Origin of the sequence: Sulfitobacter pacificus (assembly GCF_030159975.1) — a bacterium.
GTDB lineage: Bacteria > Pseudomonadota > Alphaproteobacteria > Rhodobacterales > Rhodobacteraceae > Sulfitobacter > Sulfitobacter pacificus.
Genome location: NZ_BSNL01000001.1, coordinates 3,451,602 through 3,508,239, shown reverse-complemented (window position 1 = coordinate 3,508,239; position 56,638 = coordinate 3,451,602). Strand labels below are relative to the sequence as shown.

The window sequence follows — 56,638 nt, the reverse complement described above, 5'->3', positions numbered from 1 at the left end:
AGTGCCGGGTGCCACGCTTCCTCCACCCTTCATCTTGCCAATTAAACTCAGCTGCACTTTCAACCCGCGCGCGCCTCGCCTATCAAAGCACCAAAGGAGCCGCCACATGTCCCATATTACCCTCATCCGCCACGGTCAGGCCAATTCCGGTGCCAAGGACGAACTCAGCTATGACCGGCTCAGCGCGCTTGGCCATGATCAAGCCGGATGGCTGGGCGGTTACCTGCAAGACAGCGCCACCCATCACACGCGGCTTTATACCGGCACCCTGCGCCGTCATATCGAAACCGCTGATGGCATGGCCACAGGGCTTGAGGCACAGCGCGATCCGCGGCTGAACGAGCTGGAATATTTCACCATGGCCCAACTGCTGGAAGAACAGCACGGCATTGATTTTCCCACCGAACAGGGGCAGTTCACCAGCCACCTGCCCACCGTCTTTACCTATTGGAAAGACGGCAAGATCGAGGGCACTCCGGAAACCTGGGACCAGTTTCACACCCGCGTCAACGATGCCCTACAGGAAATTGCTGCCGGCAGTGGCCCGGCGCTGGTGGTCACTTCGGGCGGGCTGATCTCCATGGCGATGTCGCAGGCAATGCATCTGGACATACCGGCAATGGCCCGTCTGGCCCTAGCGATCATGCACACGTCAATGCACCGTCTGTTTCCAATTGGCGGGCATTGGTCGCCTGTCTTGTTCAACGCGGTGCCGCATCTTGAAACAGCCGAGCGCCGCGTCGCGCAGACTCACATCTAATCCTTCGAAAGGCCTGCTCATGTTGAAACTCTATTACGCCACCGGCACCATCGCTGTTGCCGTGGCCATCACATTGGAAGAGGCGGGGCTGGCCTATGACCCGATCAAGGTTGATTTCGCCACGGGTGCGCAAACCAAACCCGACTACCTTGCGCTGAACCCCAAGGGCCGTGTGCCCGCCCTTGTCACCGCCAAAGGCACGATCCTGACCGAAACCGGTGCCTTGCTGGATTACATCGCCACCGTGCAACCGGACGCAGCATTGGTCCCGCAGGATGCCGAAGACGCGGCCCATATGCGCAGCGTGATGTATTACCTCGCCTCAACCATGCATGTGGCCCACGCCCATAAGATGCGTGGCAGCCGCTGGGCAGATCAGCAATCCAGCTTTGATGACATGACAGCCAAAGTCCCCGAAACCATGACCGCCTGCGCGGAATACGTCGAAACCGAATGTCTGCGCGGTGACTTCACGACTGGCAAGGCTCTGACACTTGCCGACCCTTATCTTTTTGTTGTCTGCAACTGGCTTAAGGGTGACGGCGTATCTCTCTCCGACTTCCCGAAAATCACCGCCTTCCTGTCCCGGATGGAAACCCGCGACAGCGTTAAAGCCGTGCGCGTGAAAGGTATCCTGTGACACATCTGTGGGTCCGCGCCGAGCAGCGCGAGAATGAAACACGCGTCGGCATCACGCCCGAAGGTGTCAGCACCCTGATGGCGCAGGGGATCACCGTCACGGTAGAGGCTTGCGGCACACGTGCCATTGAAACCGCCGATTATGTCGCTACAGGCTGCGCCATTGCGGCGATGCATTCATGGCCGGATGCGCCGGAAGATGCGATCATCTTTGGCCTCAAGGAACTGCCCGAGGATGGCACACCGCTGCGCCATACCCACACCATGTTCGGCCATGCTTTCAAGGGGCAGATTTCCGGCCAGATCCTGCTGCGCCGGTTTCAGGCGGGCGGCGGCACCCTGCTGGATCTGGAATATCTGACCAATGACACGGGCCGACGCGTCGCCGCCTTTGGCTATTGGGCCGGATTTGCAGGCGCGGCTGTTGCCCTGAAATCATGGGCCGCCCAACAGCGCGGCGCGATTTGCGCCCCCGTCACCCCCTACGCCAATGCTGAGGCGCTGAAAACCGATCTGGCCCGCGACATGCAGGCGGCGGGCAATGCCCCAACCGCCCTGATCATCGGGGCCTTGGGCCGTGTGGGTACCGGTGCTGCGGATCTGTGCAAGGCGATGAGTGCCCCTGTCACCGGCTGGGACATGAAGGAAACCGCCCATGGCGGCCCTTTCCCGGAGATCCTGTCCCATGACATCTTTCTCAATTGCATCCTTGCCGGTCCGCAAACCCCCGTGTTTGTGCCAAAATCCGCATTAACCGCGCCGCGCAACCTTAGCGTCATCGGTGATATCGCCTGCGATCCCGACAGCGATTACAACCCCGTGCCAGTCTATGACCGCGCCACCACCTGGACCGCCCCTGCCTTGCGGGTGCATGAAGATCCGGTGATGGATGTGATGGCCATCGACAATCTGCCGTCGATGTTGCCGCTGGAAAGCTCACAAGACTTCGCCGGTCAGCTGCTGCCTACCCTGTCACAACTGGACGGGGACCAGGACGGCGTTTGGGCACGGGCGCGGGCCACCTTTGCCACCCATATGGCCGCGCTCGGTTAGCTAAAAATGCGGTAGTACAGCCAGTCGGGCAGGAATTGGCTACCGCGAAACAGCAATGAAAACAGCCACGGAAAGCTTTTCTTGAAGCTCTCCGTGTTCATATGTTCGAACACTTCGCCCGCCGCTTCATCCGCTTCCATCAGGAACGGCATTTTGAAATCGTTCTTGGCCGTCAGCTGTGTTTTGATAAATCCGGGATTCACCACCTGAACCTGAACACCGGTTTTGCGCAGATCCGCATACATCGATTCCGCCAGCGACATTGTGCCTGCCTTGGACGCCGTATACCCGACTGATCCGGGCAGGCCGCGAAAACCCGTCAGGCTGGAGGTGATTACAATATGTCCCGCGTCCCGCGCCACCATCGCCGGCACCACCTGCCCCATCACCCGCATCAAGCCGGTAAAGTTGATATCGGCCATCGCCACCGCCTGATCCGCGTCCCATTCCTTGGCACCGAACGGCCAATAGACACCGGCCAGATAGACCACACCATCCACCGTGCCCACCGCAGCAGCGGCCGCTTTCACGCTTTCGTTGTCGGCCACGTCCATCGTTTGATAACTGGCCTTGCCCGGCAATGCAGCGACCAAATCCGCCAATTTATCCTCGGACCGTGCCGACAGGATCACCTCCGCCCCTGCCCGGTTCAGCTTTTGCGCCAATGCCGCGCCCAGCCCATCACTGGCCCCAACCAACCAATAGCGTTTGCCTTGCCACTCTTTCATCATTCCCCCTTTGGCCGCATCCCTGCCGCCATCATTCCTGTTCACTGTCGCGCACTGTTGCCAGCAGGGCAATTGCGGCCAGTTTCAAGACACAGGGCACCGCCGCATAAAACATCACCAAAAGCCGCACCGCATCCGGCGGGTTGGCCTGTCCACCGCTTTGCAGCCCTGCGCGTTCCAATGCAGGAAGTAGGGCGACAGCTGCAAATGCCAATGTGAATTTTGACACAAAGGCCCAAAGCCCGAACCCTTCCGCCGCAGAAGGGGATATTTTCGCCAGCCGCGCCGCAAACATCGCTGGCAGCAGGGTCAGGTCCGCGCCCAGCACCGCCCCCGAGGCCACACAGACCAGCGCGAAAAGCGGCACATCCCCCGGCCCCAGCAGGACCGCGCCGCCAAAGGCAAATATCCCCAGTACCATGGCGCAAAGCAACACAGGTTTCGGGCCAAACCGCTCTGCCAGCCTTCCCCAAAGCGGGGCCGCACCCGCAGCGGACAGAAAGAACAACAGCAACAGCGCCCCTTCCCAACCGGGGGCCTCCAGCGCGATCTCGACATAGAACAAAAACAAGGTTGAGCTGACCGCAACAGGGGCCGCATTGACCAGCGCGATCAACAGCAATTTTCGCGCAATCGGGTCTGCCAGCACGGGGCCAAACCCGGTCGACGCCGCCACGCCTGTGCTGTGCCATTCGCCCCGCATGGCAAACACCGACAGCCCTGCCAGAACCGCAAACCCCACCGCGAACCCCGCAAAGGGCGCACCCATCACAGCGCCCAACGCCACCGGCGTGACCGACGCGACGCAGACCCCCAAAAGCGCTCCTGTCTCGCGCCAGCGGGCCAGAGCCAGATGCCCAGTTGCCCCCAAGCCATCCGCCTTGGCGACCCCTTGGGCGTAAAAACAGATGGTCAGGAAACTGAAGGCTGAAAATACCATTATCAGCATCGCCCCGAACCACAGGATCGGACGGACGGGCGGCGCAATCGCGAATAATCCAATCATCGCGGTGGCCATCACCCCCGCGCCAATGCCAACTGCCACACCCCGCCTGTGGCGCAGCTTTTCCGCCAGTTTGCCCAACAGCGGGTCCTGCACAACATCCAGCAAACGCAGCCCGAACAAAACCGCCCCAAGTGCGGCCAGCGACACCCCGTATTCATCAACATAGAACTTGGGCGCATGAATATAAATCGGCAACCCCGCCGCTGACAGCAACGCAGCAAACAGCGCATAGGCAGACAAGTTCCGCGGTGCCCCTGCCCTCATCGGCTCACGTCTGAAGAAGGCGGTTCAGGCCGGTTGCGAAACCCCGCACCTTTCCACCACAGCTTGGCCGCCTGCCAATGGATCAACGCCAGAACGCGGCGTGATCCGAAAGGTCGGCGAACCATCGCTTTGAGAATACCAAAGCTGCTGAGCTTTTGCCGCTTGCCCGTCAGCGTCGCGATCAAACCGCCCTGACCTGCCGTGTAGTCAATCCAGATGCCCAGCTTTTCATCGGTGATATCAAAGCGAAACGTATAGCTACCCGCAACCGGCTGAAACGGCGAGACGTGAAAAATCTTGGTCGCGCTGATCTGGTCGGTCGCGTTAATCGCCCGCTGATCCGGGTGGGCGCAAAGGTAGCAATGCCGGTCGCCATAGGTATTGGACACCTCCGCAATCACGGTGATCAACCCGCCGTGGCTGTTGCGGCAAAGCCAGAAACTGACCGGGTTAAACACATGGCCCAGAATGCGCGGCTGCGCCAGGATCTCGATCTGTTCAACACCAGTAATCTGATGTTCCTGCAACACTTGCCGGACCCACTTGGCCCCGGTTCCCTGTTTCGGGGCACCGCCGTGATCTGCGTCCTGCAATGAGGCCAATCCGACCCTGTTACGCCCGAACAGCGCAGGCGTCTGCACTTCGGCCTCTGCGTCGCAGAGCACATAGTCGATCGAATACCGAAAGGCGTTTTTCACGGCACCCTTGCGCCCGTGAAACGTCTGCCCCGCGATATGATCAACGGTTTTTGTCATTCCGCCGCAATCGGCAGGGCCGCCCGCCGTTCAATGGCCTCAACAACCGTCATCGCCGACTTCAACCCGTCCTCGTGAAACCCGTGGCCCATCCACGCACCGCAGAACCATGTGCCACGTGTGCCGTTAAAGGCCGCCACTTCCTTTTGCGCCGCCAAGGCACCCAGATCATAAACCGGATGGCGCAGGGTGACCTGATCATAGATCAATTCCTCGCGGATGGCGCGTTTGGTGTTCAGCGTCACAAAATGCGGGTCATTTTCGGGGATCGGTTGCAGGGAGTTCATCCAATAGGTCAGATCAATCCGGTCCGACTGCGCCTTCCTGTCCTCGGTATAGACCCAGGAGGCCCAGGTTTTGCGCCGCTTGGGCATGATGCTGGCATCCGCATGCAGGACAACATCGTTGGGCTGGTATTTCACCGCGCCCAGTGCCTTTTGTTCGGTGCCATCCGCGTCTGTCAGCATGGCAAGACTGTCGTCGGAATGGGTGGCAAAGACCACCTCGTCGAAACGCTCCCATTCGCCGCCCCATGTTTTCACCTCGACACCCGCATCGCTGCGGCGCACCCCCTGCACGGCGGCGTTCAGACGAATATCAACACCTTTCGCAACCATCGCCGCCTCAAGCCGCTGCACATATTGTGTCGAACCGCCCTGCACCGTGTACCATTGATGCTGGCCTGAATAGTCAAGCAGCGCGTGATTGTTCAGGAAACTGACCATGGCATGCGCCGGGAAATCCATGATTTTCTGTGTCGGTGTTGACCAGATCGCGCCGGACAGGGGTGCCAGATAATAATCGCGGAAATACCGGCCCAGCCCCAACACCTTGATGAACTCCGCAATCGTCAGCGATTGATCCCGCGCAACCCGCACCGCGTTTTTGTTAAACTTCACAATGTCGCGCACCATGCGCAAAAATGCAGGGTTCACAGCATTGCGCCGCTGGGCAAATATCGCATCCACAGAATGCAGCGCATATTCCATCCGCCCGCCGTCAATTGACGCGCCAAAGCTCATGTCGGATTTGATCACCGGCACGTCCAACTCATTAAACAGGGCCGCCAGACGCGGATAATTCGCATAGTTGAACACGATAAACCCGGTATCCACCGGTTGATCGCCATTTTTACCCGCCACCACCGTACGCGCATGCCCACCCAGCCGCGCACCGCTTTCAAACAGGGTAACATTATGCGAGGCGGTCAAGCGATGTGCAGCCCCCATACCGGAGATGCCAGCGCCGATAACGGCGATGGAACGGTGCCCGGGAGTGGGCAATTGAGGAGAAGCTTGTTTGTCAAATGGCATAAAAGGAAAAATCCTGTTCTGGCGCGTCAGCGGTCTGTCGTTGCGTTGCATCTAGTGCGTTGGAACCACGATGCCAGAAGGAAAAGAGTTGCATGTAATTTTTGCTAAGCTGCATGTAGTTAAGCTTTGCTTAAGGACCGTGGGCGGCACCAGACAAAGGCCGCCTTTGTCACGCCCCTACCAGGCGGAGGCAACGAGACTTAAGTATCGGGCTTTAACAAAGGCACAACGCTGCTGGCTGGCTTATCTTCCGCCAGCTCTTCAAAATCAAAGTTATGCAGCCGCCCGGAACGTTTCGCCGCTTTCTCTGAACTGATCAGGATTTCATCAACGTCTTTACGCGCCTGCCCGAAATGCCGGTCCAGATTGCCCACCCGTGTTACCAGACGTTCAACATCGCTGTTCAACAGCCCCAGCTCCTTGCGGATCGCCCCGGCCTGTTCACGCATCCGCGCGTCTTTCAGGATCGCCCGCATGGTGTTCAATGTCGCCATGCAGGTGGTCGGCGACACGATCCAGACACGTTTTTCAAAACCGTAGCGCGTGATCTCGCCAAAGTTTGCGTGCAGCTCGGCATAGACCGCCTCGGACGGCAGGAACATCAACGCCCCGTCTGCGGTTTCCCCTTCGATGATGTATTTGGCCGCAATCGCGTCGATATGGGTTTTCACCGCCACCCGCATCGCCCGTGCGGCTTCCTTCACCTCGTAATCCGTGGTGGCGCGACGCAGGGCCTCATAAGCCTCCAGCGGGAATTTACTGTCGATCACAATCGGTCCCGGCGGGTTGGGCAGATGGATCAGACAGTCGGGCCGCTTGCCATTGGAAAGCGTCGATTGCATCGAATAGGCATCCGTCGGCAGCGCCTTGGACACGATATCATGCAGCTGGATTTCCCCGAAACTGCCGCGTGTCTGTTTGTTGCTCAGGATGTCCTGCAAGGACAGCACGTCACCGGAAAGCTTGGTGATATTGTCCTGCGCTTTGTCAATCGAGGCCAGCCGTTCCTGCAATTGGGTCAGGCTGGTGGTGGTCTGTTTGGAACTGCCATGCAGGGTTTCGTTCACCCGCTCCTGCATTTCGGCCAGTGCCCGCGCCGATTTCGCGGCATTATCCGCCAGCCGGTCCTGCATGTTCTGTTGCACATGAGCCAACCGCGCCTCCATGCTCTGGATCAACTGGGCCTGTGCATTTGCCTGCGTATCCGACACGGTCTGCAATCCCCCCTGAAGCCGCTCCTGCGCCGCCCCCAATTGCTGTACGTACCCGCCAAGCCCCTGAATTTGCTGCCCCAACGGGGCCGCCATCCGCGCCGATCGGCCCGCCGCACGCACCGCGACAATCAACAGGACAAGGATCAACAGCACCACCGCCCCCGCGATAAGGGCGGCAATCACTAGGGGATCATCCCATTGGTAGGTTTGTCCGTTAATCTGGATCATGTCCGCCAGCGCATTTTCGAAAGGACACAGACCCCGGGTTGATTAGGCTTCGATACAATCGATGTTCCGGCAGCGTCAAATGTATCGGCCCGAACATCGATTGGAACCGCGTTCCCACCTTGGTCGACAATCGAAATCTGAACTAGTCTTTCGGCGTCAGGCCCAACGACACTATTGACGATTTGACATGCAAGATTGTAATCAATTTCAAATACTAATTTGGCCTTTGCATCGGGATATCTATGGACCCTAGCAACAGCATCGACAATTTCACCGCGTTTGCCTTCTTTCCAAGTCCTCAATAGAGCCATTCAAGTTCTCCCGAAAAGCCGCTCAATATCGGCCAGTTTGAGTTCTACATACGTGGGGCGGCCATGGTTGCACTGCCCAGAATGCGGTGTTGCTTCCATCTCGCGCAGCAGCGCGTTCATCTCTTCGCCCCGCATCCGCCGGCCCGACCGGATCGAACCGTGACAGGCAATCCGGCTTAGGATCGCTTCGATCTTGGCCTGCAACAGGTTGCTGTCGTTCTGATCCGCCAGTTCGTCCAGAATATCCAGCAGCAGGGCGCGCGCGTTTACCTCGCCCAGAATCGCCGGCGTTTCGCGCACCGCAATGGCGCTGCCGCCAAAGGCTTCGATGCCCAGACCAAAACGGTACATTTCAACCGTCAGGTCTAGCAGACGTTCACAATCACCCGCAGAGAGTTCCACAATTTCGGGGATCAGCAGGGCCTGTGCGGCCACGCCGTTCTCTGCCATCTGGCGTTTCAGTTTCTCATAAACCAGACGTTCATGGGCGGCATGTTGATCAACAATAACCATGCCATTAGCGGTCTGCGCGATGATATAGTTTTCATGCACCTGCCCGCGTGCGGTGCCCAGTGGGAAATCCTCATCCGCCGTTTGCACAACCTCTTCTGCCGGCGTTTCGACCCGCCCCCAGACACCTGCGGTTTCCGCAAACCCCGGTGCCTGTGCCTCATAAGCGGCGGTGCGTGCGCCCAGTGACGGGCGGTCCATCTGATAGACCCGCGCCTGTGTCGGTTCCGGTGTCATCGCGCCCAGGGTCGCCCCCGCCACCGTGGTCGAGGCCCGATGCCCCGCATTGGCCAAAGCATGACGCAGCGCCGATACGATCAGGCCCCGTGCCAGACCCGGATCGCGAAACCGCACTTCGGATTTGGCGGGATGCACGTTCACATCCACCAGTGTCGGATCACAGTCGATAAACAGCGCCGCCGCCGGATGACGGTCGCGTGACAGGAAATCGAAATAGGCCCCACGCAGCGCCCCGACCAACAGCTTGTCGCGCACAGGCCGCCCGTTGACGAACAGATATTGCGCCACCGCTGACCCACGTGAATAGGTCGGCAGTGCCGCAAATCCAGTCAGGTGCAGCCCCTCACGTTCGGCATCAATCTGCAAGGCATTATCGGCAAATTCGCGCCCCAGCACCTGCGCCAACCGGCCATGCAGGGCGTCAAACAGATCACCCTGTTCTGCCCCGACACGAAACACATTGCGCCCCTCGCCACCACCCGAGACATCGCGCAGGGTAAAGCTGACAAACGGGTCCGCCATGGCCAGCCGTTTGACAACATCGCCAATTGCCTGCGCCTCTGCCCGGTCGGTGCGCAGGAATTTCAGCCGCGCGGGCGTGGCGTAAAACAGATCCCGCAGGGTCACCACAGTACCGCCATTCAGCGCGGCAGGTTTGACCGCACCGGTCTGTCCGCCATTCACCGTGATTTCCGCGCCCTCATGACCCGCCGCGCGGCTGGTGATGGTCAAGCGGCCAACAGCGCCCAGTGATGGTAAAGCCTCGCCACGAAACCCGAAAGTATGGATATTCAACAGGTCGGACCCGTCGATTTTAGAGGTGGCATGGCGCGACAAGGCCAGTGGCAGATCATTCGGCGCAATGCCACAGCCGTCATCAGTCACGCGGATCAGCGTCTTGCCGCCATCAGCATATTCAACGGTGATCCGCTTGGCACCGGCGTCGACCGCGTTTTCCACCAGTTCCTTCACCGCAGAGGCAGGTCGTTCGACCACTTCGCCCGCCGCAATCCGGTTGATCGCAGAATCGTCCAACTGACGGATGACCGGCTGTGTGTCGCTTATGTTGGGGTTTGGCTGGGACATGCCGCAAAACCTAGCATGAGCGCGGCGCAGACTGAACCCGATTCGGACCGCTTGATCGACAAGAAACCCACCTAACCACGCGGCAAGAGGATGCCCGCCTAGTCCGAGGTCGCCGCCTTGTACCAAGCCACAATCTGCGCCCTCTCGCTCTCCTGCATGTAGCTCAGGTTCGCGGGCGGCATGGCATGGGTCAGCCCGGCTTGCAGGTAAATCTGCTTGGCTGCCATGGCAATCTGATGCTCCGTTTCCAGCCGCACGCCCTTGGGCGGCCAGTGCATCCCGTCCCAGACAGGCTCTGCCGCATGGCACATGGAACAACGGCCAGTGACGATATTCTGCACCGTCTCAAACCCTTCAGCCTGCGCAAACCGCAGCGCCGCACCCTGTGCCTCCTCTGGCTCATCCGCGCGGAACATCGGCGCAGTCGACAGCCACATGATCACGACAAACAGGATCGCGGTCACCAGCCACGTCCAGATCGGATCCCCTTTGCGCATGTGGATCGTGTTGAAGTAATGGCGGATCGTGACACCCATCAGAAACACCAGCGACGCGATAATCCAATTCGCCTCAGAGGCGAAAGCCAGCGGATAGTGGTTCGACAACATCATGAAGATCACTGGCAGCGTCAGATAGTTGTTATGGGTGCTGCGCTGCTTGGCGATCTTGCCGTATTTCGCATCCGGTGTACGCCCCGCTTGCAGGTCTGCCACCACAATGCGCTGGTTCGGCATGATGGTGAAAAACACGTTGCCCGACATGATCGTCGCGGTGAAGGCCCCAAGGTGCAACAGCGCCGCCCGGCCCGAGAAAACGGAAGTATAGAAATAGGCCATGGCAACAAGGATCACATAAAGCCCGATCATCAGGCGGGTGTTGTCATCGCCGAATTTGCTTTTGCAGATAAAGTCATAGGCCAGCCAACCAAAGGCCAGTGAGGCCAGCGAGATCAAGATGGCGGTGGGGATGCCAATGTCTGCCACGGCGGGATCGACAAGGTAAAATTCCGCACCGAAGTAATAGACCAGGATCAGCAGGGCAAAGCCGGAAAGCCATGTGGAATAGCTTTCCCATTTGAACCAGACCAGATCGTCGGGCATCTGTGCGGGCGCAACAAGATATTTCTGAACGTGATAAAACCCGCCGCCGTGGACCTGCCATTCCTCGCCGTCCGCGCCGCTTTTCAGGTTGCGGTCACGGTGCAGCCCAAGGTCCAGCGCGATAAAATAGAATGACGATCCGATCCATGCAATGCCCACAATGACATGCACCCAGCGGACAGCGAATTCGATCCAGGTAGAGATGGCAGCAAGGTCGTACATGGGTGTGCTTTCTTGGGTGGGGCGTATGTAGGTGCTGTGGCGCAGCAGTATTTAAGGCCAAAAAGAGATAGGACCGCGCGGGCAGATACCGGCGCGGTCCCGATTGGATCAGGTTTCCTGTGGCAGGACAAGGTTCAGAAAGATCGCCACAATTGCAGTTGGTGCCACCGCCGAGGTCGCCAGAATCTTGACCACACCGGGCAGGTACTGCACCGCCGTCGGCACAAGGTTCAGACCCAGACCCGCCGCCAGTGATACCGCGATGATCACCATATTGCGGCGGTTCATCTCGACTTCGGACAGCATGTTCATCCCTGCGGCCGCCACCATGCCGAACATCACAATCACGCCACCGCCCAAGACAGGCAGGGGCATTGAGGCGATGACCGCGCCGATTTTTGGCACCAGCCCGCAGAGGATCAGAACAATCGCGCCAATGGTCACCACATGGCGCGACATGATGCCGGTCATGCCAACGATGCCGACATTCTGGCTGAACGATGTATTGGGCAGCCCGCCAAAGACACCGGCAACCGCCGTGCCCAGACCATCCGCATAGGTGGCACCGGCGATTTCTTCGCTGGTCGCCTCACGACCTGCACCGGCTTTGGTGGTGGCCGAGGTATCGCCAACTGTTTCGATTGCGGAAACAATCGAAACCAATGTGACCGCGATCACCGCCCCTAGCGAGAATTCAAAACCATAGGGGAAAGGCGTGATGCCGGTGATCCAGCTGGCCTTGGCCACCGGTGCAAAGCTGACCATGCCAAAGGCCAGCGCGATCAGATAGCCCACGATCAGGCCAATCAGGATGGCGGCACTGCTGGTGGTGCCTTTGGTAAAGAACTTGAGCACAAGGGCCACGACCACCACGCTTAGCGCCACGGTCCAATGCATCAGGGAGCCGAAGCTTTCCGCTTCCATCTGGAACGGTGCGGCACCACCAGCGGCATATTTGATGGCAACCGGGATCAGGTAGAGGCCGATGGCAAGGATCACCAAACCGGTGATCAGCGGCGGGAACAGCCAGCGCAGCTTGCCAATCACCGCACCGAGACAGAAGTGGATCACCCCGCCGATGATACAGGCGGTCAGCGCCACACCCAGACCCTGCACCGCAGCAATCCCGGCCAATACCCCCACAAAGGCAAAGCTGGTGCCCTGCATGATTGGCAGGCGCGCTCCGATGGGGCCAATGCCAACAGTCTGGAACAGGGTCGCAACGCCAGCAAAAAGCATCGCCATCTGGATCAGATACACCTGTTCCGCACTGCCAAAGGCAAGCCCAGCAGCCCCCGCCACAATAATCGAAGGCGTCACGTTAGAGGCGAACATCGCCAAGACATGCTGCACCCCAAGCGGAATCGCCTGCGCCAAGGGTGGCGTCTGGTTCGGGTCGCTATAGGCACCCGTCGCTAGATTTGTCATAAGTTCTGTCCCTGTTTTCTGTCTTTTTTAGTGCCTATTTTTTAGGCTACGAAAGTTATGGGACGACAACATAGGATGGGGCAAGCGAAACCTCTTCCAGATTGGCAGTCTTTCCAATCCGGTCCACCACAGTAAACAATCCGGGGGCAGACAGGGGGGTCAGGACGCCATGCCAGACCCCGCGATGAAAATTAACCCCTTGATGCGGTGCGGTCATAAAGGCGCGCGGCCTGCCGGGCGTGCCGTTTTCATCGGGTGCAACGATCACCAGAAACGGGTTTTCGGTCATCGGCAAAAAGGCTTGCGAGCCTTCTGGATGGCGTTCCAGCAGCGTCAACTCATAGGGCAGGCTGCGCGGCTCAGCGTTGAAAATGCTAATGCCCGCACGCCCATCGGGACCGAAATCCAGCGCTGCACGGTCATGGTGCCGCCCACACAGCCCTGCATTGATCATCTTGTCCGGCGTGCCAGAAGCGTCCAGCACATCCCCGAACGGGGCAAAAGCCGCAGCACTCAGCGGCACCACCTTGATCTCGCGGCTCATAGGGGCATGTGACGGTTCACGTCTTTATACAGCAGATAGCGAAACGGTTCATTCCCCGTGGCGATACAGGCCTGCGGACAGAACGCGCGCAGCCACATGAAATCCCCCGGCACCACCGGCACCCAATCCTTGTTCAGCAGATAATCCGCCGTGCCTTGCAACACATATAGCCCATGTTCCATCACATGGGTTTCGGCAAAGGGAATGCGCCCGCCAGGTTGGAAGGTCACGATGTTGACGTGCATGTCATGACGCAGGTCGGTGGGATCAACAAACCGTGTCGTCGCCCAAACACCATCGCAATCAGGCATGACGATGGGCGGCGTTTCCTGATCGGAGGTCACAAAAGCCTCTGGCAGATCCACACCTTCCGCCCCGACATAGCGTTTGCGCACCCAGTGAAACTCCGCCTTTGCCGCCCCATCGTTCCAGATTGTCCAAACCGCATCCGGCGGGATATAGGCATAGCCGCCCGGCTCCATCACATGTTTTGCCCCGTCAATGTTCAGCGTCAACGTGCCATTGGCCACCAAGATCACCGATTGCGATTCCGGATCGGCCTCGGGGGTGTCGGAACCGCCATTCGGGGCCAGCTCTACCGCGTATTGTGAAAACGTCTCGGCAAATCCGCTGAGCGGGCGGGCCAGCACCCACATCCGCATGTCTTTCCAGCCGGGTAGAAAGCTGGTTACGATATCGCGTTGGGTATTGGCGGGGATCACCGCATAGGCGGGGGTGAAAACGGCGCTGCCTTCGGGGCTGACCGATTGATCCGGCAGACCGCCGGGGGGGAAAGCGTAGCTCAAAACATATCCTCCAGCCGCAAACGCGCAATGCGTTCGACCTGTTTGCAAGCGGTGGTGAATTCCACCGGCGTTTCATTGGCAATCCGCTGTTCAAAGGCGCGCAGGATGCCCGCCTTATCGTGATCTTTCACCGCGATGATAAAGGGGAAGCCGTGTTTGGCCACATAAGCGGCGTTCATCTCCGAGAACTGTGCACGTTCTGCATCGGTCAGCGCATCAAGGCCCGCACTGGCCTGTTCTGCGGTGCTTTCCGCCGTCAGCCGTTTTGCCGCCGCAAGTTTTCCCGCCAGATCAGGGTGGGCATTCAGCACGCCCAAGCGTTCGCTGCGGGATGCGGACCGGAACATCCGGCACAGCGCACTATGCAGACCCGCCGCGCAGTCATGTGCGGGGCCCAGTTCCAAATCAAAGGCCCGCTCGGCAATCCACGGCGAATGTTCAAAGACACCGCCAAACTGTTCGATGAATTCGGGCCGCGCCATCTGGCAAGGGCGTAGGCCCCGCACCGCCGGGGGATGCACCGCCCGCCAATGTTCGGCGATCTCAATCCGACGGGGTGTCCAGACTCCCTCAAACCCCTGAATATATTCCACAAACCGCTTTAGCGCCTGTATCCTGCCGGGCCGTCCGACCAACCGGCAATGCAATCCCACCGACATCATTTTGGCCGCACCATCCACCCCTTCGGCGTAAAGCGCATCAAAGGTATCGCGCAGATAGGCAAAAAACTGATCACCCGAATTGAACCCCTGTGGTGTGGCGAACCGCATGTCGTTGCAATCCAGCGTATAGGGGATGATCAACTGGTCGCGTCCGTCCGCATCCATCCAATAGGGCAGATCATCATCATAAGTGTCGGAGATATAATCAAACGCCTGCGTCTCTGCCGCCAGCGCCACCGTGTTCACCGAGGTGCGCCCGCAATACCAGCCACGCGGCGCTTCGCCGACAACTTCGGTATGCAGGCGGATCGCCTCGGCCATATCCGCCGTTTCAGCCTTGGCGTCGTGGTCCTTGTAATCAATCCATTTCAACCCGTGGCTGGCAATCTCCCAACCGGCCTCTTTCATCGCCTCAACCTGTTCAGGCGCACGGGCCAATGCGGATGCCACACCGTAAACCGTGGGCCGGATACCCGCGCCAGTGAACAACCGATGCAACCGCCAGAACCCGGCCCGCGCCCCGTAATCGTAAATCGATTCCATGTTCCAATGACGCTGGGCAGGCCATGGAGCGGCACCGACAATCTCTGACAGGAAGGCTTCGGAAGCTGCATCGCCATGCAGAATGCAATTCTCGCCCCCCTCTTCGTAATTCACAACAAATTGCACCGCGATACGGGCGTTGTTGGGCCATGCGGCATCTGCGGGCGTGGCACCATGGCCGCGGAAATCTCTGGGGTAACGGTTCATCTTGGGTGTCCTGACTCTGGTGCGATCACGTTGCACAGAACCGCCCCCCTGCGCAATCCGCTGCCCCAAACGGCAAGCGGGCCGCCCCGGTAAGACGACCCGCTGCCAGACTGGCTGCTACAACTTGGTTTTTTGTTTTATTCAGGGATTATAAGTTGTTGGCCCGTCCGTATGCCGTCTGCTGACCGTAGAAGATGTTCATTGGCCGCAGATATTCGGTTGTGCAATGTCGGGTGGCCGTAAAACTGCAATGCAAGATTGGCCAGGCTGTCCTCCTCCTGCACCACATAGATCCGCCGACCCTTCGTATAGTCTGTCTTGGCCTCTGATGCGGCAAAGACACGGCGGTTCATGTCACGCGCGGCCTTGGCTCCGGCTGCCGTCCCGTTGTCAATCAGGGCAGACTGGATCAGATCGAACAACACCATATCAATGTCGCTGTCGCCCTTGCCGGTATGCAAAGATGCCGGCAGGTCAATCACCCCTTCTGCAACGGCTTCGCGCAACAGTTCAACAGATGTCCGGCGGGTTTCCTCGGCCTCTGCCTTGGACAGAACCAGATGGTGCGCGCTTTGCAGACCTTGTTTGGCAATCTGATATTCCCCGGCCAGAACAGCCGTGCGCATGACCTCCAGCGCCCCCGGATCCAGAACCGCCCGCGCCGTGCTGCGCGCCTCTGCCATACCGTCTTGCGTCAACACCGCCGCTGCCGGTGTCGCCGCGCCCGCGCCTGCCGCAAGTCCCGACATCAGATCCGGCCCCTGTTGACGCGTGACGGCTGATGGCACTTCCTGTCCTGCGGCGGCCACGCCTTGCGTCGTGGGGCGGGCAAATTTCAACGTGCCCATCACCCCCAGCACAAAGGCCAGCAGGGCAATGGCGCTGACCGCCCACATCATCCCGGAAACCGGCAGCCCAAGCGGGGTCTGCGGCGGGACGGGTGTCTGTGTTCTCGTCTCGCGCTGGACAGATTGCGGTATAACATAATTGTCAAATGTCACATGCGGGGTAAGCGGATCGTTTGGCTTTTCCATCTCATGACTGCCCGGTTTCGATGCTGAACCCCAGCACCGACCACACCTGCATGCCGCCGCGATAATAGCGGATCATCTCTGGCGGGTATCCCGCCGCAAGCAGGTTGGTGACCAATCTGCCCGCATCATCGCTGCTGGGGCCATTGTCATAGATCAACAGAATGCGGGCATCGGAAAAGTTGAACACATCCTCATAGCTGCGCCCGCCGAGGGCCAGCAGGATATCCTTGCGATAGGCATTATCCGGCGCAAGCGTGTTATGCGGCAGGCTGACCGTGCCCGGAATGAACCCTTTCGCCCGCTCCGCCGGAGCGCGGGCATCCACCATCAGGCCCCGGCCGGTCGCCACTTGAGAGACAAGAAAGTCCAGCACCTCGGCCTCGCCCAGCGTTTCAACCCCCTGTGCCACCTGCATCGGTGCAATACAGGCCCCGCCACAGCTGGCATCGGCTGAAATAAACCGTTGCGCCACCCGCTCGGCTTCGGGCGTGTCACGGGCAATTGTGACCTCTGAACCATTAAAAATAAATGAAGCGCTTGCCTGCGTCAGATGCTCTTGGGCCTGGCACATAGATGCGGCAAACATCAAGGCGGTGGTGACCCGCAGGGTTTGCAATGGCATATCATCCCCCCGAAAGAATACCGGATTTGGTGTGTTAACTTTGTAAAATACACAGCTTTTGGTTGTCGGACCCATATATGCAAAGGTTGGTTGACGCAGTCAAAGCAAAAACGAATCACTTGGGCAAAATATCCGAATCAAGGGCCGAATCAGAGGATTTCGCAGGTAAATTCCCGACATACATGCATTGACCTGACCGCAGGGGCGGGTAGACCTTGAAAAATGATGAAACAAAAGGAAACGCTCCATGGCTGGCGGATATCTGACAACTCATGTTCTGGACACGGCACGCGGGCTGCCCGCTGACGGGCTGGAGATCACGCTTTACCGTCTGGAGGGGGAGACCCGCGTCGAACTGGCGCGGATGCAGACCAATGCCGACGGGCGCACCGATAGCCCGATCCTGCCAGCCGATGCCTTTGCCGTGGGCACCTACGAGCTGACCTTTGCTGCCGGTGCCTATCTTGACCGCATCGGCACCCCGCCGGAACAGCCACGGTTTCTTGATCTGATCCCGATCCGCTTTGGCATTTCTGACCCGGACGCCCATTACCATGTGCCGCTGCTGCTTTCGCCCTTTGGCTATTCCACCTATCGCGGCTCCTGACCCCGACGTCACATCGCGTCTTGGCAAGCCCCGCCTTGCCAAGACCTGTAAGCGCGTGGCACCTTGGCGGCCTGACTGGACCGGAGACACCCATGGCTGCCGCTTTGACACCCACGCCCAATGCCACCACCGCGCAAACCCAACTGCCGCAGGTGACCGAACTGCGCAATCCGGGCATGCCGCTTGACCTGAACTGGGTGCTGGGCGCGCAGGCCAATACCTCTGCGATTGAACGGCGTGCCGGCACCATCGGCGCGCGGCGCTCTGTGAAAAAGGCACATCAGGCGGCGTGGCTTTTGCGCGCGGTGACCTGCATCGACCTGACCACCTTGTCGGGTGACGATACCGACCGGCGTGTTGCACGGCTTTGTGCCAAGGCGCGGCAACCTGTGGCCCCTGCCTTGCTGGATGCGCTGGGGATGGAGCCGATCACAACCGGTGCTGTCTGTGTCTATCATGAAATGATCCCCGCAGCGGTTGCCGCTTTACAGGGCAGCAATATTCCTGTTGCCGCTGTCTCCACCGGCTTCCCGGCGGGCCTTTCTCCGTTTGAACTGCGCCTGCGCGAGATCGAGATGAGCGTCGCAGCAGGGGCAACCGAGATCGACATCGTCATCTCGCGCCGCCATGTGTTGTCCGGCAATTGGCAGGCGCTTTATGATGAAATGCAAGCCATGCGTCTTGCCTGTGGCGAGGCCCATGTGAAGGCGATCCTTGCCACCGGCGAACTTGGTTCCCTGCGCAATGTCGCGCGGGCCTCGCTGGTCTGCATGATGGCGGGGGCCGATTTCATCAAAACCTCCACCGGCAAGGAAAGCGTGAATGCGACCTTACCGGTATCACTGGTGATGATCCGCGCGATCCGCGACTATTACGATCACACAGGCATCCGCGTCGGCTACAAACCGGCGGGCGGCATTTCCAAGGCCAAGGATGCGGTGACCTATCTTGCCCTGATCAAGGAAGAGCTGGGCGACCGCTGGCTGCGCCCTGACCTGTTCCGCTTTGGCGCATCATCGCTGCTGAACGACATCGAACGCCAGTTGGAACATTACGTGACGGGCAATTATTCGGCGGGCTACCGTCATGCGACAAGTTAAGGGTGAAACGATGAGCGTCTCGGAGATTTTCGAAACCATGGAATATGGCACCGCCCCTGAATCCGCCGCCGAAGCGCTGGCGTGGCTGGTCGATCAAGGCAGCCGTTTTGGCCATTTTATCGACGGTGATTTCACCACCCCCGCTGACGGGTTCGACAGCAAGAACCCCGCCACCGGCGAGGTGCTGGCGACCCTCAGTCAGGCAACCCAGGCCGATGTCGATGCCGCCGTCAAAGCGGCCCGCAAGGCGCAAAATGGCTGGGCCAATCTGGGCGGGCATGGCCGGGCAAAGTACCTTTATGCTTTGGCACGTTTGTTGCAGAAACACGCGCGGCTTTTTGCGGTGCTTGAGGTGCTGGACAATGGCAAACCGATCCGCGAAGCGCGAGACATCGACGTGCCCTTGGCGCAGCGGCATTTCTATTTTCACGCAGGCATGGCGCAGCTGATGGAAAGCGAACTGCCCGACGCCGAAGCCTTGGGCGTTTGCGGACAGATCATTCCGTGGAACTTCCCGCTGCTGATGCTCGCTTGGAAAATCGCACCCGCATTGGCGATGGGCAATACCGTTGTGCTGAAACCTGCGGAATATACTTCCCTGACCGCATTGCTGTTTGCCGATATCTGTCGGCAGGCGGGTCTGCCCAAGGGCGTTGTGAACATTGTCACCGGTGACGGTGCCGTGGGCGAAATGATTGTCGCGGCAGAGGTCGACAAAATCGCCTTTACCGGTTCGACCGCCGTGGGCCGCCGCATCCGCGAGGCCACAGCGGGCAGCGGCAAGGCGTTGAGTTTGGAACTGGGTGGCAAATCCCCCTATATCGTCTTTGATGACGCCGATCTTGATAGCGCGGTTGAAGGGTTGGTCGATGCGATCTGGTTCAATCAGGGTCAGGTCTGTTGCGCAGGCTCGCGGCTGTTGGTGCATGAACCGGTGGCTGATCTGTTCTACGCCAAATTGCGGGCACGGATGGACAAGCTGCGTATCGGGTCGCCCTTGGATAAATCCATTGATGTGGGTGCGCTGGTCGATCCCGTGCAATTGCAGCGGGTCACTGCAATGGTCGATGCAAACACCAGCGGCGAAACACATGTAGCGGCGGGCGCGGTGCCTGATCAGGGCTGTTTTTACCCGCCGACGCTGGTCACCGGCCTGAACCCCGCCGATCCTCTGATGCAGGACGAAATCTTTGGCCCTGTGCTGGTCTCGACCACTTTCCGCACACCCGCAGAGGCCGTGCAGCTGACCAATAACACGCGTTACGGTCTGGCCGCGACGGTGTGGTCCGAAAACATCAACCTCGCGCTGGATATCGCGCCGAAACTGGCGGCGGGCATTGTCTGGGTCAACGGCACCAATTTGATGGATGCTGCGGCGGGCTTCGGCGGTGTGCGCGAAAGCGGCTTTGGCCGTGAAGGCGGCTGGGAAGGGCTGGCCGGATACACAAAGCCCAAGGGCAAAACCAAACCGTTGAAAACGATCAGCGCCTTTTCCGGCGAAGGTGGTCCTGTTGATGGTGTGGACCGCACCGCGAAACTTTATATCGGCGGAAAACAGGCACGTCCTGATGGCGGCTATTCCGCGCCGGTCTATGGCAAATCGGGCAAGCTGCTGGGCCATGCCAGTATCGCGAACCGCAAAGATATCCGTAACGCGGTTGAGGCCGCGCAGGCCGCCAAAGGATGGTCCAAGACAACCGGCCACCTGCGGGCACAGATATTATATTACATCGCGGAAAATCTGGACGCGCGGGCAGAAGAATTTGCCGCACGACTGGACGCGATGCAAGGCGGCAAGGGCGGCGCGAAAGAGGTCGCGGCCAGTATAAAGCGTCTGTTCACCTATGCCGCTTGGGCCGACAAATATGACGGGCAGGTCCACGGCGTACCCATTCGCGGCGTCGCTTTGGCGATGAATGAACCGGTTGGTGTGATCGGGGCGCTCTGCCCTGCCGAGGCACCGTTGCTGGGGCTGATCTCCTGCATGGCACCGGCGATTGCCATGGGCAACCGGGTCATCCTTTCCGCCTCCGAACCATTTCCCCTGGCAGCGACTGACTTTGTGCAGGTGTTGGAAACCTCCGATGTGCCAGCGGGTGTGGTGAACATATTGACCGGGCCGCAAGCGGATCTGGTCGAACCTCTGGCACGCCATCTAGATGTGGACGCTGTCTGGAGCTTTGGCGCGGCGGCGCTGGGGCATGTGGTTGAACAGACCTCAGCCGGAAACCTGAAGCGCACATGGGTGAACAACGGCATGGCGCGTGACTGGATGGGTGCCGCGGGTGAAGGGCGCGCCTTCCTGCAAGCCGCCACCGAAGTCAAAAACGTCTGGGTGCCTTACGGGGAATAACGCCAGCGGCGGGGGTGCCGCATTTTTGAAAATGCTGACTAAATCCTTTGAAGGATGTTACCCCGCAACGCAGGCACCACACATAAAAACGGGCCATCCCTATGGGGACAGCCCGTGTTTCTCATGCCATCCCAAACGGATAGCTGACCCGTTTACCTCTTATTCACTGGTTGTGGTCTGCAAACCTTCGGGCTGTCCCACCACCACAAAATGCAGGTTCTCCGGGTCCAGCAATTCACCGGCCACGCGTTTCACATCCGCCAGCGTCACCGCCTCGACCTTGTCATTGCGGGTCGGGATGTAGTCAATCGGCAGGCCCAGCATCTGCATACCCACAAGGATGTTAGCAATTGGCCCGTTGCCATCAAACCGCAGCGGATAGGCACCGGTGACATAGGTCTTGGCCGCGTCCAGCTCTTCCTGTGTCACGCCGTTTTCAGCGGCCTTTGTCCATTCGTCTCGGATCACGTCAATGGCTTCGGCAATGCGGTCGTTCGATGAACTGACCGAGCCCATATAGACATCCGCCAGATCGCGCGTGGCGAGGTAGGAATAGACACCATAGGTCAGCCCGCGCTTTTCGCGTACCTCATTCATCAGGCGGCTTTCAAACGATCCGCCGCCCAGCACCTGATTGAGGATCAGCGCCGCGAAAAAGTCGGGATCGCTTTGGGAAATGCCATCGTGACCAAAAACCGCAACCGATTGCGGTGTCGGAAAATCAACAACCGTGATACCGGCAGGAATGTCTACAACAGCGCGGGTCGGTGCGGATGCCCCGGTTTGTGGCAGCCCGCCCAAGAGCTCATCCAGCAACGCACCCAGGGTTTCCGGCGTGATGTCCCCCACTGCACCGACATAGATCTGATCCAGTGCAAACACCGCTTTATGCGCCGCCAGAATATCGTCCCGGGTCAAGGCGGTAACACTTTCGGTCGTACCGTTCACCGGATGCGCATAGGGGTGATCCCCATAGGCGATTTCCGCAAATGTCCGGCTTGCGATGTCGTCGGGATCTTTCTTGTCGGATTCGATGATCGACAGCACCTGCCCGCGCACCCGGTCAATTGCATCCTGATCAAAACGCGGCGTGTGAATGGCCGCGCGCAGCAAAGCAACAGAGGCTTCGCGATTTTCGGTCAGAAAGCGGGCCGAAATCGCAACGGAATCGCGCGAGACCTCAAAGCCAAGGCTGGTCGCCAGCTCTTCCTGTGCGCGGCTGAAATCGCGGGCATCCATATCGCCCGCCCCCTCTTCCAGCAGGCCGGTCATCAGGTTGATCGCCCCGCGTTTTTCGGGGTCGTCCAGCGATGCACCGCCACGGAAACGGATTTCCAGCGCAACAAAGGGGATGGAGGGTTCTTCGACCAGCCATGCGGTGATGCCACCGGGGCTGGTGACGGATTTGATGTCAACCTCTGCGCGGGCGGGCAAGGCCGCGATCAGCGTCAGGGCAAGAGCGTAAATCAGCCTCATTGCGCGGCCTCCTCTTTCATAAGCCAGCCGGTGACGGATGCCCGCCGGTCGAATAGTTTTTCTGCCGCCTGCATGATGTCATCCGCCGTGACCGCATCCAGTACATCAGGCCAGTTCTGCACATCCTCAACGGTCAAGCCGATGGCCAGCGCCGATCCATAGCGATTGGCCACCCCTTCGGCATTGTCACGGGCATAGATTTGCTCGGCGCGGATTTGCAGCTTGATCCGGTCAAGCTGTGCAGCGTCCACACCGGTTTCCATAAAGCTGGCCAAGGCCGCATCCATTGCATCTTCGGCCTCTTGCAAGGTCACGCCGGCGGCGGGCACCACCACCAGATCAAAGGCCGTGTCATCCAGCGTTGCGCCACGATAGAACGCCCCGGTATAAGTGGCGATCTGTTCGTCAAACTGCAGCTTTTCGGCTAGAACCGATGTGGTCCCGCCGCCAAGGATTTCCGCCAGAATGGTCAATGCTGCCGCCTCTTCCTGTGCACCCGGATCACGTTCCGGCGCAAGATAGGCGCGGCTGATGTAGGGTTGTGCCACACGGCCATCACGGAAAATCAGTCGCCGTTCGGCGGTTTGCGGCGGTTCTTGCGTGCGCAGCCGTTCGGGCAGGTCAGGATTGGCGGGGATCACGCCATAATATTTCTCTGCCAGCGCGCGCACATTATCGGGATCGACATCACCCGACACCACAAGGATCGCGTTATTCGGGGAATAGTAGAGTTCGTAAAATGCCAGCGCATCATCCAGATCGAGCGTTTCCATCTCATGACGCCAGCCGATCACAGGTGTGCCATAGCGATGGTTCAGATATTGTGCGGCGTTCATCTGTTCATTGAACAATGCGCCGGGGTTGCTGTCGGTGCGCTGGTTGCGCTCTTCCAGAATCACGTCGCGCTCCGTGCGGATATTTTCCGGCGTCAGGCGGATGTTTTTCATCCGGTCGCTTTCCATCTGCATCATCAGTTCCAGACGGTCGGCAGCGATGCGTTGGAAATAGGCGGTGTAATCATAGCTGGTAAACGCATTGTCGCGCCCGCCATTGGCGGCAACGGTTGCAGAAAACTCGCCTGATTCCATTTTGTCGGTTGCCTTGAACAGCAGGTGTTCAAGGAAATGCGCAACCCCGGAGGAGCCTTTGGGTTCATCCGCAGAGCCCGCACGATACCAGACCATTTGCTGAACGGCGGGGGCGCGGTGATCTTCGACGACGACAACATCCATGCCATTATCAAGGCTGAAAAATGTCACCGCCTCGTTTTCGGCGGCCTGCGCCATGAGCGGGGGCAATGCAAATGCGAAAAGGGCTGCAAGCGTCGGCAGTCGGAACATCACGGATCCTTTGAAAAAATCATCTACCGCACACCTACGCGCCTGAGGCAGAGATTCAAGGCAGATGACAAATTTGTAAGCTTTGTAACGGTTACCCCGGCGGGGTTATTCGTCAGGTGCGTAGGAGGGGGTACGCGCACCGGCGCGGCGCCAGCGGGCGGCCTCGTTTTTGGCATCCAGCGTTTCGCGGCGATAGGCCTGATTGTAGCGGTCAACCTTGACGATGCGGAACTGGGTAAACCGCGCCTTGCGTTTGCGGAACTGCGCGTCCGTTTCGGCCAGATCCCCCCGGATATTCGGGGCAACACCCAATCGTGAGGCATGTTGAACAAGCGCGCCGTCACTGGCCGGAATACCGGCATTGGCCGCTTCGGGGCGACCACCAAAGGCGGTAATACCCTCGTTCAGCGCGGAACGGTCGGTCAGGTTCGCCTGCCCCGGTGTGGGCGGCGGCAGATCGCGATAGTTGGCAGGCGCTTCCAGCGGTTTGGCCGGTTGCAGCATAAATTCATTCGGCCCGTCCGACACATTCTGAAGATCGCGCAATCCCTTGTTGGCGCAGGCCCCAAGGGCCAGCGGGATCAGGACAAGTAAAGCGATACGGCGCATGTGTCGTCTCCTAACGGGTGCCCTGTTCATACCTTGGTCGGGCGGGCAATGTCACTTGGGTTTTTTCGCGGTCGTTTTTGCGTTCTTTTTACCAGTCTTGCGGCCATCATCAGCAAACAGGATCAGCCCGATGGCACCGGCAAAGATAAAGACATCCGCGATGTTGTAAACAAAGGGGTTGTTCCAGCCCGGCAGGGAGTTGTTCAGGAAGTCCAGCACATAGCCATAGACCAGCCGATCCACCACATTGGCCAGCGCCCCGCCAATCAGCAATCCGGCGCTGACGCGTTCCTTGACGCCGAATTTTCCCCGCCCAATCCAGAACAGAACCCCCGCACAGATCACAAGGGCAAGACCGATGAGGATATAGCGGCTGGCGTCCGATCCATCCCCGAAAAGGCCGAAGTTAATGCCCCGGTTTTCACCGTAACGGAAATTCAGGTAGGGCGGCAGCACATCAATCTCGCGCACCCGCCACAGTTCCCACATATGGACCACCAGATATTTACTGGCCTGATCTATCAGGAATGCCGTGAAGGCTGACCAAAAGAGAATGCGCATCTGCTGCCCGCCCTGCCTTAGTGCCGGAAATGGCGCATGTTGGTGAAGACCATAGCAAGCCCCGCCTCATCCGCTGCCGCAATCACTTCGTCGTCGCGCATAGAACCGCCTGGCTGGATCAGCGCGGTTGCCCCGGCTTCAGCGGCGGTGATCAGACCATCCGCAAAGGGGAAGAACGCATCCGACGCCACAACCGATCCTTGGGTCAGCGGGGCGGGTAGGCCCATGGCCTCTGCCATATCCTGTGCTTTGCGCGCGGCGATACGGGTTGAGTCAACGCGGCTCATCTGGCCGGCACCCACGCCGACGGTTGCACCGTCTTTAACATAGATAATCGCGTTGGATTTCACATGTTTGGCTACGGTCCAGGCGAACAACAGATCGCTGAGTTCCTGTTCACTTGGCGCGCGTTTGGTCACGACCTTCAGATCATCGCGGGTGATCCGGCCCACATCCTTGTCCTGCACCAGCCAACCGCCGGAGACCTGACGCGCGGTCAGCTGCGCGGTGTCTGGGGTGGCCAGACCATTGGTGGTCAGCAGGCGCAGATTCTTTTTCTTGGCAAAAATTGCCAGCGCATCGGCGTCTGCATCCGGTGCAATGACTACCTCGGTAAAGATGCCGCTGATCGCTTCGGCGGTGGCACCGTCCAGCGTCTGGTTCAGGGCGATGATGCCCCCGAAGGCGCTGGTGCGGTCGCAGTCAAAGGCGCGGGTATAGGCTTCGATCATCGTCTCACCAGTGCCAACGCCACAAGGGTTGGCATGTTTGATGATGGCGCAGGCCGGACCCTGTGCGGGATCAAATTCGCTGACCAGCTCAAAGGCTGCGTCGGTGTCGTTGATGTTGTTATAGGACAGTTCCTTGCCCTGATGCTGTTTGGCCGTTGCCACGCCGGGGCGGTTTGAACCATCGGTATAGAATGCCGCCTGCTGATGCGGGTTTTCGCCATAGCGCAGGGTTTGCGCCAATGTGCCGCCAAAGGTGCGGCGGCGCGGGGTTTCGCCAACTTGCGCGGCCATCCATGTGCTGACGGCGGTGTCATAGGCCGCAGTGCGGGCATAGGCAGTCTGGGCCAGACGCTGGCGCAGCGCATAGGTGGTGGCCCCCTTGTTGGCCTCCAGCTCCGCGATCACCGCGGCGTAATCTTCGGTATCCACGATGACATTCACAAAGCCGTGGTTCTTGGCGGCAGAGCGGATCATCGCGGGGCCGCCGATGTCGATATTTTCGATCACCTCGGCGTATTCCGCGCCTTTGGCGACGGTTTCCTCAAACGGATAAAGGTTCACCACCACCAGATCGATGCCGCCGATGTAATGGGCATCCATTGCCGCGACATGTTCGTCATTGTCGCGCAGCGCCAGCAAACCGCCATGCACCACCGGGTGCAAGGTTTTCACCCGACCGTCCATCATTTCGGGGAACCCTGTAACCTCGGCCACGTCTTTCACATCCAGCCCCGCCTCGCGCAGCGCCTTTGCGGTGCCACCGGTGGACAGCAGTTCAACCCCATGCGCCGCCAATGCCTTGCCCAGATCGACCAGTCCGGTCTTGTCGGATACAGAAAGCAGGGCGCGTTTGACGGGGTACAGATCGGTCATGGGAGGGTCCTTTGGTCAGTTTTCGTTCAGATACGGCTCGTCCATCGACAAGTCTCGCACGCCAATCGCAGTTTCCTGCGCTTTGGACAAGGACCAGCGGACACGTGTGGCATAGGTAAACGCACTGCCGGAGAGCACAATTTGTTGTGCCGCGCGAGGTTTCAGCCGTGTGGTTTCCAGATAGGCCCCCGGTTCAAGCGATAGGTTATGCGTGCCGTCATGGCGGAAAACCCATATTTCCCCGCTCTTTAGCGCCATAGAAATGGCTGCACCGCCAAGGTCCAGTGTCGCATCCACATCGGGGTGCAGATGGAACCGGATGTCAAACCGCAGCCCCTTCAATTTTCCTGCATCAAGAGCTGCGTCAAAACGTCGTTTTTCGGCATCTTCCAATGCAAGCAGCATATCCTCACCGGCAAGGCCACGCCCGTCGAAGGTTAATTCAAGGGTGCGCGCATGGGTCAACCCGTGCGAGGCGACATAGCCGTCATGCCCACCCTGAAACTTGATACCATCCGATTGCGGGGACAATTCGACAGGCACATAAGTCGGCCCGTTGATCAGCGCCTCAACACCGGTTGCCGCGTCGGGATCCGCCAAACGGGCGCTGGAATAGCCCCCAAGACATAAGGTGGAATGTGACGGTGTGGCCCGCCCTGCCCGGCGCCAGTCCAAACCAAAAGACGCGCCAGACCCGCAGCTGACCACCAGCGGGCGGCGCCCCGAGGTCAGTTCAAACCCGAGGGTTGAGGCATGAGCGTTATGGCTGGCCGCCCCTTTCGGCGGAGTGGCCGCGTCAATCACGATACTGGTGCGCCCGGCGGACAAGCGGGCATACCCCATGGCCAGCCCGTCCGGCTGCGCCGTTTTGACCCGGCTGGCGGCAAGGGCGTGATCCAGCCACCCTTCGGCACCGCGCCCGCCACCATGAAACCGCGCCAGCCCGCCATCGGTATGGCGCAGGGACCGCAGGGTCGGCGCGATGCGTTCAATCGCGGCCAAATGTTCCTTGGGACAGCTGCGGCCCACATCACCAAGCGCGGCAGCCGCCCATGTCAGCAGGGTGAACACCGCCAGCAGCTCTTCGGGGTTGCGGGTGGGCAGGCCGCCCTGATCGTCGATCTGTGTGGCACATTCACGCGCCAGCGCCTTGATCGCCGGATCGGCCAAGTCCTCCTGCCCCTCAAGTGCGAGGCCCGCATAGATCAAACCGGTCAGCGCCTCGAAACGCGGCAGGCCGGGCGCGGCACCGCGCCAGCGGCGGGATAGAAACTGGGTTTGCTGGACAAGAGAACGGTAGAAAGCGCGGCTTTTCTCTGATTCCTGTCCGCGCAGAACAAACAGCGCGTGGTTGATCCAGCGGATCAGGCGGCGGCCGGTCAGGTCAGGGGTCCAGCCGGGCCCGCGCCCCTTGCCAAACCTGTCGATCCAGCCCCACAGCCAAGACTGCGCCGCATCACGCGCCGCCATGTCACCAACCGCAGCCAGATCATCAAGCCAAGAGAATCCGTGCAGATCCGCCGCGTAATTTGCATCTGGCGGCGTGACCTCCCAAAGCGAATGACCCGGCGCATTGATCAATGTCCCGGCAAACAGATAATTGCCCGCGACCAACTGGCGGCCCCGTGCAAATGATCCGATTGTGCGCGGCTCGGGCGAAGAGACGAAGCCCTTGACGCTTGCGGTTGTGCGCGTGGCCAAAGCGGCGTGTACGGCATTCAACAGCCGCGCCTGACGCGCTTTCAGTGAGGTTAGGTTGAACATATTTCGACTGCCCTTGACGCTCTGCTGGCGTTTGGGCGCAGCATAGACCGGCAACAAGAGGGTGTCACCGTTTTTTGGTCAAGCCGCGTCAATCGGCGGGTTGGGGCAGTTTGCGCCTGTCACCACGGCGGGCCCTGCGCTAGGAAAGTAATATGCAAGAATGGAGTGCGCGATGATTGCCAGCCTGATGATGTATGCCCGCCCGGAACTGGAGGTGGCAAACAACGCCTATTGGGCGGCGCTGCGCGAAGCATTGAGTGCAAGAGGGATCGACACACCGGCAGAGTTGGACAATGCGCGGGATGCCTATGATCTGTGGCTCTCGCCTGATCTGGTGTTCAGCCAGACCTGCGGCATGCCGTTTCGGACTCGGCTGGCGGATCATGTGACATTGATCGGCACCCCGGATTTCGGGTTGGAGGGGTGTCCGGCGGGGTATTACAACAGCGTTGTTGTGGTACGCGCGGATGATCCGCGCGACAGGGCGGAGGCATTTGCGGATGCGCGGTTTGTGTTCAATCAGGCCTGTTCTCAATCGGGGTTTGCAGCGGCCTACCTATGGGCGCGCGATCACGGGTTCTGGTTCAACAACCGTCAGGCCAGCGGCGGGCATGCGCAATCGGCATTGATGGTGGCCGAAGGCACCGGCGACATTGCGGTTCTGGATGCGCAGACATGGCGGCTTATTCAGAGATTTGACAGTTTTGCCAAGGGTTTGCGCGTTCTTGACCAGACCACTCCGACACCCGGTTTACCATATATCACCGCCGTTGGATCGGATGGGCCAGTGATGTTTGACGCAGTGGGCGAGGCCATTGAGAGGCTGGATGCCGAACACCGCGCGGCACTTGATCTTAAGGGGATCATCGCCATTCCCCGCGCGGCCTATCTGGCGGTTGAAAACCCGCCGGATTAGGCCTAGCCCGCCTTGCGCAGGCTGACGATGTAAAACCCGTCCATACCGCCCAGTTCGGACCAATAGTCAGGGCGCAGACGCAGCCCGCCTTCAGTGGTGATCCACTCGAGTTGGACACCGGGCACCATCAGCGCCTCCGTGTCCACACTCATGTCATCATGGCGTTCCAGCGCCTCATCCACCTGCACCTCGCCTTCGTCAGGCAGCAGGCTACAGGTGCAGAACACCATCCGTCCGCCGGGTTTCAGCAGCGACCAAGCGTGGTCAATGAATGCGCTCTGAAGTTCAATCAGGTCACCAAAGTCAGAACCATCCTTGGCATAGGGCAGGTCCGCGTGACGGCGGATGGTGCCGGTGGCGGAACAGGGGGCGTCCAGCAGAATCGCATCAAATGTGCCTTTGATCGCACGTACATCTTTCGTCAGGGTTTTGGCTTTCAGGCCGACACGGGCCAGATTTTCGCTGACCCGCTGCATACGGGGGGACGAATCGTCGACGGCTGTGACATCGGCACCCGAAGCAGCGATTTGCATGGTTTTCCCGCCCGGTGCGGCACATAGATCAAGGATCGCCTCGCCCGCCTGCGGTTTCAGGACCTGCACGGGGATGGCGGCGGCGGCGTCCTGCACCCACCAGTCACCCGTGGCAAACCCCGCCATGGTAGAGACCTGACCGGGGTTGGTGATGCGCACCGAACCGGTGGGCAGGAGCGTACCACCTGTCGCCTCGGCAACGGCGGCGGCATCGGTTTTTGCGGTCAGATCCAGCGGCGCACCGGCAAAATGGGCGATTTCCATTGCGGCCATTGCGTCTGATCCCCATGCCTCTGACAGGGGGCCACGCAGCCATTTGGGCAAGCGGGGCGCGCGCAGAGCATCCCATGCAGCAGGGCCTTCGGCGGCGATTTTTCGCAGGACCGCATTGGTCAACCCCTTGAGGTGGCTCAGCTTATTGTGCTGCCCAACCAGATTGACCATGGCATTCACCACACCATGGGCCGCGCCGCCCTGACAAAGCTCCACGGTGCCGACGCGCAGCACATTCTGGATTGTCAGCACTGGCGGTTTCTTCAGATGTTTTTGCAACAAGCGGTCCGCACGTTCCAAGCCGCGCAGGGTTTCCGTGGCCAGACGTTGCGCACGGGCGCGGTCATCGGGCGAGAGTTTATCAAGCACACCGCTGGCCAGTAGTTCCGACATCAAGCGGGGTTCTTCGCCAAGGATCTGGTCCAGCAGATAGACGGCGCTGCGGCGGGCTTGGACTCCGGTGTTTGACATCAGCATGGTTCCTATCGGGCTGTTCTGACCTATCCGAACCTCTTTGCTCTCCGGCCTATCTGGCCGATCAAGCTTGTCCGCAATGATTTGCGACGTATATCAAAGGCAAGCTTGCCTCAAGAGGATGATATGACAGACCCTTTGACACAGAATGCACAGGGCGGTGACCCTGCCCCACGTCCGATCCCGGACAACCCGGTTCCCCCGACACCCACACCGGGGCCGGATTTACCACCCGGTCCGAACCCGACACCTGCCCCCGAACCAATCCCTCCAGCCGCCCAGCGGGCACTGGCAGAAGCAGAGGAACGGCGCAAGAAAGCGGCGGAACTGGCGCTGCCGCCGGAATTGGGCGGGCGCGAGGGACCAGAGCCGGTGCGCTATGGGGATTGGGAGAAAAAAGGGCTGGCGGTCGATTTTTGACGGCGCGACGCTTGATCAGCGCAGGCTGAATTCTGCGGAATCGCCACTGCCGCGATCCGAGGTAAAGCGCATGCGGCTGCCGTCGGATTTGATTTCCTGACAGTTATACCCCAAATCGTCGCCGCCCCAGATCAGGCTGCGGCAGAGATAGCCGCCTTTCCACGCCCATTCGCCGCTGATCTCCCAGGTTGCGCCTTTGCCGGTGATCTGTCCGTTCGACAGAACCTGAAGCCGGACCAAGGGGCGCGTCAGTGTTTTGCCATCGACAAGCGCAACAAAGGCGTCACGCGAGGTGACTTTTTGAAGGTCGGCCAATGCAGGTGAGGCAAAACCGGCCAAAGCGGCGCAAACTGTCAGGGCAAAAGCCTTCATCGGGATCTCCATCGGATGGTGGTCCTAGAAGAAACGCAGATACCCCTGAAAAGGTTTCATCTGTCTTATGATTTAATCCGACAGGCCCAGTACATCGAGCATGTCATATTGCCCTGGCGCGCGGCCATGCCCCCAGAGCGCCGCCTTGAGCGCACCACGGGCAAAGACGCTGCGGTCAGAGGCAACGTGGCGCAGGATGATGCGTTCACCGGCGGCGGCAAACATCACGTCATGTTCGCCAATGATGTCGCCACCGCGAATTGCGGTAAAGCCGATGTCGCCGGGTTTGCGCGCACCGGTGATCCCGTCGCGGCCGCGGTCAGATACATCGGACAATGCCACACCGCGCCCCGCGGCGGCGGCCTCGCCCAGCATCAGGGCGGTGCCGGAAGGCGCATCGACCTTTTGATTGTGATGGGCCTCGATGATTTCAATGTCGTAATCCGTATCAAGCGCAGCAGCAACACGTTTAGTCAGCTGGGTCAGCAGGTTGACACCAAGGCTCATATTGCCGGCGCGGATGATGGTGGCCTTGTCGGCATAGGGGGCAAGGGCAGCGATTTCATCCTCGGTCATGCCGGTAGTGCCGATGACATGCACAATGCCTGCCTGTGCTGCCAAAGCCGCAAAAGCGATTGTCGCCTGCGGTGCGGTGAAATCAATCACGGCATCTGCGGTTGCCAAAGCCGCCGCAGCGTCATCAGTGACAATCACACCCTGCGCGGTGCCGCCCATCATTTCGCCCACATCCTGCCCGACCCAAGCATGTCCGGCGCGTTCAATTGCGCCGCTTAACGTCATTTTGTCAGAGGCGTTGATCAATCCGATCAGGGTCTGTCCCATACGGCCAGAGGCACCAGTGATCGCCACGGAAAGGGTCTGGGTCATGTTCTGCGCTCCTGCTTGCAAATCCCGCCCCGTTTAGCGTGACCGCAGCCGCTTGGCAAAGGCAATGGGAGCGCTTAGGTAGGGCCTATGGGTAAGAACAACACATATGAGGGCCGCGGCCCGACACAACGTCAGCTGCGGGTCGGTGAAACGATCCGGCGGGCGCTGTCCGAGGTTCTGGCGCGGGGCGATGTCCATGACCCGGAACTGAACCGCATGTCGATCACGGTGGGCGAGGTGCGTTCCTCCTCTGACCTCAAGGTGGCAACGGCCTATGTGCTGCCTCTGGGCGGCGAAGGTCAGGACGAGGTGTTGAAACTGCTGGCGCGCAACAAACACGAAATCCGCAAGCAGGTTTCCAAGAAACTGACGTTGAAATTTTCGCCCGACCTGCGGTTCCAGCTGGATCAGACCTTTGATCAGATGGACGAAACCCGCCGGATGCTGTCGGATGCCAAGGTGCGGCGCGATGCGGATGCACCTGATGATGTTCCTGATCCGGCGTCAGAAGGATGAAACCGCTGGCGGCATGGCTTTTGTGGCTGATGCTGCTGGCCCTGCCCGCAGCGGCTGCTGACTGCCGCAGCGAGACCTATCACAACAACGCCTATGTCATCTGCGAGGTTGATCTGCGCACAGAACGGCTTGAGCTGTTTCTGGCCGATGACACTGGCGCGGTTTATGGCCATTTCGGCACGCTGGATGCGGCGTTGAAAGAACAGGGACTGTCACTGGGTTTTGCCACCAACGCGGGCATGTACCACGAAGATCGCCGTCCCGTGGGGCATTATGTAGAAAACCGGATTGAATTACAGCGGGTGATCCCGAATGCCGGTCCGGGGAATTTCGGGCTGCTGCCCAACGGGGTGCTGTGTCTGCGCGACGGGCGCGCTGATGTGATTGAAACCTTGAAGTTTATCGAGCAGGCCCCCGCCTGCCGCTCGGCCACACAATCGGGGCCGATGCTGGTCATTGACGGGGCATTGCATCCGCGGTTCCTGCCCGACAGCACTTCACGCTATATCCGCAATGGGGTGGGCACCACGCAAGACGGCAAACGCGCGGTGTTTGTGATTTCGGACAATGTGGTGACATTTCACGAATTCGGCTTGTTATTTCGCGATCATCTGAAGCTGCCCAATGCGTTGTATTTCGACGGCAATATTTCGCGGATGCGGGCCCCTGATCTGGGGCGCAGTGGCACGGGGTTTACCACGCTGGGACCAATCATTGGCGTTGTGAAACCAGCAGAATAGAATTCCCTCTGGGAAGTTGCGCGCCCGCACAGTATAGCGCGGGCCTGATTTGAACAAAGAGGGCATCATGGGACGCACACGCAAGGGACGCGATATTTCGGGCTGGCTGGTGGTGGATAAACCTGCGGGGCCTACGTCAACAGCGGTGGTCAACAAGGTGCGCTGGGCGCTTGAAGCGAAAAAGGCGGGCCATGCAGGCACGCTTGATCCTGATGCAACGGGTGTTCTGGCAATTGCGCTGGGCGAGGCAACCAAAACGGTTCCCTATATTACCGACGCGCTGAAAGCCTATGAGTTCATCGTGCGCCTTGGGGTATCAACCAACACCGATGATGCGGAAGGCGAGGTGTTGAACACCTCGGACCTGCGCCCCGATGATGCGGCGATCAAAGAGGCGCTGGCGGGTTTTATCGGTGACATCGAACAGGTGCCGCCACAGTTTTCCGCCGTGAAGATTGACGGGGAACGCGCCTACAAACGCGCCCGCGACGGCGAGGAAATGGAGCTGGCGGCCCGCCCGCTATTTGTCGAGAGCCTGCTGCTGACAGACCGACCAGACGCGGATCATGTGACGCTTGAGATGGTCTGTGGCAAGGGTGGCTATGTCCGTTCTATCGCGCGGGATCTGGGGGCGGCTTTGGGTTGTTATGGCCATGTGCGCGAATTGCGCCGGGTCTGGTCGGGGCCGTTTGATGCGGGTGACGGGCTGACGATCGATCAGATCGAAGAGATGGCGCGTACCCCTGCGCTGGACGCGCATCTGCTGCCGCTTGAACAGGGGTTGGTGGACTTGCCTGAGGTGAAAGCCACCGCCGAAGGTGCGGTGAAGCTGCGCAATGGCAACCCCGGCATGGTGATTGCCCATGACGTTGAATATGGCGATGAATGCTGGGCCTCCTTCGACGGGGTTGCGGTGGCCGTGGGCCGCTTCAAGGCGGGAGAGTTGCACCCCAACCGGGTGTTCAACACCTAAGCCTATGATCACACGCAGCCATACCAAAGGCGATGCGCCCTCGACCGCGGTTTATTCGGATTGCGAGAGGTATCGTTACAGCCTGACGCGGGTGTGGGATGCGGCCCAGCCCAAGGTGCTGTTTGTGATGCTGAACCCTTCGACCGCAACGGAGGTGCAGAACGACCCGACGGTTGAGCGCTGTGAACGGCGGGCGCGGCATCTGGGGTTTGGCGGGTTTCGCGTCACCAATATCTTTGCTTGGCGCGCCACCGATCCGCGCGATATGCGCGCCGCCGATGATCCGGTGGGGCCAGAGAATGACGCGACCTTGCAGGATGGCACCGCATGGGCGGATCAGATCATCGCGGCGTGGGGCGTGCATGGGGCGCATCGCGGGCGCGGGCCAGAGGTGGCAAAACTGCTGCGAGGATTGGAGCGACCGCTGTTTCATCTGGGGTTGTCAAAGGACGGGCACCCCAAACACCCCTTGTATCTGCCCTATGCGCAGCAGCCGGTGGAATGGCGTTAAGGCCCTGTAAAAGAATAGAAATTCTTAACCAGTTAACGCCTTACCTTTTGACGCAAAGGCAGCGATGTGGCTTGTATCGGCCCGCGGCACAGTGCCGTTTTGCAGATTGGTTAGGGTGTTGTCATGTTGTGGTTGGCTGGTTTGATGGGTCTGATGGCAGTCAGTGCCGCCGCGTTTGTCGATATTGGTGACGACGGCGAGGGCGAGGGCGAGGGCGAAGGCCCGCATCCCGAACCCGAAGACAACACCGAACGGGCGAACCTGATCCTTGGCTCTGAACAGGCGGAAAGCATCACCGGCAGTGACGATGACGACCGCATCAGCGCGGGTGGTGGAGAGGACCTTGTCACCGGTGGGAACGGCGATGACGAGTTGCGCGGCGATGATGGCAATGACACGCTGATCGGTGATGTCGGCGACGACAGCCTGATTGGCGCAGCGGGGAATGACGACCTTTATGGGGGTTCTCTGGATGATACGCTGGTCGGGCAGGATGACGATGATGTTCTGTCTGGCGGTGACGGTAATGATGCGCTGAACGGATCTGGCGGTGACGACCAGCTGTCCGGTGGCGCGGGGGATGATGCAATATCGGGCGGCTTGGGCAACGACCTGCTGCGCGGGGACGGCGGCGAGGACACCCTGTTTGGCGGTGCGGGCAATGACACGCTAAGCGGTGTGGCCGGTGCCCCTGACAGTGGCAGCCAGCAAGATGCCGATAGCATGGATTTTCTGAATGGCGGAGGCGGTGATGATATGATCATCGCCGGTCAGGGTGATATGCTGCACGGTGGTGCGGGCAGTGACCTGTTTGTGCTGGGCGATTGGGCCAGTGAGGGCGCACCCGCCGATATCATCGATTTCGAACCGCAAGACGATTCCCTTTTGTTTATCTGGGATGATGGCGAGGCGGATGTCGACGTGCCGGATGTCACCGTACAGCCTGACCCCGAACATGCCGGCCAGTTACAGGTCTGGATGGGGGATCAGGTGGTGGCACAGGTCAGCGGCCAGAACGATTTGACCGCAGCGGATATTGCGCTGATCCCGCTCAGCTCTGCCCAGATGATGAACCTGACGGGCACGTAAGCGCCGCAGCGTCTTGCAAATAGGCTTTGCCATCTGCGCCAATCTTTCCTATACGCCAGCGTCGCCTGTTGATTCCTTCAACGGGCCACACCTCCATGGGCCTGTGCTGGACGACATCCCGGCCTGCGCCATAACCCTAAACTCTGAAAGGAGACCCCGATGTCGATTACAGCTGAAGAAAAAGCACGCATCATGAAGGAATTCGCCACCAAAGAGGGCGACACCGGTTCCCCCGAGGTGCAGGTTGCTGTTCTGAGCTCGCGTATTGCGACGCTGACAGAGCACTTCAAGACCCACAAAAAAGACAACCACGGCCGCCGTGGTCTGCTTAAGATGGTTGCGACACGTCGTAAGCTGCTGGATTACACCAAGAGCAAAGACGAAGCACGCTATCAGGACCTGATCAAACGTCTGGGCCTGCGCCGCTAAGCGCCAGCCCCATCGTAAGGTTACAGAAAACCGCGTCTGTTTCAGGCGCGGTTTTTTGGTGTGCTAAAGCAGGCTTCGAAGATGCTTTAGGCCGGGGTGACCACGGCGATTTGCGGGCTGCGCTGTTCAATCGCTTCAGCGGCGTCCAGCATGATATCCTCGCGGTAGCGCCCGCTGATTAACTGAGCCCCCAGCGGGGTATAACCCGCCTCACCTTCGGCAAAGCCGGTAAATACAGACATCCCCGGCAACCCCATTAACGGCAGGCCAACCTGTGTCAGCTGGGCCTCCAGACAGCGGGGAAAATCCGTGAGGTCAAGCAGATCAGGAAAGGGCGGTTCAGCCGATACCGGGCAGATCAGTAACGGGTAACTGGCCAGAAACGCCTCCCACTCTCGCAAGAACCCAACGCGGGCCTGAAGCGCATCCAAGACTTCATTCAGGTCGGGCACTGCGGTGATCTTGTGCATCTCAGCCAGCACATATAGCGCGTCCGCGTCTGCTTCCTGCGCAAACATCGCCTTGGCACCACGCTCCATTTCCGCAAGCCATAACTGTGCCTGCAAACGGGCGGGGGCGCGAAACGGCGGGCTGTCCACCTCGGTGACCTCCCACCCTGCATCTCTCAGCCGGGCGGCCGCATCGCGCAGCGACTGTTCCACCAAAGGATGTGTGTTCAACCCCTCGGGGGCGACACAAAGCGCGGCGCGGCGGGGATAGGCAGCACCTTTCATCGGGGCGGGCATATGCCAGGGATCTTGCAGATCCGGCTGCGCCATCACAGCCAAGGACAGGCGCAGATCCGCCACGGAACGTGCATGAGGGCCGGACACCGCCATCAGCTGTGCGCCGATGTGACGGTCCGCCGCGCTGGCGTTGCGGGCGGCAACGCGGCCAAGGGTTGGGCGGATGCCCTGCAAGCCACAGGCATAGGCCGGATAGCGGATTGATCCGCCAATATCTGTGCCATGCCCCATCGCCCCGATGCCCGCCGCCGTGGCAGAGGCCGCCCCGCCAGAGGACCCTCCCGGGGTAATGGCCGCATTATGCGGGTTTTTTGTATGTCCATGCAGAGAGTTGCGGGTGAACCAGCGCAGGGAAAATGCCGGCGTATTGGTGCGTCCAACAATCACCGCCCCTGCCCGACGCAGGTTGGCGACCACAGGGTTGTCACTGGTGGCAATCAGGTCTTTCTGGAGGCGCAGACCGTTGGTGGTGGCAAAACCGGTTTGATCAACATTTTCCTTGGTCGTCACCGGCACACCAGCCATCGGGCCAAGGGGATCGCCCGCCGCGCGGGCGCGGTCCACTGCATCCGCCGTTTGCAACGCCTCTTCGTCATTGCGCGCTACAACGGCGTTCAGCGTGGGGTTCACCGCATCCATTCGGGCCAGAACCGATTCTGTGACCTCCCGCGCGGTAACCTTGCCCGCAGTGACATGTTTTACGATTTCAGTTGCGCTTTGTTCGAACAGTTCCATGGGCCCCTCCGTTTCACGTCAGACTGGCATGAACCCGCAGGCTTGCACAGGTGGATGTTTGCATTTGCGCTTTTTGAAAATCAGGCGTTTGAGAGGGTGCAAATGCAAAAGGCAGTGGTGAACAGCTGGAATGAATGGGATCTAAGGAAACATGTGATTGCGGGCCGCGCCGTCACTTCCCTGATCACCATGTTCGTAGGAAGAGTTTCTCCGGTGATCCCGACCCGATTCATATCGGTGCCCCCCCGATCTGATCCTGAACAATCCCCTGCGGCCCCAGCCCGAAGATCAGCGCGGCATGTTTGAGGCCAACGGCCGGGAGATTGAATACGTCGCCCATCCCGCTGACAAAACGGCAATGTCCTGAAACCTTGTTATGTAGACCCCTAGACAGGCATGTTGTCGAACATGTCGTCAAATGCGTCTTGTTCCAGTGTTTTCTGGATCCGCTGCAATCGGCGCGGAATGGGTTGCTGGCGCGCATCAAGCGTGTTGGTGATCCGCTGGACACGTGGTGCAAGCTTAAGACGTTCATCCGCAGGGGCCGCATCAAAGGCCCGCTCCAACTGCTCCATCTGGTGTTCCAGATCGTGGATATTCATCGTGGCATCCTCCCAGTTGCGATTCCCTTAATGGTAGCACTTTGTCGCCCCAAAAGGGTTAATGAATGGTTTAAGTGAGAGGATCGGCCATTTGTTGCTTTCAGGCGATTTGTCGGCTGCAAAAATGTATAAATCACAGGCGCGCAGTGCTGCATCTGGACCCGCAGGACAGGCGAAACTGACGCACTCACGCTGTTTGCGCGCCCGGCCTACCCGTCGCGTCCAGGTTCCGCCGGGTTGCTGGAGAACAGGGCGATTTTGTTGCCTTGCGGGTCGCGCAGATAGCTGACGTAGAATGTCGGCCCATATGAGGCGCGAAAACCCGGCTGGCCCTCATCCACGCCGCCCGCAGCCAGGGCGGCGGCATGCAGGTCGCGAACCTGTTGCTGGCTGCTGGCCTCAAACGCGATCATCGCGCCATTCCCCGCCGTGGCCGGGTGACCGTTAAAGGTGGGTTTGACATAGAAATCCGCAAATACCGGTGTCTGCCCCGGCGCAACAGGCAATGCATAACTCAGCCCCTCTGGCCCTTCTTTCAGGTCATAGCCAAGAGCGGGCAGGAACGCGGAATAGAACCCTTTCGCCCGGACGATATCATCCGCGCCGACAGTGACGTAAGCAATCATTCGATGTGACCCTTCCGAGGCTTTAACCCTTGGTCGCATTTAACCACAGGTCGGGGATGTGAGATTTGAAATATAGCCTGCGATCTTAGTCCACTGAAAACACAACCTTATTGATTTCATGAATTGGCAATAGTACCAAACCTTCGTCGTTTTTGACTATCATTGTGGTTTCTGAAGTAGCCAGAATAACTGCGTCCATATCGCCTCTATCCATTACGATTCGAACCGGATCGGCTTCTAGAAGTGATGATGCGAGGCCTTGCCCTGCAAAGTAAGAGGCGAACAGTGCCGACGCTATTAATGCTCTTACCGCTAACCCCTTGTCCCGGAAAGGTTCAAAAAACCGGGACCATTTTGTGCTACCTTCGGCTTTCGCAAAAAAGATCAAATAAAAGGCCGCGGCCGTCACCAAGCAAGTTACAAAGAATATTAATCGCGCGCTGACAGAAGTATCCGATGGGAAGTAAGCTACCGCGAGTACCATACCATACATCCCCCCAATCCGCTCTAGATCTATTGGATACCCTTGATCAAGTTTTTCGGGGATTTCGACATCTGAAAATTGCAGAACCCCAGCTAGTGCGCCTTTCAACAAGCCCCCAACCAAAAGTAAAGCGGCCACAATCATCGATGTGAAAGCCAAAGTAGAAACCAGCTCCCAAGCAATCCGCTTTACTAGCGATGGAAACATTACAGTGTAGTAATCATTCGTTAGCCTCGAAAAAAAACCGATGTAGTGAATTGTGACTACGACCAGTGACGCTGACACAATCCGAAACACCAATTCAGCCTTCTCCATGGCAGTCTTCGCTGCATAGTGCTTTGCTTCAGTGATCACAGGTTAACCAATCATTGTTGTCATATGTTTCATGTCTAAAGCGCATGGTTCTTGCCGTCACCGATCACAAAAGTACCCGATGAAGCTCACAATACCACAACTCTTTCCCTCCTTCGCAATCTCATGTACACGCGCGACATCTGAAAGCCGGCGCCCGGACTCCAGCGCCGACCAAATAAGATATCGGAGTCAGAGGCAATTCGGCCTCTATGCAATGGCCATCTGGCCAACACAGGAAACGTAGATGTTTAACGTAACTAAAAAATCGATGGAGTGGGGCGAAGAGACGCTGACACTCGAAACCGGCAAAGTGGCGCGTCAAGCGGACGGCTCTGTCATTGCGACACTGGGCGAAACCAGCGTCATGGCAAACGTCACTTTTGCACGGGCACAAAAGCCGGGTCAGGATTTCTTTCCCCTGACCGTGCACTACAACGAGAAATACTATGCTGCGGGTAAAATTCCCGGTGGCTTCTTCAAGCGCGAGGCGCGTCCGACCGAGAAAGAGACGCTGACCAGCCGTCTGATCGACCGTCCGATCCGCCCGCTGTTCGTTCCCGGCTTCAAAAACGAAGTTCTGGTGATGTGTACGGTTCTGTCACATGATCTGGTCAACGATCCCGACATGGTTGCGATGATCGCAGCCTCTGCCGCGCTGACCATTTCCGGCGCGCCGTTCATGGGTCCGATTGCGGCCTGTCGCGTTGGTTTCGAGGATGGCGAATACATCCTGAACCCTGAAATCGACGACATGCAGAACCTGCGCATGAACCCTGATCAGCGTTTGGATCTGGTTGTTGCCGGCACCAAAGACGCCGTGATGATGGTTGAATCCGAAGCTTACGAGCTGAGCGAGGAAGAAATGCTGGGCGCGGTCAAGTTTGCCCATGACAGCATTCAGCCAGTGATCGACCTGATCGTTGATCTGGCCGAAGACGCCGCGAAAGAGCCGTTTGATTTCCAACCTGTTGACTATTCCGCGCTCTCCGCAGCCGTGAAGAAAGCCGGCGAGAAAGAGATGCGCGCAGCCTTTGCAATTGCAGACAAGCAAGAGCGCACAACAGCAGTGGCCGAAGCACGTGAGTTGATCAAGTCCAAGCTGTCCGAGGAAGAATTGGAAGATTCAAACCTCGGTTCCGCGATGAAAGGTCTTGAGGCCTCTATTCTGCGCGGCGACGTTGTGAAGACCGGCAAACGTATCGACGGGCGTAAGACGGATGAGATCCGCGATATCGTCTCTGAGACGGGCGTTCTGCCACGGACCCACGGTTCGGCGCTGTTCACCCGTGGTGAAACACAGGGTCTGGTTGTGACCACGCTGGGCACCGGCGATGACGAACAGTTCATCGACGCGTTGCATGGCAACTTCAAATCCAACTTCCTGCTGCACTATAACTTCCCTCCCTACTCGGTTGGTGAAGTGGGTCGCGTGGGCCCTCCAGGCCGTCGTGAAATCGGTCATGGTAAGCTGGCATGGCGTGCGCTTCAGGCGGTTCTGCCAGCACCAACTGATTTCCCATACACCGTGCGCGTTGTATCCGAGATCACTGAATCCAACGGTTCATCGTCGATGGCCTCCGTCTGTGGTGGCTCCTTGTCCATGATGGACGCTGGTGTGCCGTTGAAAGCGGCCGTGGCCGGTGTTGCCATGGGTCTGATCATGGAAGAAGACGGGTCATATGCGATCCTGTCCGACATCCTTGGTGACGAAGACCACCTTGGCGACATGGACTTTAAAGTGGCCGGTACTGAAGCGGGCATCACGTCCCTGCAGATGGACATCAAGATCGCGGGCATCACACCAGAGATCATGGAGAAAGCCTTGGCGCAGGCCAAAGCGGGCCGGATCCATATCCTTGGTGAGATGAACAAAGCACTGTCCGGTGCCGCTGAATTCTCAGAGCACGCCCCACGCATCGAGACCATGCAGATCCCAACGGATAAAATCCGCGAAGTGATCGGTTCTGGCGGTAAAGTCATTCGCGAGATCGTTGAAGTGTCCGGCGCGAAGGTCGACATCAACGACGAAGGCATCATCAAGATTGCATCGCCAAATGGTGAAGCGATCAAGAAAGCCTATGACATGATCCACTCGATTGTGGCGGAGCCGGAAGAAGGCATGATCTACACCGGTACGGTTGTGAAAATCGTCGACTTCGGTGCTTTCGTGAACTTCTTTGGCAAACGTGACGGTCTGGTGCACGTGTCCCAAATCGAAAACCGCCGGTTGAACCATCCTTCCGATGTTCTGAAAGAAGGTCAGGAAGTTAAGGTTAAGCTGCTGGGCTTTGACGATCGCGGTAAGGTGCGCCTGTCGATGAAAGTTGTCGATCAGGAAACCGGCGAAGAAGTTAAGGAAGACAAAGCGGACGACTGATTGCTTTCTGTAGTTTTCAACCCATCAGGAGGCCCCGACAGATTGTCGGGGCCTTTTGCGTTTAGGGCCAATCTCCAATGCATGGTGCAACGCCGGTAACTCCTGTTCATGCTTTAATGCCGCAAATGTGTTTATTCTGCTTTGATACAGCACAGTAAGGGCAAATCTGTCCTGATCCGAACCGCCTGCCCGTCTTGAGACTTGCCAAGAGCTTTTGCGCTGCTTAGTCAGTCGCTATGCGTCTGATTTATCGCGCCTTGTTCAAACAGCTGATGCAGTCAGCAGCACGGTCGCATCGATTGGCCGGTCGGCCAGCTTTGGCAGGATATGCCTTTGATCACATCACGCTAAAGATGCATATCGACGGGCGTTTTGCCTATCGCGAGCTGGACGCGCTGGAACACCAGCTTTTCCCAAAACTGGCTGCCGATACGGTCTGTCTGGATATCGGGGCGAACATTGGCAACCACGCAGTAAACTTTGCCGATCATTTCCATCATGTTCACGCCTTTGAGCCGAACCGCAAGGCATTGGACCTGTTGGAGATAAACGCCCGCCTGCGTCCCAACATCACGGTTCATTCGGTGGGGCTGTCCGATCACCGTCACACGCTGAGCGCGGTGCAACCCGAGGGCAACCTTGGCGGCACCGGCGCAAGCGCGTCAGGCAGCGCCAGTGATCAACGGGTCGAGCTGCCGCTTGTGCCGCTGGATGGGGTTGATTTGGCGCTGGGTGGACGGGCGATTTCCTTCGTCAAAATCGATGTAGAGGGTTTTGAGGCAGAGGTGATCAGAGGCGCGGCACAGACTTTGACCACGCATCGGCCCGTCATTGGGATGGAGGTCGACCGTCGCTCTGTGAATGGGGGCAGCAGCCCCGCGTTGGCGGCAGCGCTCGAGTTGGGATATACCCATATGTACGCCATGCGGCGCGGTGGCAGGGCCCGGTTCCGTGCTGTCAGCAATGCGGTAGAACGCAACTATCCGATGTTGCTGCTGTCGACCGTCCCACTTGAGTTTGAGGAGCGGTAGAGCGCGCCCGGGCCTGACACCGGGGCGCGATCATGCCTCATTCAACCGGGCGCTTTGGTCTTGCGCAGATAGGGCAGCACGGTTTCGAATTCACCAAATTTTGCCTTGGCGTCTTCATCTGACAGGGTTGCAGGGATAATCACGTCATCGCCCACATTCCAGTTCGCCGGTGTGGCCACCCCCTTGCCGGTGGACATCTGCAACCCGTCCAGCGCACGCAGCACCTCGGCAAAGTTGCGCCCGACAGTCATGGGATAGGTCATCGACAGCTTCAACTGCTTGTCTGGCCCGATGATAAACACAGAGCGCACCGTGGCACTGTCCGCGGGCGTGCGGCCATCGGGCAGATAAGCCTCCGCGGGCAGCATATCGAAGGCTTTGGACACCTCAAGACCAGTATCCGCGATGATTGGGAAACCGGCGGTGGTGCCTGCCACTTTCTCAATGTCGCCTTTCCATTTCTTGTGGTCCTCAACGCCGTCAACGCTGACGCCAATCACCTTGGTGCCGCGTTTCTCCCATTCATCTGCCAATTGGGCCACCGCACCAAATTCTGTGGTGCATACAGGCGTGAAGTCTTTCGGGTGGGAAAACAGAATGGCCCAATTGTCGCCCACAAATTCATGCAGCGACAGCGTGCCCTTATCCGTTTCCACCTTCAAATCCGGAATCGTGTCGTTGATGCGCAAGCCCATGGTTTCCTCCTGTGGGAATGTGAATATCTGACTTCTATGTAGTCATTAATTTCTTGCACACCAGCCCCTTGCGGCGGCTGCGGCGGGGTGACACAGTGGCGCGAAAATGGGCATCTCCAATCGATATGCCCCACCTAAGGAGGAGTTCAACCATGTTGGAAAAACGTGATTTCTATATCAATGGCGCGTGGGTTTCACCCGCCAAGGCAAATGACTTTGCCGTCATTGACCCATCAACCGAAGAACAATGCGCAGTGATCTCTTTGGGTGATCAGGCGGACACGGATGCCGCCGTAGCTGCTGCCCGCGCCGCATTTGACAGCTGGTCACAAACCTCACGCGAAGAGCGCATGGCGCTGCTGGAAAAACTCGCCGCGGTTTATGACGCCCGTCAGGAAGAGATGGCGCAGGCCATGTCGATGGAAATGGGTGCCCCGATTGACTTGAGCCGCGCGCAGCAGGTCGGTGCCGGTAGCTGGCACATTGGCGGTTTCCTTAAGGCGTTCAAGGACTTCTCCTTTGAGAAAGATTTCACCAGCACCGAAAAAACACTGCTTGAGCCGATTGGCGTCTGCGCCCTGATCACGCCTTGGAACTGGCCGATGAACCAGATCATCCTCAAGGCAATTCCGGCAATCGCCACGGGCTGTACCGTGGTGCTGAAACCTTCCGAAGTGGCCCCGCTGTCCGGTCATCTGTTTGCCGAATTCATGCATGAGGCGGGCTTCCCTGCGGGCGTGTTCAACATGCTGAACGGCGATGGCCCCGGTGTCGGTTCGCAACTGTCCAGCCACCCCGATGTGGACATGGTCAGCTTTACCGGCTCGACCCGTGCCGGTATCGCGATCTCCAAGGCGGCGGCAGATACACTGAAACGTGTGAGCCTGGAACTGGGCGGCAAAGGGGCCAACATCATCTTTGAAGATGCCCACCCCAAGGCGGCAAAGGCCGGGGCGATCCGTTGCTTCCGCAACTCCGGCCAGTCGTGCAACGCACCGACCCGCATGCTGGTGCATAAATCGCGCTATGACGAAGCGGTCGAAATGGCGGCGGATGTGGCCAATAGCACCCATGTTGGCCCTGCATCTGAAGAAGGCAAACACATCGGACCGGTTGTGTCGGAAGTGCAGTTCAACAAGATCCAGGGCCTGATCGAAAAAGGCATGGCCGAGGCGCGACTGGTCGCCGGTGGTCTGGGCCGCCCGGATGGGCTGAACCGCGGCTACTATGTGAAACCAACCGTCTTTGCCGATGTCAGCAACGATATGACCATCGCGCAGGAAGAGGTCTTTGGCCCTGTGCTGTCGATCATCCCCTTCGAGACCGAGGAAGAGGCCGTGGCGATTGCCAATGACACGCCATACGGTTTGACCAACTATGTTCAGACCGAAGATGACGAGCTGCGCCGCCGCGTCGCACGCCGTCTGCGCTCTGGCATGGTTGAAACCAACGGTGTCGGCTTTGCACAGGGTTCGCCATTTGGCGGCTACAAGCAGTCCGGCAATGGCCGTGAAGGCGGTGTTTTTGGTCTGGAGGAATTCCTTGAGGTTAAGGCCGTGTCCGGTTGGGCGGCTGAGTAACATTTGCTGCATGTGAATGTCAGAAGGGCTGCTTTCGGGTGGCCCTTTTTCATGTCCGGCGATGGCACCTGCGGAGAGGTCGGATTTGAGTTTATTGGCAAGATGAACGGGATCGGTCTCGCTTCATCTTTTCTTTACCATTTTTGGTAAAAGTTGATCCGCGCGGATAGCTGGAGAGCGATCCCGCGTGCAAGGTGAAGCCCTGTCCTCGTGCCTATACGTGCGAGGCAGGGTGCCCCCCCAGCTTCATCTTGCCAATAAACTCAAATCCGACCTGTCAAAACGGCGCTTTGGCCCGAATTTTCACGGAGCGGCCACCTTGCGGATGGTTAAAGCGCAGCTCTTCGGAATGCAGCATCAGCCGGGGGAAATCCAAGGCAGGACCTTTGGCGTAGAAGGGATCACCCAGGATCGGGTGCCCGATGGCCAGCATATGTACCCGCAACTGATGGCTGCGGCCGGTTCGGGGATGCAGGCGGATGCGCGCGGTAGTGCCGTCATCCTTGATCCGCTTCCATTCGGTTTGCGCGGGTTTGCCAGTTTCATGGCAGACCATTTGCAGCGGGCGGTTCGGCCAGTCCACAATCAGCGGCAGATCGATCTCGCCGGATTTTTCCTCTGGCACACCCCAGACACGGGCCACATAGGTCTTGCGTGTCATGCGTTTCTCAAACTGCAAGCCAAGGTGACGTTGCGCATAGGGTGTCATCGCAAAGATCATCACCCCAGAGGTGTCACGATCCAGCCGGTGCACCAGCAACGCCTGAGGAAAGGCGGCCTGAATGCGGCTCATCAGGCAATCGGCCAGCGCTGGCCCCTTGCCCGGCACGCTGAGCAGGCCAGCCGGTTTATCGACCAGCAGAACCTCTGCATCTTCATGCAGGATAACCAGCGGGTCCTGGGGGGGAGAGTACGTTGCGTCCATAGGGCCCCTGCTTCCAGATGTAGGGTGGGATTTCAACCCATCGCATGCAAGTCTTGATGCAAAACAGGAGAGTGACATGCACCCGACCATCCAGAAATTCCATGACCTTGTGCTGGCAAACACCCATGAAGGTGTTGCAGAGCTTATGGCTGCTGACATCCGGTTCAGCCCGCCAACGTATTGGGCCACATGGACAGGCCGCGAGGCGGTCGCCGCCGTGCTGGGCCATGTGAACGAGGTGTTCACGGACTTCAAATACCGGCGGGTCATGGGCGCGGGCAATGATTGGGCGCTGGAGTTTCAGTGCAAAGTCGAAGGGCTTGATTGCGTGGGCGTTGATCTGATCACCCTAAACGAAGCTGGCGAGATGCAGGCGTTTGAGGTTGTGATGCGGCCCCATAAAACCATTGGCGCACTGCGTGAGGCGATGAATGAACGGGTCAAAACCGATGCCCGTTTCATCAAATTCCGCGAGGCACTGTCTTAGGGACTGGGCCCTAGGTTGAGGTGGTTTCGGTCTTGGGTTTGCGCATCTGGCGCAGCATTGAGGTGGAATAGATGATCAACGCCAGCCAGATCATCGGGAAGGCGATCATGCGGGCACGGTCAAAGGGTTCGTCAAAGACAAAGACCGCCACCAGAAAGATCATCGTCGGTGCGATGTATTGCAACACCCCGATGGTCGACAGGCGCAGCAATTTCGCGCCATTGGCGTAGATCATCAGCGGCACGGCGGTGACAAGGCCACAGCCGACCAGAAGCCAGCTGTCACGATCAAGGCTGAGCGAGAAATGGGATTGGCCGGTGGCGCTCAGATAGGCAAGATAGCCCAGTGCCGGGATCAGCAAGATCAGAACCTCAAGCAGGAAACCCTGATTGGGACCAATGGGCAGGCTTTTCTTGGCCAATGCATAAAAACCCCAGGACACGGTCAGCGTCAGTGCAACCCAGGGGACCTGCCCTGCGTCGATGGCGATCACCAGAACCGCAAGTGCAGCCAGAGCAATTGCAACCATCTGAGCACGGCTGGGGCGTTCGCCCAGCACGACCGCCGCCAGAAACACACTGAACAAGGGGTTGATGTAATAGCCCAGCGAGGCGGCCAATGCGTTGCCCGTGGCGATGGCATAGACGTAGATGCCCCAATTGATGGAAATCAGCGCGGCGGTGACGCAGGCCATGCCAAGCATACGGGGATTGCGCAGCGCCTCGCGCAGGGAGTCGGTGCGGCGCAGGACGATCAGCACCACAGCCGCAATTGGTATGGACCACAGGACGCGATGCGCCACCACCTCAGCGGGCGAAATATGGGACAGCAGCTTCATATAAAGCGGCAAAAACCCCCACAGCACATAGGCGGTCAGCGCAAAAGCCAGCCCTTGCGGGGTGTCTACATTTGCTTTGGGTTGCAGGCTGTCGGGATTGCGCATCTGTGGTCTCCGTTCTGCCCAAGGGGTAGGACAAAGCGGTGCCCCCCGAAAGAGCTAGATTGTACCCGTTACACTTTCACCCGTTCGGATTTCGGATCATACATCGGTTTCAGCGACACCTCGGCTTTGACCCGCTTGCCGGCGACGTCGATTTCATAGGTCGAGGCCAGCAGATCCGCCGCCGTTTCACCTTTGCACGGCACATAACCAAGCCCCATCGCCCCGCCCAGTGCATGGCCATAGCCGCCCGAGGACAGGTAGCCGACGATCTCTCCGTTCCTGACAATCGGTTCATTGTGATACAGCAACGGCTCGGGATCGGTCAGTTTGAACTGCACCATACGGGCGTTCAGCCCTTGTTCCTGCTTTTCCAGCACCGCCGCGCGACCGATAAAATCCGGTTTGTCCTTTTTCACGGCAAAGCCAAGACCCGCTTCCAGCACGTGATCTTCTGCGGTGATGTCATGGCCGAAGTGGCGGAAGCCCTTTTCGATCCGGCAGGTATCCATCATATGCATGCCACAGAGTTTGAGGTTCAGGTCCTGTCCGGCCTCTGAGAGCACTTCAAAGACATGACCAGACATGTCCGAAGAGACATATATCTCCCACCCCAGTTCACCGACGTAGGTGACGCGGTGGGCCCGCGCGACGGCCATGCCGATCTCGATCTCCTGCGCGGTACCGAAGGGGTTTGTGGCATTGGAGAAATCACTGGGGGAGACCAGGTTCAGCAAATCACGGCTACGCGGCCCCATGATCGCCAGCACACCTTCGCCGGCGGTCACATCGGTGATAACCACGTTGAAATCACCCTTATGGCGCATCATCCATGTCTGATCCGCCAGCCGTGTGGCTGCAGGGGTGACAACCAGATAGGCGGTTTCACTCAGCCGGGTCACCGTCACGTCCGCCTCGATGCCACCGCGATTGTTAAGGAACTGGGTATAGACGATTTTGCCATTGGGAACGGCATAGTCACCACCGCCGATATGGTTCAGGAAAGCTTCGGCGTCCGGACCTTCAACGCGGATCTTGCCAAAGGAGGTCATGTCGTACATGCCGACGTTTTCCCGTACCGCCATATGTTCGTCACGGATGTTGTCAAAGAAATTCTGGCGCTGCCAACTGTAGCGGTATTCCTTTTCCTGCCCCGCGCGCGCAAACCAATTGGCGCGTTCCCAGCCAGCGATTTCCCCCATCACAGCGCCGCGTTCGATCAGATGATGATGGAAGGGCGTGCGCCGGATGCCGCGCGCGCTTGCCTTTTGGCGGTAGGGAAAATGGTCGGCGTAAAGCAGCCCCAGCGTTTCCTTGGAGCGTTCCGCGAGATAGGTTTTATTGCCCTGAAACGGCTGCATCCGGCCAATGTCCACATCCCCCAGATCAAAGGGTTTGGCCCCGTCTTCCATCCATTGCGCCAGCGCCATGCCAGCCCCCCCGGCCGACTGGATACCGATGGAGTTGAACCCGGCAGCGACCCAGACATTGTCCATCTCTGGCGCGAGGCCAAGGTGGTAGGCGTCATCGGGGGTGAACGATTCAGGACCGTTAAAGAAGGTGTGAATACCGGCCTCGGCCAACATCGGCATACGGGCACAGGCGTTTTCGAGGATCGGCTCGAAATGGTCAAAATCTTCGGGCAGTTGATCAAATTCGAAATCATCGGGAATGCCATCAAGCGCCCATGGTTTTGACACAGGTTCAAACGCGCCAAGCAGCATCTTGCCTGCGTCTTCTTTATAATAGGCGCATTCGTCAGGCACGCGCAGCACCGGCAATTGTTGCAGGCCCGCGATGGCTTCGGTCACAATATAGAAATGTTCGCAGGCTTGCAGCGGGACGTTGGTGTTCAGCATCCGGCCGACCTGATGCCCCCACATGCCACCGCAGTTCACCACGTGATCGCAGGTGATGTGGCCAGTGTCCTCACCGCTTTGCCAGTCCACGCCTGTGATGCGCCGCCCCTCGCGGGTGACGCCAGTAGCCTTGGTGCGTTCGATCACCTGTGCCCCGCGTTGGCGTGCGCCCTTGGCCAGCGCCAGCGCGATGTTTGCCGGATCACCCTGCCCGTCCTTGTCGAGATAGACCGCGCCGGTCACCCCTTCGATGTTCAGATGTTCGTATTTCGCCAGCACGTCCTGCGGGCTGATTTCTTCGACATCAACGCCAAAAGCACGGGCCATGGCCGCCTGACGGTAAATCTCTTCGCGGCGCTCATCGGTCAGGGCAACGGTGATCGAACCGCAGCGTTTGAAGCCGGTGGCGACACCTGTTTCATCCTCCAGATTGCCATAGAGTTCTTGGGAATATTTCGCCAGTTTGGTCATATTCGCCGTTGCACGCAATTGCGCGATCAGCCCTGCCGCATGCCATGTGGTGCCGGATGTCAGTTGTTTGCGTTCCAGCAGAACCACATCTTTCCACCCGAGTTTTGTCAGGTGATAGGCGACGGAACACCCGATGACACCACCACCGATGATGACAACGCGGGCATGGGACGGAACGTTAGACATGAGGCAGATCCTTTAGGCGATGTCGCGCTTTTGGGGCGCTAAACAATACGATGTCCTGCGGCCTTCAGACGGCGGGCGATTTCAGCGATATGGGCGGGGGAAACTTCGCAACAGCCCCCAATGATCGTGGCACCTTGTTCGACCCAAGCCATCGCGTGATCGGCATAGGCCGTTGGGGTGAAATCCTTGCGCCGCGTCAATGCGTCAACTGTGGGTTTGGCTTCCAGAAACCCCTCTGTGATCTGCTCGAACCCGTTTGCATAGGCACCGTAGGGAATACCCGCCTGTGCCAGAATCTCCAGCGCAGCGGGGATCGCTTCGGGGGCAGAGCAATTGACCAGTACCGCCGCTGCGCCCGCATGGGCATAGGGCAGAACCGCTGACAAAGGTTCGCCTGACCGCAGCTTGGTACCATCGCGGTCATCGACACTGACGGCCAGCCAGACAGGTTTATCCCCTGCTGCTGCCCCCCGCAGCACGCTTTCGGCGTGGATGACCGACACCACTGTTTCACACAGCAGCATATCGCAGGCCGGGGCGATCATCTGTGCAATTTCGGCATAGATCGGGGCACCTGTGGCCGCATCAGGATGCAGATCAGGACGATAGGACGCCGCAATAGGTCCGATAGAACCAGCGATCCGGGCGGCACCGCTGGTGCGGGCCTCTGCGATGGCCATCGTCAGAAGATCGGCAAAACGATCCTCAAAATCGGTATCCACCAACCGGTCACGGTGGATTGCATAGGTGTTGGAGGTGGCGATAGTCGCACCCGCCTCGGTAAAATCACGGTGGACCTCGCTGACCAGACCGGGATGTTCGATCATCACCTGCGTGGACCACAGCGGCGTGGGCCGATCGCCTGCACGGTGGATCAGCTCCTGGCCCATGCCACCATCGAGAAGGGTGATATCGCTCATGCACGTATCCTTTTGTTTTCAGGGTCCCATAGCGGTTGATCAGGCTGCACCGTGGCTTTGCACAGCTTGCCAAAAATATTGATCTGAACCTCAGTGCCCGGCACCGCCAGATCAGCCCGGATGGTGCCCAGCGCCACGGATTTATTGATGCGATATCCCCAGTCGCCACTGGTGGTTTCGCCAACGACCTCACCCTGATGCCAGACAGTCGACATATAGGGGGCGTCCTGATCCCCCGCGTCGACAGTCATGGTGACAAAACGTTTCTTGAGGCCCGCTTGCTTTTCTGCTTGCAGGGCCGCCTTGCCGGGGAAATCCTGCGGCTTGTCAAATTTGATGAACCGGTCCAGCCCCGCCTCCAGCAGGGAATAATCCGTGGACAGATCGCCCTTCCACGCGCGGTAGCCTTTTTCGATGCGCATGGAGTTCAGGGCAAACATACCAAATGGTTTCGCACCTGCGCCGATAACAGCATCATAAAGCGCCGGAATATCCGCATTGGCCGCGTGAATTTCCCAGCCAAGTTCGCCAGCAAAGGACACCCGCGCCAAGGCGCAATCCCTGCCCGCCACTTTGGCCGGCTGGGTTGAAAGCCAGGAGGCGTTCAGATCTGCCTCAATACCCATCGTTTCGAACATTTCGCGCGACTTGGGGCCGGTGACGATCAGCGTGGAGTATTCGGTGGAATGGTCCGTCAGGGTCAGCCCATCGGGCAGGTTTTTCTTCAAGAGTTCAAGGTCATGCCATTGCGCAAGGGCCGCAGTGATCAGGGTAAAAAAGTCATCATCGTGGCGCATAATCGACATTTCGGTCAGGATGCGGCCCCGGCTGTCAGGGAAATAGGCAAGGTTCATCCGTCCCACCTTGGGCAATGCGCCGGCAATACGGGTGCGCAGCCATTCGGCGGCCCCCTCACCGGACAGGTTGAACCGCGAGAAGCCCGGCAGATCCAACACGCCAACGCTGTCGCGCACCGCCTCTACCTCTTCCTTGACGCGGATCGCCCATGGGCCGTTGCGGTCCCATGTCTGGGTTGCTGCCTCGGAAGTGTCATCACCTTCCTGAGCAAACCAGTTTGCGCGCTCCCAGCCGTTGAAAGCCGCCATCTGCCCGCCCGCTGCAAGAATCTTGTCATGGATCGGCGAAAGTTTTTTGTCACGCCCCGCAGGCCATGCGTGATGCGGGAAATGCATGGCGTATTCGTGGCCATAGGTTTCCAGCGCCTTGGCCAGACAATGATCATGATCCGTGTAATCGGTATAGCGGCGCGGATCGACGGCCCACATGTCCAGTTCGGTTTCGCCGTGCATGATCCATTCCGACAGCACCTTGCCCGCGCCACCGCCCTGTGCAATGCCAAAGGTAAAGGAATGCCCTTCAAAGGCGTTTTTCACGCCCGGCATCGGGCCTACCATCGGCAAACCGTCAGGAGCATAGGGAATAGGCCCGTTAATGTTGCGGCCAACGCCTGCGGTGCCAAGGATCGGGACACGCGCCATGGCATCTTCGATGTAATACTCAAGCCGCTCCAGATCGTCGGGATAAAGCTGGAATGAAAAGTCCTCTGGCATCGGGTCATCGGGCGTGACCCACGCAGCCTTGCAGTTGCGTTCATAAGGGCCAAGGTTCAACCCGTTCTTGTCCTGACGCAGATAATAGGAGGTATCGACGTCCCGCAGCAGCGGCACCTTATGGCCCTTCTCCTTGGTCCATGCTTCCAGTTCGGCAATCGGCTCTGTCAGGAAATACTGGTGGGACATCACAACCATTGGCACGGTGCGCCCGCCGAAAGGTTTGAACATTTCGCCCACGCGTTGCGCATAATACCCGGCGCAATTGACCACATATTCGCAGCGAATGTCGCCCTTGTCAGTTTTCACAATCCATTCGTCGCCGTCCTGTTCCAGACCGGTGATCGGGCAGAACCGTTCGATCCGCGCGCCGGCATCACGTGCGCCTTTGGCAAGGGCCTGCGTCAGCTGTGCCGGATCAATATCCCCATCCAGCGGGTCCCAAAGCCCCCCTTCAAGGTCATGGGTTTCCATAAACGGGTGCATTTCCTTAAGCTCTTCAGGGGTGCAGATGTTCATCTCCAACCCCTGATATTGGCCCATGGAGGCCACACGTTCGAATTCCATCATACGCTCTTTGGAATGGGCCAGACGGATCGAACCGGTAACGTGGTAATTCATCGGATAACCCACATCGTCACCCAGCGTGCGGTACATCGCAGCGGAATCGCGCTGCATGTTCATCACAGCCCATGAGCCGGCGAAATTCGGCACGTTCCCCGCCGCATGCCATGTAGACCCGGCCGTCAGTTCGTTTTTTTCCAGCAGCACACAGTCTTTCCAGCCTGCCTTTGCCAGATGATACAATGTCGAGGTGCCAACGACACCGCCGCCGATGATGACCACGCGGGCCGTTGTTGGGAAATCTGACATGGGAAGGCTCCGTTACTGGTCGTGTTGTGGCAGGGTGTCGGTGATGTCGTAATAGTCGCCCTTGTCAGCGACGAAGATATGCTTTTCCGTCTGGATACCAGTGGCCCCGTCCAGCGTGCCGGACATGACAGAGGTGGCCCCCTTGTCGTCGTCATGCCGCCAGAACAGGGAGGACCCGCAGCGGTTGCAAAAGCCGCGTTCGGCTGGCGGGCTGGAACGGTACCATTGTAGGGTCTCATCCTTGGTGATGCGCAATTGTTCCGGCGCGACTTGGGTGGCGGACACGTAATGCCCGCTGGTCTTGCGACATTGCACACAATGGCAGGCAACCGAATTGCGCAGCGGGCCAGTCAGTTCGAAGTTAACACCACCGCAGAGGCAGCTTCCTTTGATCATCTCAGATCCTCCCAGTTTGGTTGCGCAGGCATTTAATACACCGGCGGTGCGATCACCCAGATCGCCACGGCCGGTTCGGCAAATGGGTTGGCCCAGCGAAAGGCCTCGCCACGAATACGGAAACTGTCACCGGCGTTGATTAGATGGGTCACACCGGCAATCTCGATCTCAAGCTGGCCCGACAGGACATATCCCACCTCCTGCGTGGGGCGGGTCACCGGATCCTTGATCCGGCTGTGCGGCGCAAAGGTGGAATGCACCATTTCAAAATCATCGGTCAGGTCAGGGGAAAGCAGTTCCTCGACCAATCCGGCGACCTGCGATCCGATGGTGCGGCGCGCGTCCTGACGCACCACATATCCGGCCTCATGTGCGGGGGCCGCCGCATGGCGAAACAGCATGGACACCGAGACGTCCAGTTTGGCCGCAATCTCGCGCAGATCGGTGATCGAGGGTTCGGAAATATCCCGTTCCACCTGGCTGAGCCAGCCCACCGAGCGGCCCAGCATATCGGCCAGATCCGCCAGCGTCAGGCCGCGGGATTTGCGCAAGGCCCGCAAATCTGCGCCAAGGGTATCAGGGGTGTCGGGCAAACTGTGCTGCATTGCGATTCCGTGAAAAAACAGTTCTGATTTTCACGTAACAACAGCTTCGTGAAAAAATCCAGAATTATTTCACGAAGCCGCTATTTTGTATTCAGGAAGACCTGTTGCAGGATGGCTGTCAGCGCCTCGGCATCAGTGTTGTCAAAGGCGTCCGGTAGGTTGCTGTCGATGTCGAAGACCCCGATCAGCCTGCCCGCCCCGTCGAAAACCGGCAGCACCAGTTCCGAGCGGGTCGAGGAAGCGCAGGCGATATGGCCGGGGAAAGCATCGACATCGGCAACCAGCTGCACCTCACCGGAGCGCGCCGCCGCACCACAGACCCCGCGTGAGAAGGGGATCACCAGACAGCCATGGCCGCCCTGATATGGCCCGATCTTCAGCAGTTCCGGCGCAACAACGCGGTAGAACCCGGTCCAGTCAAAGCGGTCGTCAGCATGGTGAACCTCGCAGGCGACCGTTGCCATCAGGGCAACCGCATCTGTTTCGCCATCAGTCAGGGCAGCGATGGATTTGGCAAGGCTCGGGTAATCCACTTTCATCAGAAGGCTCCCTGTGGCTGAGTGCGGACAGTATATAAGGCCAAAAAGAGGGGTTAGACCCGCTCAATCGCGATGGCCGTCCCTTCACCGCCGCCGATGCAGATGGCGGCAATGCCTCGTTTCAGACCGCGTTTTTCCAGCGCGTTCAGCAGGGTGACCATGATGCGGGCACCGGATGCACCGATGGGGTGACCCAAGGCGCAGGCACCGCCGTTGACGTTCACGATGGCGTGGTCGAGACCCATTTCATGCATGAAGGCCATAGGCACAACGGCAAAGGCCTCGTTCACTTCCCAAAGGTCGACGTCCTCTTTGCTCCAGCCGATTTGTGCCAGCAGTTTCTGCGCCGCAGGCACGGGGGCGGTCGTGAACAGGCCCGGTGCCTGCGCGTGGCTGGCATGGCCAAGGATGCGGGCGCGGATGTTGAGACCCTGCGCGTTTGCGGCATCTTCCGAAGCAAGGACAAGGGCCGCGGCCCCGTCGGAAATCGACGATGAATTGGCCGCCGTCACGGTGCCACCCTCGCGGAAGGCCGGTTTCAGCTGCGGGATTTTGTCAGGCCGGGCATTGGCCGGTTGTTCATCGGTTGTAACTGTCACACTGCCCTTGCGCGTTTTCATTTCGACGCTGGCAATTTCATCGGCAAAGGCACCGTTTGATTGCGCCTCTAACGCGCGCGACAGGGACGCCAGCGCATATTCATCCTGCTTTTCGCGGGTGAACTGAAAAGTCTCGGCGCAATCTTCGGCGAAAGTGCCCATCAGGCGGCCCTTGTCATAGGCATCTTCCAACCCGTCAAGGAACATGTGATCC

At 59.0% G+C, this 56,638-nt stretch carries 54 protein-coding genes (1 of these 54 running past the window's edge); 18 read left to right on the top strand and 36 right to left on the bottom strand.

The window, feature by feature from the left end; genetic code table 11:
- The first annotated feature begins 106 nt into the window (after positions 1 to 106).
- Genes QQL78_RS17535 through QQL78_RS17525 form a run of 3 tightly spaced genes read left to right on the top strand, consistent with a single transcriptional unit; the run spans position 107 to position 2,452 of the window.
- Positions 107 to 760: a histidine phosphatase family protein gene (locus QQL78_RS17535; RefSeq protein ID WP_284375297.1), complete on the top strand. Its 654-nt coding sequence runs from the start codon at positions 107 to 109 to the stop codon at positions 758 to 760.
- A gap of 19 nt (positions 761 to 779) precedes the next feature.
- Positions 780 to 1,400, top strand: a complete 621-nt coding sequence (locus QQL78_RS17530) for a glutathione S-transferase family protein (RefSeq protein ID WP_284375295.1) — start codon at positions 780 to 782, stop codon at positions 1,398 to 1,400.
- Entirely contained in the window at positions 1,397 to 2,452 is a 1,056-nt protein-coding gene (locus tag QQL78_RS17525) for a saccharopine dehydrogenase (RefSeq protein WP_284375293.1), read from the top strand. Before QQL78_RS17530 ends, QQL78_RS17525 begins: the two co-directional genes overlap by 4 nt.
- Here the strand turns inward: QQL78_RS17525 and QQL78_RS17520 are convergent.
- From QQL78_RS17520 to QQL78_RS17460, 13 genes are all read right to left on the bottom strand, one after another.
- The gene (locus tag QQL78_RS17520; RefSeq protein ID WP_284375292.1) at positions 2,449 to 3,180 is read right to left on the bottom strand and encodes an SDR family NAD(P)-dependent oxidoreductase; all 732 of its coding nucleotides are present in this window, start codon (positions 3,178 to 3,180) and stop codon (positions 2,449 to 2,451) included. The genes QQL78_RS17525 and QQL78_RS17520 overlap by 4 nt on opposite strands.
- Before the next feature lie 31 nt (positions 3,181 to 3,211).
- Positions 3,212 to 4,450 carry an MFS transporter gene (locus QQL78_RS17515; protein ID WP_284375290.1) on the bottom strand — a complete coding sequence of 413 codons (1,239 nt, stop codon included), beginning with the start codon at positions 4,448 to 4,450 and terminating at the stop codon, positions 3,212 to 3,214.
- Positions 4,447 to 5,205, bottom strand: coding sequence for a DUF1365 domain-containing protein (locus QQL78_RS17510; protein WP_284375289.1), 759 nt, complete (start codon positions 5,203 to 5,205; stop codon positions 4,447 to 4,449). The genes QQL78_RS17515 and QQL78_RS17510 overlap by 4 nt, the downstream gene beginning before the upstream one ends.
- Complete coding sequence (locus QQL78_RS17505; protein ID WP_284375288.1) at positions 5,202 to 6,518, bottom strand: NAD(P)/FAD-dependent oxidoreductase; 1,317 nt, start codon at positions 6,516 to 6,518, stop codon at positions 5,202 to 5,204. Before QQL78_RS17505 ends, QQL78_RS17510 begins: the two co-directional genes overlap by 4 nt.
- 200 nt (positions 6,519 to 6,718) lie before the next feature.
- Positions 6,719 to 7,960 (bottom strand): DNA recombination protein RmuC, encoded by a 1,242-nt coding sequence (locus tag QQL78_RS17500; protein WP_284375286.1) that lies wholly within the window; start codon positions 7,958 to 7,960, stop codon positions 6,719 to 6,721.
- 311 nt (positions 7,961 to 8,271) lie between these two features.
- On the bottom strand, positions 8,272 to 10,107 hold the full coding sequence (mutL, locus tag QQL78_RS17495) for a DNA mismatch repair endonuclease MutL (protein ID WP_284375284.1): 1,836 nt from the start codon (positions 10,105 to 10,107) through the stop codon (positions 8,272 to 8,274).
- Between the two features lie 98 nt (positions 10,108 to 10,205).
- Entirely contained in the window at positions 10,206 to 11,429 is a 1,224-nt protein-coding gene (locus QQL78_RS17490; RefSeq protein ID WP_284375282.1) for a urate hydroxylase PuuD, read from the bottom strand.
- A gap of 108 nt (positions 11,430 to 11,537) precedes the next feature.
- On the bottom strand, positions 11,538 to 12,857 hold the full coding sequence (locus QQL78_RS17485; protein WP_284375281.1) for a uracil-xanthine permease family protein: 1,320 nt from the start codon (positions 12,855 to 12,857) through the stop codon (positions 11,538 to 11,540).
- Between the two features lie 55 nt (positions 12,858 to 12,912).
- Positions 12,913 to 13,401 (bottom strand): ureidoglycolate lyase, encoded by a 489-nt coding sequence (locus QQL78_RS17480; protein ID WP_284375279.1) that lies wholly within the window; start codon positions 13,399 to 13,401, stop codon positions 12,913 to 12,915.
- Positions 13,398 to 14,207, bottom strand: coding sequence for a bifunctional allantoicase/(S)-ureidoglycine aminohydrolase (locus QQL78_RS17475; RefSeq protein WP_284375277.1), 810 nt, complete (start codon positions 14,205 to 14,207; stop codon positions 13,398 to 13,400). Before QQL78_RS17475 ends, QQL78_RS17480 begins: the two co-directional genes overlap by 4 nt.
- The gene (gene puuE / locus QQL78_RS17470; protein ID WP_284375275.1) at positions 14,204 to 15,619 is read right to left on the bottom strand and encodes an allantoinase PuuE; all 1,416 of its coding nucleotides are present in this window, start codon (positions 15,617 to 15,619) and stop codon (positions 14,204 to 14,206) included. The genes QQL78_RS17475 and puuE overlap by 4 nt, the downstream gene beginning before the upstream one ends.
- 137 nt (positions 15,620 to 15,756) lie before the next feature.
- Entirely contained in the window at positions 15,757 to 16,653 is an 897-nt protein-coding gene (locus QQL78_RS17465) for a LysM peptidoglycan-binding domain-containing protein (protein ID WP_284375273.1), read from the bottom strand.
- A gap of 1 nt (position 16,654) precedes the next feature.
- Positions 16,655 to 17,275: a rhodanese-like domain-containing protein gene (locus QQL78_RS17460; protein WP_284375271.1), complete on the bottom strand. Its 621-nt coding sequence runs from the start codon at positions 17,273 to 17,275 to the stop codon at positions 16,655 to 16,657.
- Between the two features lie 247 nt (positions 17,276 to 17,522).
- Here QQL78_RS17460 and uraH point away from each other — a divergent pair, with 247 nt between their 5' ends.
- The 3 genes from uraH (at position 17,523) to QQL78_RS17445 (ending at position 21,335) form a co-directional block, all read left to right on the top strand.
- Positions 17,523 to 17,882, top strand: coding sequence for a hydroxyisourate hydrolase (uraH, locus tag QQL78_RS17455; RefSeq protein ID WP_284375269.1), 360 nt, complete (start codon positions 17,523 to 17,525; stop codon positions 17,880 to 17,882).
- 92 nt (positions 17,883 to 17,974) lie between these two features.
- Positions 17,975 to 18,982 carry a deoxyribose-phosphate aldolase gene (gene deoC, locus QQL78_RS17450; protein WP_284375267.1) on the top strand — a complete coding sequence of 336 codons (1,008 nt, stop codon included), beginning with the start codon at positions 17,975 to 17,977 and terminating at the stop codon, positions 18,980 to 18,982.
- 10 nt (positions 18,983 to 18,992) lie between these two features.
- The gene (locus QQL78_RS17445) at positions 18,993 to 21,335 is read left to right on the top strand and encodes an aldehyde dehydrogenase family protein (RefSeq protein WP_284375265.1); all 2,343 of its coding nucleotides are present in this window, start codon (positions 18,993 to 18,995) and stop codon (positions 21,333 to 21,335) included.
- Between the two features lie 159 nt (positions 21,336 to 21,494).
- On the opposite strand, the gene QQL78_RS17440 is transcribed toward QQL78_RS17445, so the two are convergent.
- From QQL78_RS17440 to QQL78_RS17415, 6 genes are all read right to left on the bottom strand, one after another.
- Positions 21,495 to 22,811 carry a M16 family metallopeptidase gene (locus tag QQL78_RS17440; protein ID WP_284375264.1) on the bottom strand — a complete coding sequence of 439 codons (1,317 nt, stop codon included), beginning with the start codon at positions 22,809 to 22,811 and terminating at the stop codon, positions 21,495 to 21,497.
- On the bottom strand, positions 22,808 to 24,151 hold the full coding sequence (locus QQL78_RS17435) for a M16 family metallopeptidase (RefSeq protein ID WP_386258553.1): 1,344 nt from the start codon (positions 24,149 to 24,151) through the stop codon (positions 22,808 to 22,810). The genes QQL78_RS17440 and QQL78_RS17435 overlap by 4 nt, the downstream gene beginning before the upstream one ends.
- A 105-nt stretch (positions 24,152 to 24,256) precedes the next feature.
- Entirely contained in the window at positions 24,257 to 24,760 is a 504-nt protein-coding gene (locus tag QQL78_RS17430) for a DUF3035 domain-containing protein (RefSeq protein ID WP_284375262.1), read from the bottom strand.
- A 51-nt stretch (positions 24,761 to 24,811) separates the two neighbouring features.
- Positions 24,812 to 25,321 (bottom strand): signal peptidase II, encoded by a 510-nt coding sequence (lspA, locus tag QQL78_RS17425; RefSeq protein WP_284375260.1) that lies wholly within the window; start codon positions 25,319 to 25,321, stop codon positions 24,812 to 24,814.
- Positions 25,322 to 25,338: 17 nt separating this feature from the next.
- Positions 25,339 to 26,925: a bifunctional phosphoribosylaminoimidazolecarboxamide formyltransferase/IMP cyclohydrolase gene (gene purH / locus QQL78_RS17420; protein ID WP_284375258.1), complete on the bottom strand. Its 1,587-nt coding sequence runs from the start codon at positions 26,923 to 26,925 to the stop codon at positions 25,339 to 25,341.
- A 15-nt stretch (positions 26,926 to 26,940) separates the two neighbouring features.
- Positions 26,941 to 28,689 carry a heparinase II/III family protein gene (locus QQL78_RS17415; RefSeq protein WP_284375256.1) on the bottom strand — a complete coding sequence of 583 codons (1,749 nt, stop codon included), beginning with the start codon at positions 28,687 to 28,689 and terminating at the stop codon, positions 26,941 to 26,943.
- 172 nt (positions 28,690 to 28,861) lie between these two features.
- On the opposite strand from QQL78_RS17415, the gene QQL78_RS17410 reads away from it, so the two are divergent.
- A complete protein-coding gene (locus QQL78_RS17410; protein ID WP_284375254.1) occupies positions 28,862 to 29,605 on the top strand; it encodes a phosphate/phosphite/phosphonate ABC transporter substrate-binding protein in 744 nt (247 codons plus the stop codon).
- Between the two features lie 2 nt (positions 29,606 to 29,607).
- On the opposite strand, the gene QQL78_RS17405 is transcribed toward QQL78_RS17410, so the two are convergent.
- A complete protein-coding gene (locus QQL78_RS17405) occupies positions 29,608 to 30,882 on the bottom strand; it encodes an RsmB/NOP family class I SAM-dependent RNA methyltransferase (protein ID WP_284375253.1) in 1,275 nt (424 codons plus the stop codon).
- A gap of 267 nt (positions 30,883 to 31,149) precedes the next feature.
- Here QQL78_RS17405 and QQL78_RS17400 point away from each other — a divergent pair, with 267 nt between their 5' ends.
- Entirely contained in the window at positions 31,150 to 31,305 is a 156-nt protein-coding gene (locus QQL78_RS17400; protein WP_284375638.1) for a DUF1674 domain-containing protein, read from the top strand.
- Between the two features lie 15 nt (positions 31,306 to 31,320).
- Here the strand turns inward: QQL78_RS17400 and QQL78_RS17395 are convergent, their stop codons facing one another.
- A complete protein-coding gene (locus QQL78_RS17395; protein WP_284375251.1) occupies positions 31,321 to 31,677 on the bottom strand; it encodes a dihydrodipicolinate reductase in 357 nt (118 codons plus the stop codon).
- Positions 31,678 to 31,749: 72 nt separating this feature from the next.
- Positions 31,750 to 32,565 (bottom strand): 4-hydroxy-tetrahydrodipicolinate reductase, encoded by an 816-nt coding sequence (dapB, locus tag QQL78_RS17390; RefSeq protein WP_284375250.1) that lies wholly within the window; start codon positions 32,563 to 32,565, stop codon positions 31,750 to 31,752.
- A gap of 87 nt (positions 32,566 to 32,652) precedes the next feature.
- On the opposite strand from dapB, the gene rbfA reads away from it, so the two are divergent.
- The 6 genes from rbfA (at position 32,653) to rpsO (ending at position 36,823) form a co-directional block, all read left to right on the top strand.
- On the top strand, positions 32,653 to 33,081 hold the full coding sequence (rbfA, locus tag QQL78_RS17385; RefSeq protein ID WP_284375249.1) for a 30S ribosome-binding factor RbfA: 429 nt from the start codon (positions 32,653 to 32,655) through the stop codon (positions 33,079 to 33,081).
- Positions 33,078 to 33,821 (top strand): phosphodiester glycosidase family protein, encoded by a 744-nt coding sequence (locus QQL78_RS17380; RefSeq protein WP_386258547.1) that lies wholly within the window; start codon positions 33,078 to 33,080, stop codon positions 33,819 to 33,821. Before rbfA ends, QQL78_RS17380 begins: the two co-directional genes overlap by 4 nt.
- 67 nt (positions 33,822 to 33,888) lie before the next feature.
- Positions 33,889 to 34,794 (top strand): tRNA pseudouridine(55) synthase TruB, encoded by a 906-nt coding sequence (gene truB / locus QQL78_RS17375; RefSeq protein WP_284375248.1) that lies wholly within the window; start codon positions 33,889 to 33,891, stop codon positions 34,792 to 34,794.
- Positions 34,795 to 34,798: 4 nt separating this feature from the next.
- Positions 34,799 to 35,305: a DUF1643 domain-containing protein gene (locus QQL78_RS17370; RefSeq protein WP_284375247.1), complete on the top strand. Its 507-nt coding sequence runs from the start codon at positions 34,799 to 34,801 to the stop codon at positions 35,303 to 35,305.
- Between the two features lie 123 nt (positions 35,306 to 35,428).
- Complete coding sequence (locus QQL78_RS17365) at positions 35,429 to 36,394, top strand: calcium-binding protein (protein ID WP_284375246.1); 966 nt, start codon at positions 35,429 to 35,431, stop codon at positions 36,392 to 36,394.
- A 159-nt stretch (positions 36,395 to 36,553) separates the two neighbouring features.
- The gene (rpsO, locus tag QQL78_RS17360; protein WP_284375245.1) at positions 36,554 to 36,823 is read left to right on the top strand and encodes a 30S ribosomal protein S15; all 270 of its coding nucleotides are present in this window, start codon (positions 36,554 to 36,556) and stop codon (positions 36,821 to 36,823) included.
- Between the two features lie 86 nt (positions 36,824 to 36,909).
- Here the strand turns inward: rpsO and QQL78_RS17355 are convergent, their stop codons facing one another.
- From QQL78_RS17355 to QQL78_RS17335, 4 genes are all read right to left on the bottom strand, one after another.
- The gene (locus QQL78_RS17355) at positions 36,910 to 38,304 is read right to left on the bottom strand and encodes an amidase family protein (protein ID WP_284375244.1); all 1,395 of its coding nucleotides are present in this window, start codon (positions 38,302 to 38,304) and stop codon (positions 36,910 to 36,912) included.
- A gap of 386 nt (positions 38,305 to 38,690) precedes the next feature.
- Entirely contained in the window at positions 38,691 to 38,906 is a 216-nt protein-coding gene (locus QQL78_RS17345) for a hypothetical protein (protein WP_284375242.1), read from the bottom strand.
- A gap of 209 nt (positions 38,907 to 39,115) precedes the next feature.
- Positions 39,116 to 39,532: a VOC family protein gene (locus QQL78_RS17340; RefSeq protein WP_284375240.1), complete on the bottom strand. Its 417-nt coding sequence runs from the start codon at positions 39,530 to 39,532 to the stop codon at positions 39,116 to 39,118.
- Positions 39,533 to 39,617: 85 nt separating this feature from the next.
- Positions 39,618 to 40,370: a hypothetical protein gene (locus tag QQL78_RS17335; protein ID WP_284375238.1), complete on the bottom strand. Its 753-nt coding sequence runs from the start codon at positions 40,368 to 40,370 to the stop codon at positions 39,618 to 39,620.
- A gap of 244 nt (positions 40,371 to 40,614) precedes the next feature.
- Here QQL78_RS17335 and pnp point away from each other — a divergent pair, with 244 nt between their 5' ends.
- Both pnp and QQL78_RS17325 read left to right on the top strand, forming a co-directional pair.
- Complete coding sequence (gene pnp / locus QQL78_RS17330; protein WP_284375237.1) at positions 40,615 to 42,747, top strand: polyribonucleotide nucleotidyltransferase; 2,133 nt, start codon at positions 40,615 to 40,617, stop codon at positions 42,745 to 42,747.
- Positions 42,748 to 42,983: 236 nt separating this feature from the next.
- A complete protein-coding gene (locus tag QQL78_RS17325) occupies positions 42,984 to 43,778 on the top strand; it encodes an FkbM family methyltransferase (RefSeq protein ID WP_284375235.1) in 795 nt (264 codons plus the stop codon).
- Positions 43,779 to 43,819: 41 nt separating this feature from the next.
- On the opposite strand, the gene QQL78_RS17320 is transcribed toward QQL78_RS17325, so the two are convergent.
- Positions 43,820 to 44,473, bottom strand: a complete 654-nt coding sequence (locus QQL78_RS17320; protein ID WP_284375233.1) for a peroxiredoxin — start codon at positions 44,471 to 44,473, stop codon at positions 43,820 to 43,822.
- A 152-nt stretch (positions 44,474 to 44,625) separates the two neighbouring features.
- On the opposite strand from QQL78_RS17320, the gene QQL78_RS17315 reads away from it, so the two are divergent.
- Complete coding sequence (locus QQL78_RS17315) at positions 44,626 to 46,053, top strand: aldehyde dehydrogenase family protein (protein ID WP_284375231.1); 1,428 nt, start codon at positions 44,626 to 44,628, stop codon at positions 46,051 to 46,053.
- A gap of 277 nt (positions 46,054 to 46,330) precedes the next feature.
- Here QQL78_RS17315 and QQL78_RS17310 read toward each other — a convergent pair whose 3' ends face one another.
- Positions 46,331 to 46,978, bottom strand: a complete 648-nt coding sequence (locus QQL78_RS17310) for an RluA family pseudouridine synthase (protein WP_284375229.1) — start codon at positions 46,976 to 46,978, stop codon at positions 46,331 to 46,333.
- A 76-nt stretch (positions 46,979 to 47,054) separates the two neighbouring features.
- Here QQL78_RS17310 and QQL78_RS17305 point away from each other — a divergent pair, with 76 nt between their 5' ends.
- Positions 47,055 to 47,465, top strand: coding sequence for a nuclear transport factor 2 family protein (locus tag QQL78_RS17305; protein ID WP_284375227.1), 411 nt, complete (start codon positions 47,055 to 47,057; stop codon positions 47,463 to 47,465).
- 10 nt (positions 47,466 to 47,475) lie between these two features.
- Here QQL78_RS17305 and rarD read toward each other — a convergent pair whose 3' ends face one another.
- The 8 genes from rarD to QQL78_RS17265 form a co-directional block, all read right to left on the bottom strand.
- Positions 47,476 to 48,408, bottom strand: coding sequence for an EamA family transporter RarD (gene rarD / locus QQL78_RS17300; protein ID WP_284375225.1), 933 nt, complete (start codon positions 48,406 to 48,408; stop codon positions 47,476 to 47,478).
- Between the two features lie 68 nt (positions 48,409 to 48,476).
- Positions 48,477 to 50,921 (bottom strand): GcvT family protein, encoded by a 2,445-nt coding sequence (locus tag QQL78_RS17295; protein ID WP_284375223.1) that lies wholly within the window; start codon positions 50,919 to 50,921, stop codon positions 48,477 to 48,479.
- 38 nt (positions 50,922 to 50,959) lie between these two features.
- Positions 50,960 to 51,841, bottom strand: a complete 882-nt coding sequence (locus tag QQL78_RS17290) for a homocysteine S-methyltransferase family protein (RefSeq protein ID WP_284375221.1) — start codon at positions 51,839 to 51,841, stop codon at positions 50,960 to 50,962.
- A complete protein-coding gene (locus tag QQL78_RS17285; protein ID WP_284375219.1) occupies positions 51,838 to 54,285 on the bottom strand; it encodes a GcvT family protein in 2,448 nt (815 codons plus the stop codon). Before QQL78_RS17285 ends, QQL78_RS17290 begins: the two co-directional genes overlap by 4 nt.
- Before the next feature lie 12 nt (positions 54,286 to 54,297).
- The gene (locus tag QQL78_RS17280) at positions 54,298 to 54,681 is read right to left on the bottom strand and encodes a GFA family protein (RefSeq protein ID WP_284375217.1); all 384 of its coding nucleotides are present in this window, start codon (positions 54,679 to 54,681) and stop codon (positions 54,298 to 54,300) included.
- Positions 54,682 to 54,713: 32 nt separating this feature from the next.
- Entirely contained in the window at positions 54,714 to 55,286 is a 573-nt protein-coding gene (locus tag QQL78_RS17275) for a helix-turn-helix domain-containing protein (protein ID WP_284375215.1), read from the bottom strand.
- An 80-nt stretch (positions 55,287 to 55,366) separates the two neighbouring features.
- The gene (locus QQL78_RS17270; protein ID WP_284375213.1) at positions 55,367 to 55,825 is read right to left on the bottom strand and encodes a GAF domain-containing protein; all 459 of its coding nucleotides are present in this window, start codon (positions 55,823 to 55,825) and stop codon (positions 55,367 to 55,369) included.
- Between the two features lie 53 nt (positions 55,826 to 55,878).
- On the bottom strand, positions 55,879 to 56,638 hold the 3' portion of the coding sequence (locus QQL78_RS17265) for a thiolase family protein (protein WP_284375211.1). The gene runs 413 nt beyond the window's last position; the window shows 760 of its 1,173 coding nt (coding positions 414-1,173); its start codon lies off the right edge, out of view; it ends in the stop codon at positions 55,879 to 55,881.

Bases quoted from the DNA above. Each gene is read 5' to 3' on its own strand.
- QQL78_RS17280 (WP_284375217.1), bottom strand. From the start codon at position 54,681: ATGATCAAAGGAAGCTGCCTCTGCGGTGGTGTTAACTTCGAACTGACT.
- QQL78_RS17485 (WP_284375281.1), bottom strand. From the start codon at position 12,857: ATGACAAATCTAGCGACGGGTGCCTATAGCGACCCGAACCAGACGCCA.
- rarD (WP_284375225.1), bottom strand. From the start codon at position 48,408: ATGCGCAATCCCGACAGCCTGCAACCCAAAGCAAATGTAGACACCCCG.
- rpsO (WP_284375245.1), top strand. From the start codon at position 36,554: ATGTCGATTACAGCTGAAGAAAAAGCACGCATCATGAAGGAATTCGCC.
- QQL78_RS17395 (WP_284375251.1), bottom strand. From the start codon at position 31,677: ATGAAGGCTTTTGCCCTGACAGTTTGCGCCGCTTTGGCCGGTTTTGCC.
- QQL78_RS17515 (WP_284375290.1), bottom strand. From the start codon at position 4,450: ATGAGGGCAGGGGCACCGCGGAACTTGTCTGCCTATGCGCTGTTTGCT.
- QQL78_RS17415 (WP_284375256.1), bottom strand. From the start codon at position 28,689: ATGTTCAACCTAACCTCACTGAAAGCGCGTCAGGCGCGGCTGTTGAAT.
- QQL78_RS17435 (WP_386258553.1), bottom strand. From the start codon at position 24,151: ATGTTCCGACTGCCGACGCTTGCAGCCCTTTTCGCATTTGCATTGCCC.
- QQL78_RS17340 (WP_284375240.1), bottom strand. From the start codon at position 39,532: ATGATTGCTTACGTCACTGTCGGCGCGGATGATATCGTCCGGGCGAAA.
- QQL78_RS17410 (WP_284375254.1), top strand. From the start codon at position 28,862: ATGATTGCCAGCCTGATGATGTATGCCCGCCCGGAACTGGAGGTGGCA.
- QQL78_RS17520 (WP_284375292.1), bottom strand. From the start codon at position 3,180: ATGAAAGAGTGGCAAGGCAAACGCTATTGGTTGGTTGGGGCCAGTGAT.
- dapB (WP_284375250.1), bottom strand. From the start codon at position 32,565: ATGACCCAGACCCTTTCCGTGGCGATCACTGGTGCCTCTGGCCGTATG.
- QQL78_RS17365 (WP_284375246.1), top strand. From the start codon at position 35,429: ATGTTGTGGTTGGCTGGTTTGATGGGTCTGATGGCAGTCAGTGCCGCC.
- puuE (WP_284375275.1), bottom strand. From the start codon at position 15,619: ATGAACCGTTACCCCAGAGATTTCCGCGGCCATGGTGCCACGCCCGCA.
- rbfA (WP_284375249.1), top strand. From the start codon at position 32,653: ATGGGTAAGAACAACACATATGAGGGCCGCGGCCCGACACAACGTCAG.
- QQL78_RS17370 (WP_284375247.1), top strand. From the start codon at position 34,799: ATGATCACACGCAGCCATACCAAAGGCGATGCGCCCTCGACCGCGGTT.
- QQL78_RS17440 (WP_284375264.1), bottom strand. From the start codon at position 22,811: ATGAGGCTGATTTACGCTCTTGCCCTGACGCTGATCGCGGCCTTGCCC.
- purH (WP_284375258.1), bottom strand. From the start codon at position 26,925: ATGACCGATCTGTACCCCGTCAAACGCGCCCTGCTTTCTGTATCCGAC.
- QQL78_RS17310 (WP_284375229.1), bottom strand. From the start codon at position 46,978: ATGGACGCAACGTACTCTCCCCCCCAGGACCCGCTGGTTATCCTGCAT.
- QQL78_RS17490 (WP_284375282.1), bottom strand. From the start codon at position 11,429: ATGTACGACCTTGCTGCCATCTCTACCTGGATCGAATTCGCTGTCCGC.
- QQL78_RS17315 (WP_284375231.1), top strand. From the start codon at position 44,626: ATGTTGGAAAAACGTGATTTCTATATCAATGGCGCGTGGGTTTCACCC.
- QQL78_RS17500 (WP_284375286.1), bottom strand. From the start codon at position 7,960: ATGATCCAGATTAACGGACAAACCTACCAATGGGATGATCCCCTAGTG.
- QQL78_RS17380 (WP_386258547.1), top strand. From the start codon at position 33,078: ATGAAACCGCTGGCGGCATGGCTTTTGTGGCTGATGCTGCTGGCCCTG.
- QQL78_RS17295 (WP_284375223.1), bottom strand. From the start codon at position 50,921: ATGTCTAACGTTCCGTCCCATGCCCGCGTTGTCATCATCGGTGGTGGT.
- QQL78_RS17270 (WP_284375213.1), bottom strand. From the start codon at position 55,825: ATGAAAGTGGATTACCCGAGCCTTGCCAAATCCATCGCTGCCCTGACT.
- QQL78_RS17480 (WP_284375279.1), bottom strand. From the start codon at position 13,401: ATGAGCCGCGAGATCAAGGTGGTGCCGCTGAGTGCTGCGGCTTTTGCC.
- QQL78_RS17355 (WP_284375244.1), bottom strand. From the start codon at position 38,304: ATGGAACTGTTCGAACAAAGCGCAACTGAAATCGTAAAACATGTCACT.
- QQL78_RS17465 (WP_284375273.1), bottom strand. From the start codon at position 16,653: ATGGAAAAGCCAAACGATCCGCTTACCCCGCATGTGACATTTGACAAT.
- mutL (WP_284375284.1), bottom strand. From the start codon at position 10,107: ATGTCCCAGCCAAACCCCAACATAAGCGACACACAGCCGGTCATCCGT.
- deoC (WP_284375267.1), top strand. From the start codon at position 17,975: ATGGCTGCCGCTTTGACACCCACGCCCAATGCCACCACCGCGCAAACC.
- QQL78_RS17325 (WP_284375235.1), top strand. From the start codon at position 42,984: ATGCGTCTGATTTATCGCGCCTTGTTCAAACAGCTGATGCAGTCAGCA.
- QQL78_RS17285 (WP_284375219.1), bottom strand. From the start codon at position 54,285: ATGTCAGATTTCCCAACAACGGCCCGCGTGGTCATCATCGGCGGCGGT.
- QQL78_RS17320 (WP_284375233.1), bottom strand. From the start codon at position 44,473: ATGGGCTTGCGCATCAACGACACGATTCCGGATTTGAAGGTGGAAACG.
- lspA (WP_284375260.1), bottom strand. From the start codon at position 25,321: ATGCGCATTCTCTTTTGGTCAGCCTTCACGGCATTCCTGATAGATCAG.
- QQL78_RS17275 (WP_284375215.1), bottom strand. From the start codon at position 55,286: ATGCAGCACAGTTTGCCCGACACCCCTGATACCCTTGGCGCAGATTTG.
- pnp (WP_284375237.1), top strand. From the start codon at position 40,615: ATGTTTAACGTAACTAAAAAATCGATGGAGTGGGGCGAAGAGACGCTG.
- QQL78_RS17345 (WP_284375242.1), bottom strand. From the start codon at position 38,906: ATGAATATCCACGATCTGGAACACCAGATGGAGCAGTTGGAGCGGGCC.
- truB (WP_284375248.1), top strand. From the start codon at position 33,889: ATGGGACGCACACGCAAGGGACGCGATATTTCGGGCTGGCTGGTGGTG.
- QQL78_RS17445 (WP_284375265.1), top strand. From the start codon at position 18,993: ATGAGCGTCTCGGAGATTTTCGAAACCATGGAATATGGCACCGCCCCT.
- QQL78_RS17505 (WP_284375288.1), bottom strand. From the start codon at position 6,518: ATGCCATTTGACAAACAAGCTTCTCCTCAATTGCCCACTCCCGGGCAC.
- uraH (WP_284375269.1), top strand. From the start codon at position 17,523: ATGGCTGGCGGATATCTGACAACTCATGTTCTGGACACGGCACGCGGG.
- QQL78_RS17530 (WP_284375295.1), top strand. From the start codon at position 780: ATGTTGAAACTCTATTACGCCACCGGCACCATCGCTGTTGCCGTGGCC.
- QQL78_RS17460 (WP_284375271.1), bottom strand. From the start codon at position 17,275: ATGCCATTGCAAACCCTGCGGGTCACCACCGCCTTGATGTTTGCCGCA.
- QQL78_RS17290 (WP_284375221.1), bottom strand. From the start codon at position 51,841: ATGAGCGATATCACCCTTCTCGATGGTGGCATGGGCCAGGAGCTGATC.
- QQL78_RS17535 (WP_284375297.1), top strand. From the start codon at position 107: ATGTCCCATATTACCCTCATCCGCCACGGTCAGGCCAATTCCGGTGCC.
- QQL78_RS17430 (WP_284375262.1), bottom strand. From the start codon at position 24,760: ATGCGCCGTATCGCTTTACTTGTCCTGATCCCGCTGGCCCTTGGGGCC.
- QQL78_RS17405 (WP_284375253.1), bottom strand. From the start codon at position 30,882: ATGTCAAACACCGGAGTCCAAGCCCGCCGCAGCGCCGTCTATCTGCTG.
- QQL78_RS17510 (WP_284375289.1), bottom strand. From the start codon at position 5,205: ATGACAAAAACCGTTGATCATATCGCGGGGCAGACGTTTCACGGGCGC.
- QQL78_RS17305 (WP_284375227.1), top strand. From the start codon at position 47,055: ATGCACCCGACCATCCAGAAATTCCATGACCTTGTGCTGGCAAACACC.